This is a genomic window from Pontibacter sp. MBLB2868 (genome assembly GCF_051904785.1).
Classification (GTDB): domain Bacteria; phylum Bacteroidota; class Bacteroidia; order Cytophagales; family Hymenobacteraceae; genus Pontibacter.
Genome location: NZ_CP196710.1, coordinates 1,496,631 through 1,554,301 on the forward strand (window position 1 = coordinate 1,496,631; position 57,671 = coordinate 1,554,301).

At 43.0% G+C, this 57,671-nt stretch carries 45 protein-coding genes and 1 tRNA gene (2 of these 46 cut by a window edge); 39 read left to right on the forward strand and 7 right to left on the reverse strand.

The annotated features are described in order from the left end of the window. The 9 genes from ACSX1A_RS06405 to ACSX1A_RS06445 form a co-directional block, all read left to right on the forward strand. Positions 1 to 1,060 carry the end of a HAMP domain-containing protein gene (locus ACSX1A_RS06405; protein WP_439882794.1) on the forward strand. Its footprint begins 3,476 nt before the window's first position, so only the last 1,060 of its 4,536 coding nucleotides appear in the window; its start codon lies beyond the left edge, outside the window; it ends in the stop codon at positions 1,058 to 1,060. Further along, positions 1,060 to 1,638 carry a chemotaxis protein CheW gene (locus ACSX1A_RS06410; protein WP_439882795.1) on the forward strand — a complete coding sequence of 193 codons (579 nt, stop codon included), beginning with the start codon at positions 1,060 to 1,062 and terminating at the stop codon, positions 1,636 to 1,638. Before ACSX1A_RS06405 ends, ACSX1A_RS06410 begins: the two co-directional genes overlap by 1 nt. A gap of 33 nt (positions 1,639 to 1,671) precedes the next feature. Next, positions 1,672 to 2,034: a response regulator gene (locus ACSX1A_RS06415; protein ID WP_439882796.1), complete on the forward strand. Its 363-nt coding sequence runs from the start codon at positions 1,672 to 1,674 to the stop codon at positions 2,032 to 2,034. 78 nt (positions 2,035 to 2,112) lie between these two features. Beyond that, positions 2,113 to 3,747 carry a chemotaxis protein CheA gene (locus tag ACSX1A_RS06420; protein WP_439882797.1) on the forward strand — a complete coding sequence of 545 codons (1,635 nt, stop codon included), beginning with the start codon at positions 2,113 to 2,115 and terminating at the stop codon, positions 3,745 to 3,747. Positions 3,748 to 3,781: 34 nt separating this feature from the next. Further along, entirely contained in the window at positions 3,782 to 4,435 is a 654-nt protein-coding gene (locus ACSX1A_RS06425) for a chemotaxis protein CheC (RefSeq protein WP_439882798.1), read from the forward strand. 17 nt (positions 4,436 to 4,452) lie between these two features. After that, on the forward strand, positions 4,453 to 5,265 hold the full coding sequence (locus tag ACSX1A_RS06430; RefSeq protein ID WP_439882799.1) for a putative phage abortive infection protein: 813 nt from the start codon (positions 4,453 to 4,455) through the stop codon (positions 5,263 to 5,265). Positions 5,266 to 5,418: 153 nt separating this feature from the next. Further along, positions 5,419 to 6,753 (forward strand): polyamine aminopropyltransferase, encoded by a 1,335-nt coding sequence (gene speE / locus ACSX1A_RS06435; RefSeq protein WP_439882800.1) that lies wholly within the window; start codon positions 5,419 to 5,421, stop codon positions 6,751 to 6,753. Next, on the forward strand, positions 6,743 to 7,813 hold the full coding sequence (locus ACSX1A_RS06440; protein WP_439882801.1) for an agmatinase family protein: 1,071 nt from the start codon (positions 6,743 to 6,745) through the stop codon (positions 7,811 to 7,813). Before speE ends, ACSX1A_RS06440 begins: the two co-directional genes overlap by 11 nt. Positions 7,814 to 7,952: 139 nt before the next feature. Then, positions 7,953 to 8,285, forward strand: a complete 333-nt coding sequence (locus tag ACSX1A_RS06445) for a phage holin family protein (RefSeq protein WP_439882802.1) — start codon at positions 7,953 to 7,955, stop codon at positions 8,283 to 8,285. A gap of 104 nt (positions 8,286 to 8,389) precedes the next feature. Here the strand turns inward: ACSX1A_RS06445 and ACSX1A_RS06450 are convergent, their stop codons facing one another. Further along, positions 8,390 to 8,725, reverse strand: coding sequence for a four-helix bundle copper-binding protein (locus ACSX1A_RS06450; protein WP_439882803.1), 336 nt, complete (start codon positions 8,723 to 8,725; stop codon positions 8,390 to 8,392). 238 nt (positions 8,726 to 8,963) lie between these two features. Between ACSX1A_RS06450 and recQ the strand changes: the two genes are divergently transcribed. Beyond that, a complete protein-coding gene (gene recQ, locus ACSX1A_RS06455; RefSeq protein WP_439882804.1) occupies positions 8,964 to 11,099 on the forward strand; it encodes a DNA helicase RecQ in 2,136 nt (711 codons plus the stop codon). A gap of 17 nt (positions 11,100 to 11,116) precedes the next feature. Here the strand turns inward: recQ and ACSX1A_RS06460 are convergent, their stop codons facing one another. Continuing rightward, positions 11,117 to 12,553: a S8 family serine peptidase gene (locus tag ACSX1A_RS06460; protein WP_439882805.1), complete on the reverse strand. Its 1,437-nt coding sequence runs from the start codon at positions 12,551 to 12,553 to the stop codon at positions 11,117 to 11,119. A 544-nt stretch (positions 12,554 to 13,097) separates the two neighbouring features. Between ACSX1A_RS06460 and ACSX1A_RS06465 the strand changes: the two genes are divergently transcribed. Then, the gene (locus ACSX1A_RS06465; RefSeq protein ID WP_439882806.1) at positions 13,098 to 13,871 is read left to right on the forward strand and encodes an XRE family transcriptional regulator; all 774 of its coding nucleotides are present in this window, start codon (positions 13,098 to 13,100) and stop codon (positions 13,869 to 13,871) included. A gap of 175 nt (positions 13,872 to 14,046) precedes the next feature. Continuing rightward, the gene (locus tag ACSX1A_RS06470; RefSeq protein WP_439882807.1) at positions 14,047 to 14,766 is read left to right on the forward strand and encodes a pirin family protein; all 720 of its coding nucleotides are present in this window, start codon (positions 14,047 to 14,049) and stop codon (positions 14,764 to 14,766) included. A gap of 110 nt (positions 14,767 to 14,876) precedes the next feature. Here the strand turns inward: ACSX1A_RS06470 and ACSX1A_RS06475 are convergent. Then, a tRNA-Met gene (locus ACSX1A_RS06475) sits at positions 14,877 to 14,950 on the reverse strand. A gap of 135 nt (positions 14,951 to 15,085) precedes the next feature. Between ACSX1A_RS06475 and ACSX1A_RS06480 the strand changes: the two genes are divergently transcribed. The 8 genes from ACSX1A_RS06480 to bshB1 all read left to right on the forward strand — a co-directional run bounded on the left by ACSX1A_RS06480 (position 15,086) and on the right by bshB1 (position 23,717). Then, on the forward strand, positions 15,086 to 15,490 hold the full coding sequence (locus ACSX1A_RS06480; RefSeq protein WP_439882808.1) for an START-like domain-containing protein: 405 nt from the start codon (positions 15,086 to 15,088) through the stop codon (positions 15,488 to 15,490). 103 nt (positions 15,491 to 15,593) lie between these two features. Further along, positions 15,594 to 17,006, forward strand: coding sequence for an LptF/LptG family permease (locus ACSX1A_RS06485; RefSeq protein ID WP_439882809.1), 1,413 nt, complete (start codon positions 15,594 to 15,596; stop codon positions 17,004 to 17,006). A 116-nt stretch (positions 17,007 to 17,122) separates the two neighbouring features. After that, on the forward strand, positions 17,123 to 17,398 hold the full coding sequence (gene rpsO / locus ACSX1A_RS06490) for a 30S ribosomal protein S15 (RefSeq protein ID WP_377512222.1): 276 nt from the start codon (positions 17,123 to 17,125) through the stop codon (positions 17,396 to 17,398). 128 nt (positions 17,399 to 17,526) lie between these two features. Then, complete coding sequence (gene pnp / locus ACSX1A_RS06495) at positions 17,527 to 19,665, forward strand: polyribonucleotide nucleotidyltransferase (RefSeq protein WP_439882810.1); 2,139 nt, start codon at positions 17,527 to 17,529, stop codon at positions 19,663 to 19,665. Between the two features lie 190 nt (positions 19,666 to 19,855). Continuing rightward, positions 19,856 to 20,719 (forward strand): sigma-70 family RNA polymerase sigma factor, encoded by an 864-nt coding sequence (locus tag ACSX1A_RS06500; protein ID WP_007656436.1) that lies wholly within the window; start codon positions 19,856 to 19,858, stop codon positions 20,717 to 20,719. Between the two features lie 145 nt (positions 20,720 to 20,864). Next, positions 20,865 to 21,803, forward strand: a complete 939-nt coding sequence (gene trxB / locus ACSX1A_RS06505) for a thioredoxin-disulfide reductase (RefSeq protein WP_439882811.1) — start codon at positions 20,865 to 20,867, stop codon at positions 21,801 to 21,803. Positions 21,804 to 21,974: 171 nt separating this feature from the next. After that, complete coding sequence (locus tag ACSX1A_RS06510) at positions 21,975 to 22,982, forward strand: peptidoglycan DD-metalloendopeptidase family protein (protein ID WP_439883539.1); 1,008 nt, start codon at positions 21,975 to 21,977, stop codon at positions 22,980 to 22,982. Between the two features lie 15 nt (positions 22,983 to 22,997). Continuing rightward, positions 22,998 to 23,717 (forward strand): bacillithiol biosynthesis deacetylase BshB1, encoded by a 720-nt coding sequence (bshB1, locus tag ACSX1A_RS06515; protein ID WP_439882812.1) that lies wholly within the window; start codon positions 22,998 to 23,000, stop codon positions 23,715 to 23,717. A 94-nt stretch (positions 23,718 to 23,811) separates the two neighbouring features. Here bshB1 and accC read toward each other — a convergent pair whose 3' ends face one another. Then, complete coding sequence (gene accC / locus ACSX1A_RS06520; protein WP_439882813.1) at positions 23,812 to 25,308, reverse strand: acetyl-CoA carboxylase biotin carboxylase subunit; 1,497 nt, start codon at positions 25,306 to 25,308, stop codon at positions 23,812 to 23,814. A 207-nt stretch (positions 25,309 to 25,515) separates the two neighbouring features. Here accC and ACSX1A_RS06525 point away from each other — a divergent pair, with 207 nt between their 5' ends. Further along, entirely contained in the window at positions 25,516 to 26,754 is a 1,239-nt protein-coding gene (locus ACSX1A_RS06525; RefSeq protein ID WP_439882814.1) for an aminotransferase class I/II-fold pyridoxal phosphate-dependent enzyme, read from the forward strand. 106 nt (positions 26,755 to 26,860) lie between these two features. Then, positions 26,861 to 27,052 carry a histone H1 gene (locus ACSX1A_RS06530; RefSeq protein ID WP_377512200.1) on the forward strand — a complete coding sequence of 64 codons (192 nt, stop codon included), beginning with the start codon at positions 26,861 to 26,863 and terminating at the stop codon, positions 27,050 to 27,052. A gap of 78 nt (positions 27,053 to 27,130) precedes the next feature. Here the strand turns inward: ACSX1A_RS06530 and tyrS are convergent, their stop codons facing one another. Next, positions 27,131 to 28,435: a tyrosine--tRNA ligase gene (tyrS, locus tag ACSX1A_RS06535; protein ID WP_439882815.1), complete on the reverse strand. Its 1,305-nt coding sequence runs from the start codon at positions 28,433 to 28,435 to the stop codon at positions 27,131 to 27,133. Positions 28,436 to 28,531: 96 nt separating this feature from the next. Here tyrS and holA point away from each other — a divergent pair, with 96 nt between their 5' ends. From holA to trmB, 9 genes are all read left to right on the forward strand, one after another. Further along, positions 28,532 to 29,578 (forward strand): DNA polymerase III subunit delta, encoded by a 1,047-nt coding sequence (gene holA, locus ACSX1A_RS06540; RefSeq protein ID WP_439882816.1) that lies wholly within the window; start codon positions 28,532 to 28,534, stop codon positions 29,576 to 29,578. A gap of 201 nt (positions 29,579 to 29,779) precedes the next feature. After that, complete coding sequence (locus tag ACSX1A_RS06545) at positions 29,780 to 32,929, forward strand: tetratricopeptide repeat protein (RefSeq protein WP_439882817.1); 3,150 nt, start codon at positions 29,780 to 29,782, stop codon at positions 32,927 to 32,929. Between the two features lie 42 nt (positions 32,930 to 32,971). Then, entirely contained in the window at positions 32,972 to 34,660 is a 1,689-nt protein-coding gene (locus tag ACSX1A_RS06550) for a hypothetical protein (RefSeq protein WP_439882818.1), read from the forward strand. Positions 34,661 to 34,665: 5 nt separating this feature from the next. Continuing rightward, a complete protein-coding gene (locus tag ACSX1A_RS06555) occupies positions 34,666 to 35,811 on the forward strand; it encodes an SPOR domain-containing protein (protein WP_439882819.1) in 1,146 nt (381 codons plus the stop codon). 1 nt (position 35,812) lies between these two features. Continuing rightward, positions 35,813 to 36,517, forward strand: coding sequence for a MotA/TolQ/ExbB proton channel family protein (locus ACSX1A_RS06560; protein WP_439882820.1), 705 nt, complete (start codon positions 35,813 to 35,815; stop codon positions 36,515 to 36,517). 2 nt (positions 36,518 to 36,519) lie between these two features. Beyond that, positions 36,520 to 36,915: an ExbD/TolR family protein gene (locus ACSX1A_RS06565; protein WP_439882821.1), complete on the forward strand. Its 396-nt coding sequence runs from the start codon at positions 36,520 to 36,522 to the stop codon at positions 36,913 to 36,915. A gap of 11 nt (positions 36,916 to 36,926) precedes the next feature. Then, complete coding sequence (locus ACSX1A_RS06570) at positions 36,927 to 37,835, forward strand: hypothetical protein (protein ID WP_439882822.1); 909 nt, start codon at positions 36,927 to 36,929, stop codon at positions 37,833 to 37,835. 15 nt (positions 37,836 to 37,850) lie between these two features. Continuing rightward, positions 37,851 to 39,143, forward strand: a complete 1,293-nt coding sequence (locus ACSX1A_RS06575; RefSeq protein ID WP_439882823.1) for a bifunctional folylpolyglutamate synthase/dihydrofolate synthase — start codon at positions 37,851 to 37,853, stop codon at positions 39,141 to 39,143. A gap of 3 nt (positions 39,144 to 39,146) precedes the next feature. Beyond that, the gene (gene trmB, locus ACSX1A_RS06580) at positions 39,147 to 39,803 is read left to right on the forward strand and encodes a tRNA (guanosine(46)-N7)-methyltransferase TrmB (RefSeq protein ID WP_439882824.1); all 657 of its coding nucleotides are present in this window, start codon (positions 39,147 to 39,149) and stop codon (positions 39,801 to 39,803) included. 105 nt (positions 39,804 to 39,908) lie between these two features. Here trmB and ACSX1A_RS06585 read toward each other — a convergent pair whose 3' ends face one another. Continuing rightward, the gene (locus tag ACSX1A_RS06585) at positions 39,909 to 40,532 is read right to left on the reverse strand and encodes a hypothetical protein (RefSeq protein WP_439882825.1); all 624 of its coding nucleotides are present in this window, start codon (positions 40,530 to 40,532) and stop codon (positions 39,909 to 39,911) included. 242 nt (positions 40,533 to 40,774) lie between these two features. On the opposite strand from ACSX1A_RS06585, the gene mnmA reads away from it, so the two are divergent. The 5 genes from mnmA to ACSX1A_RS06610 are packed head-to-tail and all read left to right on the forward strand — an operon-like array spanning position 40,775 to position 47,442. Next, on the forward strand, positions 40,775 to 41,902 hold the full coding sequence (gene mnmA, locus ACSX1A_RS06590; RefSeq protein ID WP_439882826.1) for a tRNA 2-thiouridine(34) synthase MnmA: 1,128 nt from the start codon (positions 40,775 to 40,777) through the stop codon (positions 41,900 to 41,902). Further along, the gene (locus tag ACSX1A_RS06595) at positions 41,902 to 42,633 is read left to right on the forward strand and encodes a hypothetical protein (protein ID WP_439882827.1); all 732 of its coding nucleotides are present in this window, start codon (positions 41,902 to 41,904) and stop codon (positions 42,631 to 42,633) included. The genes mnmA and ACSX1A_RS06595 overlap by 1 nt, the downstream gene beginning before the upstream one ends. Positions 42,634 to 42,636: 3 nt before the next feature. Then, the gene (locus tag ACSX1A_RS06600) at positions 42,637 to 44,301 is read left to right on the forward strand and encodes a S8 family serine peptidase (protein WP_439882828.1); all 1,665 of its coding nucleotides are present in this window, start codon (positions 42,637 to 42,639) and stop codon (positions 44,299 to 44,301) included. A 39-nt stretch (positions 44,302 to 44,340) separates the two neighbouring features. After that, entirely contained in the window at positions 44,341 to 44,997 is a 657-nt protein-coding gene (gene rpe / locus ACSX1A_RS06605) for a ribulose-phosphate 3-epimerase (protein ID WP_439882829.1), read from the forward strand. Between the two features lie 9 nt (positions 44,998 to 45,006). After that, on the forward strand, positions 45,007 to 47,442 hold the full coding sequence (locus ACSX1A_RS06610; protein ID WP_439882830.1) for a TonB-dependent receptor: 2,436 nt from the start codon (positions 45,007 to 45,009) through the stop codon (positions 47,440 to 47,442). A 40-nt stretch (positions 47,443 to 47,482) separates the two neighbouring features. On the opposite strand, the gene ACSX1A_RS06615 is transcribed toward ACSX1A_RS06610, so the two are convergent. Then, entirely contained in the window at positions 47,483 to 48,355 is an 873-nt protein-coding gene (locus ACSX1A_RS06615; protein ID WP_439882831.1) for a DUF2911 domain-containing protein, read from the reverse strand. Positions 48,356 to 48,804: 449 nt separating this feature from the next. On the opposite strand from ACSX1A_RS06615, the gene ACSX1A_RS06620 reads away from it, so the two are divergent. The 3 genes from ACSX1A_RS06620 to hisD form a co-directional block, all read left to right on the forward strand. After that, positions 48,805 to 56,082 carry a YDG domain-containing protein gene (locus ACSX1A_RS06620; protein WP_439882832.1) on the forward strand — a complete coding sequence of 2,426 codons (7,278 nt, stop codon included), beginning with the start codon at positions 48,805 to 48,807 and terminating at the stop codon, positions 56,080 to 56,082. 355 nt (positions 56,083 to 56,437) lie between these two features. Continuing rightward, positions 56,438 to 57,289, forward strand: a complete 852-nt coding sequence (gene hisG / locus ACSX1A_RS06625; RefSeq protein WP_439882833.1) for an ATP phosphoribosyltransferase — start codon at positions 56,438 to 56,440, stop codon at positions 57,287 to 57,289. After that, on the forward strand, positions 57,289 to 57,671 hold the 5' end (the start) of the coding sequence (hisD, locus tag ACSX1A_RS06630; protein ID WP_439883540.1) for a histidinol dehydrogenase. It continues 907 nt past the right edge of the window; only the first 383 of its 1,290 coding nucleotides appear in the window; it begins with the start codon at positions 57,289 to 57,291; the stop codon falls past the right edge of the window. Before hisG ends, hisD begins: the two co-directional genes overlap by 1 nt.

The following is a 57,671-nucleotide window of genomic DNA, read 5'->3' on the forward strand; positions in this document are numbered from 1 at the left end:
TGTAGTAGGTAGTTCTTCTGAAGAAATGGCTTCAAAAGGGCTTGAAATGAATAAAGTAACGCTTGATGTTGCTCTTGCAATGCAACAAATGGCAGAGGGAGCACAGAACCAGGCCCTTAAAACTGACCAGGCTTTTAAATTGATCGAGGAGATCATGAAGGCTACCAAAGAAACTGCGAATCGTGCGGAGGTAGTGAACAAATCAGCGAAGGTGGGTGAGGAAACCTCTCAGTTAGGTTTAAAGACTGTAGCTGAAGTGGTAAAGAACATGGAAGAGATCTCAAGTTCTGCTTCTCTTACATCTAAGACCATTGAAGTACTTAGCACCCGTTCGCAGGAAATATCCAAATCGTTAGGTGTTATTACAGATATTGCTGCTCAGACTAACCTACTTGCCTTGAATGCTGCTATTGAGGCTGCAAGGGCAGGAGAGGCAGGCAGAGGCTTCGCGGTTGTAGCTGAAGAGATCAGAAAGCTGGCCGAGGGCTCACGTAAATCAGCAAGTGAGATTGCCACATTGGTTGAAGACGTTAAAAAAGATACTGCTTCTGCTGCTACTGCCATTTCTACAATGGAAGGCCGGGTACTGAAAGGAAAGAATGCTACGTTTGAAGCGTCCGGAGCCTTTAAAAACATTGCCGCCTCCAGTGGAGAAACACTTCGAACTGCACAGGATATCCTGACAGCAACCGAAGTACAGAAATCTACGATTGGTGACGTTGTGAAGTATGTGGAAGAAGTAGTAGCCATTGCAGAACAAACTGCATCGGGTACGCAGCAGGTGGCAAGCACAGCGAAACAGTTGTCAGCATCTATGCAAGTGCTTACATCATCTTCTCAGAACCTGAACGACATTGCCGCCGACCTGCAGATAAGCATATCCGCATTCAAACTTGTTGATGGCAACCTGATCTTCCACAGTAATAATAAAGGACGTAAAATGCTGTCGATACCTGCAAGTCAGAAATCTGAAAGAACTACAACAGGAAATACAAGACAGGCAACAGCCTCTAAAGGTCCAAACGGTTCCATTTTAACAAGTGAAATCAGGAAGAAGTAATGCCTAAATCAAAGAAGAAGGAAGAAACTGCAGTCGTTGTAAATGAAGGCTTTAATTCTGCGCAACAGGATACAGGAGCCAAAGCGGAAGCTGCAAAGGCGGTGGAAGTTGATGAAATGGTACACCTGATCGTATTTAAATTAGGTGCAGAGTATTATGCCATTAAAATTGAGCAGGTAAAGGAAGTAACTGTTACTCCTGAAATTACAAGAATGCCTCGCACACCAGAATTTGTAAAAGGCGTAGCAAATATCAGGGGAGACATCATCGCCATAGTGGATCTGGAACAGCGATTTGGAATAAGGCCGGCACCAGTAGTGGATGAACTCCATGCTAACCTGACCTATACGCTCGTAATTGAGGCAAAAGATTACAGCATAGGTGTAGTAGTGAAGGAAATGCCTCAGTCTCTTAACCTGGGCATGTCTAAGATTGACAAGGCACCATCCTTTTTACAGGACACCAACATTCAGGAGTCATACATAGAAGGAATAGCCAAGGTTGATAACCGACTGATCATTGTGCTGGACATGTTCCGTATCCTTTCAGGGGATGAGATAAAACAGTTAGCAAGCTAAATAATAATTAGACCCATTAAATACTTACAAAGTATGAAAAGAATATTAGTGGTAGATGATTCCTTCTACATGCGCACCATGTTAAAAAACATGTTGACCGATGCCGGCTACGAAGTAGTAGGTGAGGCCCCAAATGGTCAAACGGCTTTGGAATTGGCTAAAGAAACAAACCCTGATCTTATCACCCTGGATGTGATCTTACCTGATAATACGGGCTTGGATGTTCTGAAAGGAATTAAAAAAGATCAGCCAGACATGAAAGTGATAATTGTGAGCGCTGTTGGTCAGGAGGTTATTGTGAACGAGGCGCTAGAGTATGGTGCGCTATCTTATATCGTAAAACCTTTCTCGGAAGAAAAAGTGCTTGAGGCCGTTAGCAAAGCTCTTGCTGAATAGCCACAGGTAATTCTTAAATATCAAGCGAAGAGCTGCTGCAGGTCTGCTCATGCACCCAGTGCACCCTGACAGGTTTATATGAAGTCGAGAGAACAGGAATACAAAGAAATATTTATTGCTGAAGCGTTAGAGTATTATGATGCTCTTAACAGGCATATCAGCGAACTGGAGAAGGACCCGCAGGATAGTCGTATTCTGGCGGAGGTATTCCGTTTACTCCACAACCTGAAAGCAAACGCCAAAGCAATTGGTTACCTCCAGATCTCTGATGTTTCTCATAAGCTTGAAACGGCCTTCAGCCTAATCAGGAACAAGGAGCTTAGCTTTAGTGATGAAGTAGTAATGGTGCTTTTTGACGGGGTAGATATGCTCGGGGAACTGATCACGAACATTGACAGCCCTACACCCGTTGAGCCTGATCCACTGCTACTCCGTAATCTTGACATTATTGTAGACAGTCTTTCAGATAGTACCATTGAACTGACAAAGGTTCAGAAGTATACTACCTCTAAAAGCCTGTCGCTGTCTGACCTGATTTATATTCAGATCAAAAAACTTGACCACCTATTAAACCTGGTAGGAGAGTTGATGATTGACCGTGACAGGATCTTGTCTATCAGTAAGGAACTCAACAACGAAGACCTGAAAAACGTCAGTTCTCACTTATACCGGATTACGGAAGAGTTGCAGTACAGTGTGATGGATGCCCGCCTTGTGAATATAGGCACACTGTTCAATAAGTTTCCAAGGATAGTGCGTGACATTGCTTTTGCTGAAAATAAAGAAGTTAATCTGGAAATGATTGGGCAGAACATTCAGATTGACAGAAATATTCTTCAGATCATCACCGACTCGCTGCTGCACCTTGTAAGAAATGCGATCACACATGGCTTAGAAAAACCAGCCGAACGTGAACGTAGCGACAAACCAAAAGCAGGTAAACTATTACTGGAAGCCCGAAATGATAAAGACAATGTTGTGATCACTTTGTCAGACGACGGTAAAGGAATAGATCTGAAGCAGGTTAAAAGAGCGGCGGTACAACGCAATCTTATTTCTGCAGATTCAGCAGAGAACTTGCCTGACACAGAAGTGCTTTCTTTTCTTTTTGAGCCGGGTTTTTCCATGGCGAAAGAAGTTACAGAATTTTCCGGAAGGGGCGTTGGATTGGATGTGGTTAAAAATGCGATTGATTCCATTGGTGGCCGACTGAAAATTGATTCCCAAAAAGGTAAAGGCACAACATTTACCTTACAGTTGCCAACTTCTATTGCTGTTAAGGGGGCGCTGTTATTTGAAGTGGATGAGATATTTTATGCTATTCCACTCATCCACACCGAACAGGTGATTGCATTGGATGTGGATGAGCTGCATGAAGTAGGTGATATGCTGGTAGCAGACCTGAATGGGGAAACTGTTACGGTGGTTTATCTCCATGAACTTCTGAATACATCTGAGACTGAAATGAAACTCGGTGACAAGACCAAGTTAAAAGGGCACGTACAAAACATCATTGTGGTGTCATACAACAACAGAAAGCTTGGGTTAATTGTAGATAAGCTGTACAGGCAACAGGATATTGTGGTGAAGCCACTTAGTAAGCCTTTGGATAAAGTAGACCTGTACGGTGGCGTGACTTTATTGGGAACAGGTCGGGTTTGCCTGGTACTTGATGTGCCGGCAGTTACCCGATACTTTATTAGTAAAAGATGAGCAGCGGGAGGAGATGGAACTTAAACCCATTAACATGATAAGTAAAATGGAGCCTCAGGTATCGGATCTGGAAAGAGATATTATTAAAGAGATCATAAACATCGGACTGGCGCGGGCAGCGGACTCTTTTGCTGCTATTGCCAGGGACAAGGTACTTCTGAAAGTCCCCGATATTCAATTGATCGAGATTAAGGAGCTTATAGAACTCGTAAGGCGGTATGAAAACACACACAACATCATACAGTCTGAAATAAAGGGTGAATTCAATGGGGCCACACTCATGTTATTCTCCGATGATCATGTAGTAAGACTTTCAGAGGTGTGCCTTAGCATGCTGGATGTTCAGAAAGGAGAGCTTTCTGTAATGCAGGAGTCATTACTTCTGGAGATCAGCAATATAATTACCGGTGCCTTAGTTACACAGTTAGCAAATATCTTAAAAACCAATATCTACGGTTCTCCTCCAATAGCTCCTAAAACAAGTATTGCAGATTCATTGCGGGATATTCTGGTACAACACCCACTTTTTCAGCCACTCGTGTTTACTGTGATCACCAGGTTTACACATGACAAGAGAAGTGTAGAGCTTCCTTTATTGCTGTTCTTTGACACTAAAACCCTGATCAAGATTTTGGAGATCATACGAACATTTGAATTGGGTAAAAATAATCTAGCAGAAAATGATTAAATACTTTTTCCCTATTAATGCCTAAACCTGGTCAAAAGCTCAGCAGATACGAGATCAGCGGTTACGCCCTTATTATTGCCGGTATTGTGGTACTGATTTGGGGTACTGTTAAGTTTGACCTGTTTCATGAACTATACCTAGATCCTGCCCAAAGAAGGGGAGGCGTATTTGGCGAATACGGAGAATTTATCGGTGGCATTGTTGGCTCTCTGTGGGCGCTTGCCGGCGTTTTCCTGTTCTTTGCTACTCTTACCTACCAAAAACATGAGTTTGAGCTTCAGCGCTCAGAATTGCACAAAACTCAAAAGATATTTCAGCAGCAGAATTTCTCTACTTTATACATCAGCTTCGTAAACAAGCACAACGACATCATCGATTCGCTGACAGCCTACGATATTAATGAGAGTGTCTGGAAAGGGAGCAATTTTTTTGTCTTCTTTCATGAAAAAGTACTTACTTCTTTTGTGCAGAAAGTAAGGGGGCTTGAAAATGCTGAGAAAACAGAAGAAAATCTGCTTAGTATTTTTGAAGACTATTTTACCTACCACTTTAGCTTTTATCAAAACAGCCTCGACCCTTACCTAAAGAATTTAAGTGTTCTCTTCAAGCTCATTCAGCGTTACCGCTCCGAAACACAGGATGAGGGGGAATACTACAGTTTTATCACCAAAGCCAGTTTCACCCAGTCTGAACTGTTCCTGATCTACCATGTGGCTAAGTTTAACCTGCTCAGGGAGTTTGTTGCTTTCGATGATTCTTTTAATGTGTTTGAAGACCTTTCAGAAGAATACAAAGCTTCCTATGTTGTCGGACAGGAACTAAGCAACTGATTTTAATGTAAAGTTGCTGGAGTCAGAACAGTTAAAATTAAACGTGTTGGTAATCAGAAGAGTATGAGTAAGCAGTCTCGTTTTACTTTTGATTATAGCGCTATATTTTGTTTTTTTGCTCTCTTATAGATTTTTAACCATTCATACCCATTGATGAACGCTTTAGGTAGACACATTTTAGTTGAATTTTACGATTGCTCTCCTGAATTAATGAACGATGTCGTTCATATTGAGAACAGCATGGTTGCAGCAGCTGAAACAGCAGGTGCAACTGTAATTAACAGTACTTTTCATCACTTCTCACCTTACGGCGTGTCTGGTGTTGTTGTGATACAGGAGAGCCACCTGGCTATTCATACCTGGCCTGAGTACGGTTATGCTGCTGTAGACCTTTTCACGTGCGGCGACTCAGTAGACCCATGGGTATCTTATACTTACCTGAAAGAAGCATTTGAGGCAGGCCATGGCTCCTCGATGGAATTGCGACGCGGGCAGTTAAACCTGCTCAAACGCAACGACTTTAACCTGGAGGCCCTGCGTGATGTATCTGCAAAACCGGATGCGGAATTAGGCACCATTACAAGGGATGTATGGTTTACCGAACGAGATGAGAACATAGCTCTTTCTTTAAAGCACTCTGGTAACCAGCTATACAAAAAAGACTCTCCGTTTCAGCGTGTAGAAGTGTTTGAAACACTTGCATACGGCAATATGCTGACCTTAGACGGCATGGTTATGTGTACTCAAAAAGATGAGTATGTGTACCATGAGATGATCACCCATGTTCCTATGTTCAGTCATACTAAAGCCAAGCGTGCGCTTGTTATTGGTGGTGGAGATGGCGGTACGGTAAGGGAATTACTACGCCACGAGCAACTTGATGAAGTAACACTGGTTGAGATTGATGAGTTAGTGATCGAAGCGTGTAAATTACATTTGCCGGAAACTGCCGTTGCGTTTGATAACCCACGTTTAAACCTGCTGGTGGAAGACGGCATCAAGTATATTCACGATTGTGAAGATGGGCGTTACGATCTGATCATTATTGACTCTGCCGATCCGGTTGGTCCGGGTGAAGGTTTGTTTACTGCTGAATTTTATCAGGAAGTACACCGTTGCCTGACACCTGATGGTGTGATGATCACACAATCTGAGTCACCACGATTTAACAGTGCTGTTTTCGTAGAGATTTACGAAACGTATAAGCGGATCTTCGGAGATACTAAAGTGCATTGCTACCTGGCAGGCATCCCAACTTACCCAACAGGTACTTGGAGCTTCTCTTATTGTTCAAAAGGAGATTCTCATCCACTATTGTACGATAAGGCGGCTGCAGCTAAGTTTTCTGAGGCACAAGGCTTAAAGTATTATAATGAGGATATCCATGCTGCTGCATTTGCGCTTCCAAACTTTGTAAAGGAGCTTCTGGCAGATGGATCTAAAAATAGTATCAAAGCTTATTCAGCTGAATCTACCAATGAACAGTAAAGAGCAGAAAATAGCTAATTTTGACCCGAATGGGGTTGGAGATATCAGCGGTGGGTTATTCGGACTTCCATTTACGATTGAAGAATCGGAAGTAGTGATAATTCCTACTCCCTGGGAAGTAACAGTTTCTTATAGTGCCGGTACCGCTCAAGGACCACAAGCTGTAAAAGACGCTTCTCCGCAATTAGACTTATTTGAACCAGGCATTAAAGATGCCTGGAAGCTAGGAGTGGCCATGGAAGATATTTCCGAGGAATGGTCCGCTACCAGCGATACATTACGCCAGAAAGCTGAAGCATACATCAACTGGTTAGAGGCCGGTAGCCCTGAAGTTGGCAAATCTGAATTCGAGAATCTGCCTGCAGAAGTTACCGCTAAAGGAGAGGAGTTCCTGCAGTGGTTAAAGCAACGTTCGCTGGCATACCTTAACCAAGGGAAACTGGTGGGTGTTTTGGGCGGAGATCATAGTACACCACTGGGATTAATGCACGCGCTGGCAGAGAAGCATGATGAGTTTGGTATACTTCAGGTAGATGCCCATGCTGATTTACGTGATGCTTATGAAGGATTCACGTATTCGCATGCCTCTATCATGTTCAATGCTCTTAAATTACCGCAGGTAAAGAAACTGGTTCAGGTGGGTATTCGTGATCTTTGCCAGGCAGAAGCTGATCTGGCAGATCAGTCTAACGGGCGTGTTACTGTTTTTTATGACGCAACGCTAAAAGAGAATTTATATGCGGGAGACAGCTGGAAAAAAGAATGCAAAAAAATCATAGCCCAGTTGCCTCAGAAAGTGTATATCAGCTTTGATATTGATGGCCTTGATCCGAAGCTTTGTCCTGCAACAGGTACACCAGTGCCTGGCGGTCTGGAGTTTGAGCAAGCTGTTTTTCTTATCAAGCAACTTGTTAAATCCGGAAGGGAAATAATTGGTTTTGACCTCTGCGAAGTTGCTCCAGGTGACAGTGAGTGGAATGGTAACGTAGGAGCACGCATGTTACAGAAGCTTTGCAATTGGATGGCCGTTTCTCAGAAAAAGCTGGAAGCTCAGTTTTAACGCGAAACAGTCAGATTAGAATCGCAAAAATAAAGATAAACCCCATGAAGCCAGGTTCTTCATGGGGTTTATCTTTATACCGGATGCTTACGTATATATTATCATACTTTAATAAGGCTATATTCAAAATAATTAAGTTATGGGATTTATCATTAAGCTATTAATAACGGCAGCTGCAGCAATGCTAAGTGCTTATATTCTTCCGGGTGTACACATAGACAGTTTTCTCACTGCATTGATTTTGGCCTTAGTGCTTGCTGTATTGAACGCCATCGTACGTCCGGTGCTAGTGTTTCTTACTATTCCGGTTACAGTTCTTACGCTGGGACTTTTCCTGTTGGTAATAAATGCTTTGATCATACTTTTAGCTGATTGGCTAGTAGCAGGTTTCGACGTGTCGGGTTTCTTTGCCGCCTTGCTCTTTAGCCTGGTACTATCAATTATCACAGCCATTATAGATATGATATTCTAAATAACTGTAAACGTAATGGATAGGTACGGCATTTGATTTGTACTTATAGACATAAAAAAGAGCCCCTGTTTAAGAAACAGGGGCTCTTTTTTATGAAATGATATTTATTTCTTGCTCATCCATTCTTCACAGGCATCAGCAGTTTCCTTACAGATGTCTGCACAATGTTGGCAATGCTCAGCCTCGTGCTTACGGCACTCTTCTTCACAAATGCGGCAAATTTCAACACACTCCCGCATAACATGTTTTGCGTGCTCTGAATTGCGCGCTACAAAACGCGCCGTAGTGATACAAATGTCAGCACAGTCCCGGTCAATCATAATGCAGCGGGCCATTTTTTTTACATCATCCTCTTGTAAACAAAGGGTTGCACAGGTTTCGCATGCAGTCATGCATTTAACTAAGACATGCTCCAGGTTGTTTGTTATCTCTGATTTCATAGTTTGTAATTATATGTTTTGTTGGTGTTAGATACGGCTGCACTACTGCATTGTTATTTTTAGGTGTTTCTGGGCACATCGAATTAATTAGAGCTAATGAATTAAAAATGAATAGCTGATGTAAGAAGAATCTGAAATGGATTGCAGCCTTCGTTCGTAATTGCGGTGGCTTATGGTTATCTTTGAAACATATATAGCATAGCTTTAGCAGGTGGAACTGCCAATTGAAAGATAGAGGATGATAACAATTCGAGAGGCCAGGGAGGCGCTAAAATTATATTTTGGATATGAGCAATTTCGTCCGATGCAGGAGCAAATTATTGCTGATGTGCTGCAGCGGAAGGATGTTGTTGTATTGATGCCTACTGGCGGCGGGAAATCAGTTTGTTTCCAGGTGCCTGCTGTTGTTATGCCGGGTGTTTGTGTGGTGGTATCACCGCTTATCGCCCTGATGAAGGACCAGGTAGAAGCTTTGCTCGTAAACGGAATTCAGGCTGCTTACATTAACAGTTCCCAAAGCGCTGAACAGCAGTATACGATAGAGAATGAGTGCCTTGCCGGTAAGCTGAAGCTGCTTTATGTATCTCCAGAGAAATTACTTTCCTCTGGGTTTATGTCATTCCTCAAGCGGCTGAATGTATCTTTATTTGCAGTAGACGAGGCACACTGTATCTCGGCCTGGGGCCACGACTTCCGCCCGGAGTATACACAATTAAAAGCGCTGAAGCAGCAATTCCCTTCGGTACCGGTCATCGCACTTACGGCTACGGCTGACAAGCTCACGCAGAAGGATATTCAGGAGCAATTACACTTACATAATCCTAATGTTTTTACCGCGTCCTTTGACAGGCCTAACATTAACCTGATGGTGAAGCCGGGCAGGGACCGTTTTAACCGGATCACTGATTTTTTGGAGAGGAGGCATAAACAGCCGGGTATTATCTATTGCCTGAGTCGCAAAGCAACAGAATCTCTGGCCCAGAAATTAAAGTCTAGCGGTTACAGCGCCACATACTATCATGCAGGCATGTCACCTAACCTCCGGGCTAAGGCGCAGGATGATTTTCTTAAGGACAATGTGCAGATTGTGTGTGCCACGATCGCCTTCGGCATGGGCATAGACAAGTCGAATGTGCGTTGGGTGATCCATTATAACCTGCCAAAGAACATCGAAGGATATTACCAGGAAATAGGCCGCGCGGGTAGGGATGGTGCAAAATCAGATGCATTGCTTTTTTACAGTTTTGCAGATGTGATGAACATGCGTAATATGCTGCAGGATAACCAGGGTAAAGAAACACAGACGGAACTGCAGTTGGTGAAGCTTGAACGGATGCAACAGTTTGCAGAAGCTGCAGCATGCCGCCGCCGGATTCTGTTACAATATTTTGGTGAAACGATGACCAATGACTGCGGCAACTGTGATATATGCCGCAACCCACCAACACGATTTGACGGAACCCTGATAGCTCAAAAAGCTTTGTCTGCCATAGCCCGAACAAACGAACAGGTGAACTTAGGCTTACTGGTCGATGTATTGCGCGGTGCGCGTACAAGCCAGGTTATGCAGGCTGGTTTTGATCGGGTGAAAACCTATGGTGCAGGGCGCGACATTAACACACTTGACTGGCACCGTTACCTGCATCAGTTATTGAACGAAGGGTATATGGAAATGGCCTATGACCAAGGGTATACGCTGAAGCTTACAGAACAAAGCAAGCAGGTTTTATTTGAGGGAAGGAAGGTGCAACTTGTTAAATTTGATGAAATTAAACAGGAAGAGTCAGCAGTTAAAGCCCGCCCTAAGCGTGAGTTGATCAAAGATGCACTTTTTGAATCATTAAGAACACTTCGTAAAAGTCTGGCGGATGAATACGGTGTGCCACCGTATGTGATCTTTACCGATACTACCCTCCAGGAGATGGCGGCTGAACGTCCTACTAATAAGATATCCATGCTTGCCATATCAGGAGTAGGAGCCCAGAAGTTTGATCGTTATGGCGATACTTTTATCAGCAAGATCATTGATTTTATAAATGAGGAGCAGGCAAAGGGAAATAAAATTAAAGGTGCCACCCATTTAGCTACGTTGGAGTTGCTGCAAAGCGGCTTAAGCATAGACGAAATTGCTAAACTTCGCAATTTAAATCCTGTAACTGTTTTCTCGCACCTGGCTACTCTTTACGAGCAAGGTTATCCGGTAAAGATAAATGCGTATGTAAATAAAGCAGAGTATAGTATAATTTCTAAGGCAATCGAAAAATTAGGGCCAGATGCCAAACTGAAAGATCTTTTTGAATGCTTACATGAAAAATATGAGTACTATAAGATCAGGCTATCCTTATCCATTTACAAGAAGGAGCATAATCTTTAGCGCATATTAAAGAATTCTTATTTTACAGATGCTATCGGGTCAGGTTTGTCATCCTTGTCCTCAGTAATCGTGCCTTGCGTGAACACGGTTGCGCGTAAAAGAAGTATACCTGCTACGTGAGGTGCAGCAAAGGAAGTACCGTTTCCTCCACTTCCAACATTACCACCCTTTGTCGTAACAGTAACATTAACGCCTGGCGCAGCAAAATCCACTGACAGACCATAGTTGGAGGATGACCACATGCGGTTATAATTGTCCATAGCTGAAATAGTATACACCCCTGTTGCATCTACCCGGGCAGGAGAGGAAGAGGAGCAATCCACGCCTGTATTGCCTGCTGCAACAGCAAACAAAATACCCTTAGCTGCAGCTGCTTTCACAGCATTATCGAGGCTTGTTGAAATCCCGCTTCCTAAACTGAGATTAACAACCTCGCCGGGCTTAGCATATATACTTGCATGGTTTACAGCTGATATGGCCCTGGACACAGTACCCTTTCCGGCATCATCAAAAATTCGAAGAGCCACAATTGTAGCATTGGAGGCTACCCCTAACATGCCTGAACCATTATTTTTAGCTGCTATGATGCCCGCCACTGAAGTTCCATGACCGTAACCATCTTCTATAGAGCTATTGCCATAAATAAATGAAACACTCCGGTTCAAATCAATATTCAGGTCCGGGTGATCTGTATCAATACCTGAGTCGATCACCCAGACAGTTTTCCCTGTTCCGTCTCCATACCCAACACGCTCGATGTTCCATGGCACCAGTTCACCTGTAGCAGGTATAACAGTAGTATATGAACTTGCAGCAGGAGCAGGTTCAGGAGAAGGTGCAGGTTCAGGAGTAGGAGTAGGAGCAGGTTCAGGAGTAGGAGTAGGTGCAGGAGCAGGTTCAGGTGTAGGAGTAGGTGCTGGCTCAGGTGTAGGAGTAGGTGCAGGTTCAGGTGTAGGAGTAGTAGGTTCTTCCTTTGGTTTTGGCTGCGAAATGCTGCCTCTACCACCATGCTTTATCCCCATAAGGTAATCTTTTACCTTGCCGTCAGGTAGTGAAAGGAATCTGTCTCTTTCGATATAGGCCACACTTGGGTTCTTGAGCAGACGCTGCACCTGTATATCAGTGAGGTGAGCCGAAAAACCATTGACAACCCCTTCAAAATTCTGAATTACATTACCCGGGTCAATATCAGTACTTTTTAATGTGCGTCCACGTAACTCCGTATAACTTTTGTGATCATGCTCAACTGAACTACTATTTTGCTGAACACCTTCAGCTTTAAGCACTACAATATACTGACCTTCAATTATTTGCCCGGTTTCATTGCCGTAAGAAATAGGTTCTGCTTGAAATTGGTTATTAAGCAAATCCTCTTTCTGGCAGCTACAAAGGATTAATGCAGCTGTTGTTACTAGCAGAAAAGATGCTCTTCGGGGTGCGAAAGAGATAAACATAGGTTGAGCGTCGGGTGAAAATAATTAAGTCTTTAGTAAACCTTTTGTCAGAATTCCCGTAACCGGTGCTTCAATTAAAAAGTTCATGCTATGCCAACAATATTGGCTAAAAAAACTGCAAATAATAAGTATAGCTTACTGCTCACGAATTGTCTTTGGATCAAGTCCATTTTTATTTAGAAAATGGACTTAACTGTAGTAAACAAAATTGCACTGATTTTTAAACAATAAAATATGAAAGCTCTATTATAATCAGCTAGCAGCTTATATACATAAAGATAGATAGATAATTACACCGGAAACAAGCTGATTTATAGAAGTATAAAAAGGATATGTATAAATAAAATAATATATTTATATGTGAGTTTAATTGCAACTAAATTGATTCAAACTAATATTTGAATTATTATAATATCCAAAAAAGCTAAAATTAAATGCTAACTAGGTTAGCTTTAAATAAATTTAATTAGTACATTTACAAAGTAAAGAACTAATTAAGCCTTATTAATTAGACATTAGCTAAAACAGTTGGCAATTTAGATATATGGTAACTTCAAATCTTAGGTATTTGCGGAAGCAGGCTGGGTTCACACAAGCTCAATTAGCTGAAAAGTTAGACATTAAACGCTCTTTGGTAGGGGCTTATGAAGAGGGTAGAGCAGAACCTAAATTGTCTACTTTAGTCAATATTTCAAAACTTTTTGATGTCTCCCTTGACCAGCTGATCACTGTAGACCTTTCGGTAGACGGCATACAATCAAGTTCCGGATCGGGTAGTGCTGGAGGTAAGCTGCGTGTACTAGCAATTACAGTAGATGAGGACCAGCGTGAGAATATTGAGCTTGTGCCACACAAGGCAAGAGCAGGTTATCTTAATGGTTATGCAGACCCTGAATTTATTGAAGAACTGCCACGTTTCAGGTTGCCTATGCTAGGCAATACTGGTACATTCAGGGCCTTTGAGATCAGTGGAGATTCAATGCTTCCGATTGCCTCCGGCGCTGTTATAGTTGGTCAGTTTATTGAAGACTGGGCTTCTATTAAAGATGGCACACCTTGTATACTTGTGAGCGAGAAAGAAGGAGTTGTTTTCAAGCGTGTTTATAACAAGATCAAAGACTCTTCTGTTTTGCGTTTACATTCGGATAACCCGGTGTACTCCCCTTATGAAATTGGAGTAGAAGATGTGCTCGAGATATGGGAGGCTAAATCATACATTAGCAGCTCTTTTCCTATTGCAGACCTTTCTCTCGATAAATTGTCCTCTATCGTATTGGATCTTCAAAAGGAAGTACAGAAGCTTAAAAAAGCCGAATAAGGTAATTCCAGCATTCATCTAATTAAAGATCCTGCCTTAAGAAGCAGGATCTTTTTTATTTAACACCATTTTTGTTTTCTCTATCCAGGCGTTTTTTAACTAGAAGTGCAATTATCCGTAAAGCATAGCGATAAGTATATTTAACTAATTAAAGGAGTAATTTCAAATTCCCAAAATGATAAAACTTATAACTGCTTCAGAACGCCATCAGGCCAACGTAGGAGATTGGCTCTCCTCTCACTACCTGTTTTCCTTTGCGGATTATTATGACCCTGCAAATGTACAGTATGGGCCACTTCGGGTGTTCAATGATGACCATATGCAGGCAAAGTCGGAGTTACCGGCTCATCCCCATGCTGAGATGGAAGTACTGACCATTGTACTTGATGGGGAGATCATGCACAAAGACAGCTTAGGCAATGAAGAAAAGCTTCAGTCAGGACAGGTGCAGCGTATAACTGCAGGTACTGGTATAACGCATTCTTTGGTGAATGAGGGTGATCAGACTGCTCATTTTTACCAACTTTGGTTTTTGCCTAATAAAAAGGGACTGGCACCATCTTATGAATTAATGAAAATTGATTTCATGGATAATAAAGACCAACTGACTCCATTAGTTACAGGTCAGAAAGTTCTTGAAGATGTTGTTTTCATGAATTCAAATTCAACGGTGTATTTTGGTAACGTGAGTCAGGGTAAGGATATTGACTTTAAAACCTTCAAGATCAGAAAGACGCTGCTGTATGTTACAGAGGGAAGCCTATTAGTTAATAATATAGAGCTAGATAAAAACGATCAGATCAGGCTAGAGGACTTTGACATTATAAGTATACATGGCGCCGCCAATGCATCCTTTATTTTAATAGATGTACCCGCCTTGGAAGTTAATTATTAAGAATCTGTCTTTTGGCGGGTCTCTTTATTGAAAGAAATTGGAAGTCATCTTGAATAATAGAGAGGACTGGCAGCAATAAAAAAAGCTCCGGACTTTCATCCGGAGCTTTGTAGCGGGGAGCAGAATCGAACTGCCGACCTCAGGGTTATGAATCCTGCGCTCTAACCATCTGAGCTACCCCGCCGAATTGTGGTGCAAATATAGCTGTTTGTGTTTTAAATTTGCAAGTGTCTTCTCAAAAAAAAATATTTTATTTTTGAGATATATAAAGAATCAAAAATAAGTACTATCATTACTAAGACACTTACACATTCTTGTTATGACGAGAGCTACGAAGACTAAATTTGTTCGGGAATATCCGATCAATGCCTCAGCTAAGCTACTATACCCTTATTTAAGTACTGCCAGCGGATTGTCGCAATGGTTTAGTGACGATGTAATCGTTAATGAAGATAAGGTTTACAATTTTATTTGGGACGGGCGGAGCCATTTTGCTGAAATGACAGGCCACCGCGTTAATAAATCTGTTCGCTTTTTATTTTTAAATGATCAAAAAGGACATGAGCCGGATGCTTCCTACGTCGATTTTTCTATTGAATCGAGTGAGCTGACCCAGGAGCAATTTCTTAAGATAGTTGATTATACTGATGAGGACGATCAGGAAGAGCTGGAGGAGTTATGGGATAATCTGTTCCATAATTTGAAGGAAATAGTAGGAGGGTAGTTTCATTCCGGCTGCATCTGCTTATCTTTGCACGATTTTTGGAAACCATGTGTTACTGCAAAGGTAATCAGGCAACCATTGGCTAACTGCCGCACTGGCCCTCATGAAAAAACTAGATAAGCTAATACTTAAAGCCTTTTTAGGCCCGTTTGTACTCACATTTGCTATTGTAGAGTTCATTCTGCTTACACAATACATGCTGAAGTATCTCGACGAATTAGTTGGGAAAGATCTGGGGGCAGCTGTGTTTGGAGAGTTGCTATTTTATTTTAGCCTGAATATGGCACCCGTGGCCCTGCCACTGGCTGTCCTTTTATCCTCCTTGATGACCTTTGGGACATTGGGCGAGCACCACGAGTTAACGGCTATAAAAACCTCCGGTATCAACCTTACCCGCGTTTTGCGTCCCGCTTTCTTTTTTGTGGTACTGCTTACCATCGGGGCATTCTTTTTCAATAATATCATCGTTCCGAAGGCAAACTTGAAAGCCTATAGCCTTTTATGGGACATCCGGCAGAAGAAGCCAGCGATGAATTTTAAGGAGGGTGCCTTTTACAATGGCTTGCCAGGCTTCAGCATCAAGATCAATGAGAAGCTGAATGACGAGGGTGCCATGAAGGATATCATGATTTACGACCATTCCAAAGGTGGTTCCAATTCCAGGGTTATACTAGCTGACTCGGGCAGGATGTACACCGATTTCAACGATTCCTATTTAGTTATGGAGTTGTATGATGGGAATACTTACGTGGATGAGGCAGGAGGGGGCTTCCGTTCTTCAAACGATCAGTTTGTAAGGCAGGCATTCGATGAAAGCAAAATCATACTTAGTCTGGCTTCCTTTAATTTGGACCGTACCCGCGAGGAGTTGTTCTCTGATAACAAAATGATGAAGAATATTGCACAGCTTCACGTGGTAACAGATTCACTGCGTAGGTTTGGCAATCGTGATAAGCAGCTGTATGCACCTAACGTTGACCCTTTTTACATGTATTTCAAAGCAGATACTGGGCAGGTTAAAAATGGGATGCGAATATCTGACGTGAAGCTAAATAAGGAGCTGCAGCCAATCGATGCGGAAGTGCTTGCGATGGCTACAAATAAAGCAAGAAATATAAAAAGTTTTACCGGCAGCTATGTTGAGCGCATCAACACAACCCTACGGGACGCCAATAATTATGAGATCGAGATATGGCGTAAGTATACACAGTCAGTTGCCATTCTGATCATGTTCCTGATTGGGGCACCACTTGGCGCTATTATCAAAAAAGGAGGTTTAGGTGTACCGGTAATTATTTCTATCATCTTCTTTATCCTGTTATATGTAATGGCGATATTAGGTGAGAAGTGGGCCCGGGAGAGCCTTATACCTGTGGGAGTGGGTATGTGGGCCGCTAACCTCATCCTGTTACCCATAGGGTTCTTCTTCCTTAACCAGGCTCGCAATGATTCCAGCCTGCTGGAGATTGATTTCTGGCGGAAGTTGATGGCACGGTTACGCCGGAACAAGCTTTAAAAGCCAAAAAAGAAGTATAGCGAAAATATTTTTTATTAAGATATTTTTCATTAACTTTGCGGCTTATACAGCAGTCTTACGAACGAAAAAACACAGATTGATATTTATTATACGCAATGAAATTAACTACTGAAGCGAAACAAGAAATTTTTGAAAAGCATGGTCTGGCGAAGTCTAAGACTGACACAGGATCTCCAGAGGCACAGATTGCGCTTTTCACTACGCGCATTGCTGACCTAACAGAGCACCTGAAGGTTCACAGAAAAGACTTTTCAACTCGTTTAGGTCTTTTAAAGCTTGTAGGTAAGAGAAGAAGACTTCTGAATTACCTTCAGAAAAACAATATCGAGCGATACAGAGCGATTATTGCTGAGCTAGGTATCAGAAAATAAAACATTGATTTAGGGAATTCACTCAGGGGATTCCCTAATCTTTTTCCCCCCTTTCTCTTCCTCTTTGCCAGTACCGACAGCGGCCACAATGGGTAGTCCTGTCTTTTTTGATGTAAAAATAATTGAAGATGTCTTATAACGCGATAAACAAAACAATCCTTCTTCCGGATGGCCGGGAGATAACAATTGAAACTGGTAAATTAGCCAAGCAAGCGGACGGATCTGTAGTAGTAAAGATGGGTAATACCATGCTACTCGCCGCTGTTGTTTCTAACAAAGAAGCCCGTGAAGGTGTTGATTTCCTTCCGCTTTCTGTTGATTACCAGGAGAAATTTGCCTCTTCAGGTAAAATCCCTGGTGGCTTCCTGAAAAGAGAAGCAAGACTATCTGACTATGAAGTCCTTGTATCACGCCTGGTAGACCGTATTTTACGTCCTATCTTCCCGGAAGATTACCATGCGGAAACTCAAATGACCATTCACCTGATCTCTGCAGATACCGAGATCATGCCTGACGCACTTGCTGCGCTTGCTGCATCGGCTGCACTGGCAGTATCTGATATCCCATTCAACGGCCCTATCTCTGAAGTGCGCGTAGCACGTATTGATGGCCAGTTGATCATTAACCCAACCAGAACTGATTTGGAAAGAGCTGACATCGACCTGATGGTAGGTGCTTCTTATGACAGTGTTGCCATGGTTGAAGGTGAAATGAATGAAGTTTCTGAAGCAGAGATGCTGGAAGCTATTCAATTCGCTCACGAAGCAATTAAAGTACAGTGTAAAGCGCAAATGGAACTTACCGAACTGGTAGGTAAGCAGCAGAAGCGCGAGTACTCTCACGAAATACACGATGAAGAACTTCGTGCGAAAGTTCGTGAAGCTACTTACACGCAAACATATGAAGTTGCTAAAAGAGGAAGCGCAAACAAGGCAGATCGCAAAGAAGGTTTTGCAGCTGTACTTGATGCTTTCATAGCTTCTCTTGGTGAAGACCATACCTATGACATGGGACTGATCAAGACCTACTACCACGATGTGGAGAAGGAAGCAGTGCGTAATATGATCCTGAATGACAGAGTTCGTCTTGACGGACGTGCCCTGGATCAGATCCGCCCTATCTGGACAGAAGTAAATTACCTGCCAGCAACACACGGTTCCGCTATTTTTACACGTGGCGAAACACAGTCTTTAACAACTGTAACATTAGGTACTAAACTTGATGAACAGTTAATTGACAGTGCTATGGTATCCGGCACCAGCAAATTCCTGTTACATTATAACTTCCCTGCTTTTTCTACAGGTGAGGTAAGACCAAACAGAGGTCCTGGCCGTCGTGAAATCGGTCATGGTAACCTGGCACTCCGCGCACTTAAAAAAGTACTTCCTGCAGAATCAGAAAATCCATATACAATCCGTATTGTTTCTGATATCCTGGAGTCAAATGGTTCGTCTTCTATGGCAACTGTTTGTGCAGGTAGCTTAGCGTTGATGGATGCAGGTGTTCCTGTTAAAGGTGCTGTATCAGGTATAGCCATGGGTTTGATCACTGACGAGCAAACTGGCAAATTCGCTGTCCTTTCTGATATCTTAGGGGATGAAGATCACCTGGGCGATATGGACTTTAAAGTTGCCGGTACTAAAAACGGAATTACAGCTTGCCAGATGGACATTAAAGTGCAGGGATTATCGCATGAGATAATGACACAGGCACTTGAGCAGGCACATGCAGGCCGTATGCACATCCTTAATGAGATGAGCAAGACACTTGCTGAACCGAATGCTGATTATAAGCCTCACACGCCGCGTTCTTTCAACATTGTAATAGATAAAGAATTTATCGGTGCAGTGATCGGACCAGGTGGTAAAGTGATTCAGCAGATCCAGAAGGACACCGGAGCTACTATCATCATTGAAGAGAAAAACGAAAAAGGCCATGTAAATATCTTTGCCAGCAACCAGGAGGCAATGGACAGTGCGATCTCAAAGATCAAAGGCATTGTTGCCCAGCCTGAAATTGGTGAAGTATACATTGGTAAAGTTAAATCTATCCAACCTTACGGCGCATTCGTTGAATTTATGCCTGGTAAAGATGGTTTACTTCACATCTCTGAAATTAAGCATGAGCGCTTAGAGTCTATGGATGGAGTTCTTGAAATAGGCGAGGAGGTAAAGGTTAAACTTATCGATGTAGATAAGAAAACAGGTAAGTTCAAGCTTTCACGCAAAGCTATTCTTCCTAAGCCTGAAGCTTCACAGCAGCAATAATCACTGTTAATATTAAACTCTTGGTACCTGCCTAAATGGCTTTAAGGGCACCAAGAGTTTTTTATTTTTCAGGTTTGCACCTTACTCCTTGATTTTATTTCTAAGAAGTAAGAACTTTGCGCGGTTTTCTGATGTTAAGTCACCGAGCCAAATCAAATTTTAACAATTTTTGCAATAACATTATACTCTGATGAGACAACTCAAGATAAGCAAACAGATTACGAACCGTGAGAGCCAGTCCCTTGACAAATATTTACAGGAGATCGGTAAAGTAGATCTGCTTACTCCGGATGAAGAGGTGTCGCTGGCACAGAGAATCAAAGAAGGAGATCAGTTTGCACTTGAGAAGTTGACGAAAGCAAACCTGCGTTTCGTAGTATCGGTGGCTAAACAATATCAGAACCAGGGTCTGTCTTTAGGTGACCTTATAAATGAAGGTAACCTGGGACTTATCAAAGCAGCTAAGCGATTTGATGAAACACGTGGTTTCAAATTTATTTCGTATGCTGTTTGGTGGATCCGCCAGTCTATTCTGCAGGCTTTAGCTGAGCAGTCGCGTATTGTGCGTCTTCCACTTAACCGAGTAGGTTCTTTGAACAAGATTTCTAAATCTTTCTCTGAGCTTGAACAAAAGTTCGAGCGTGAACCATCACCTGAAGAAATTGCCGAAGTATTGGAGCTAACAACTGCTGAAGTAGTTGATACGCTTAAAATCTCAGGCCGACACGTTTCTGTTGACGCACCTTTTGTACAGGGTGAGGAAAACCGACTGCTGGACGTACTTGAAAACGAAGATGAAGAGTCGCCAGACACTGGCTTAATGAATGATTCACTTCGTAAAGAAGTACAGCGTGCGCTATCTACCTTGACAAAGCGTGAAGCTGATGTGATCACTTTATACTTTGGTTTAAACGGTGAGCACTCCCTGACTTTAGAAGAAATCGGTGAGAAGTTTAACCTGACGCGCGAACGTGTGCGGCAGATCAAAGAAAAAGCCATCCGTAGACTTCGTCATACATCAAGAAGCAAAGCATTGAAACCGTATTTAGGTTAATTCAAACTACTATAGTAAAAAAGCCCTGGCATAGCTGTCAGGGCTTTTTTATTTTTTCAACCTGTCATTTTGCATTGCTCCATGCAGGCAGAGGCTGAGATTTTTTGTATACTTGCACCCAAGTTTCTATCAGCAAACAGATACAATGGAAATAGAAAAAGTAAAATGCCTTATTATCGGTTCAGGACCTGCTGGCTATACAGCTGCTATTTATGCATCCAGAGCCGGGCTTAACCCCATTCTTTATCAGGGCCTCCAGCCTGGTGGCCAGCTTACCATAACAAATGATGTAGAAAATTATCCTGGTTATCCTGACGGAGTTATGGGTCCGGAGATGATGGAGGACTTTAAGAAACAAGCAGAGCGTTTTGGCACTGATGTACGCTATGGTATAGCTACAGCCGTGGACTTTTCGTCACAACCACACAAAGTTACCATCGATGATCAAAAAGTGATCGAAGCGCATACTGTGATCATTTCTACAGGTGCATCTGCAAAATGGCTGGGTCTTGATTCTGAGTCCCGCTTAAATGGTAGTGGTGTTTCTGCATGCGCTGTCTGCGACGGCTTTTTCTACCGTGGCCAGGATGTAGCCATAGTTGGTGCCGGTGATACAGCTGCTGAGGAGGCGACATACTTATCGAACCTGTGCAACAAAGTATACATGCTGGTACGTCGCGACGAAATGCGTGCCTCCACCATCATGCAGGAGCGTGTGAAAAATACCAAAAATATAGAAGTTCTTTGGAATACCTCTACAGATGAGATTCTGGGTGAACATACTGTAGAAGGCGTCAGGGTTAAAAATACGATCACAAATGAAACACGCGAGATAGCAGTTAAAGGCTTTTTCGTGGCAATTGGCCATCAGCCGAACTCCGACATCTTTAAAGATTACCTGAACCTGGATGAAAATGGTTACATCCGTACGATTCCGGGTACTTCTAAAACAAATATTGATGGCGTTTTTGCCTGCGGCGATGTACAGGATTTCACATACCGGCAGGCTGTAACTGCTGCCGGATCAGGCTGTATGGCTGCATTGGATGCAGAGCGCTACCTGGCTTCGCGTAATTTGCACTAATTTTTAAAGCATAAACGCTTCAGTATGCACTTTTTTAAGTATAGCCATGTTGGAGAATTTATAATAAAATGGCGCTGAAGTAGTTTAACATGCGATATACTTATTGCAGCTTAGCCAAAGTTGATACTCATGTCACAATTTAAGTTACCCTTATTTTGGGTTCTTTTTTTAATGTGTTTTGTGTGGGGCACACCAAATGCCCAGGCACAAAGCAAAGTAAAGGACCTTTTTAAAGTAAAGTCTCCTAAGATACAGTATGTTAGGCCAGACACAACCATTCTGATCAAGTATGACGAGTTTCCGGATGAAAACTCTGATGCCGATCAGTCGATCTTTTTTAATCCCAAGAAAGAACTCTCAATTGTCAGCGAAGACACCTCCGAGCTCGACCTGGGGGAGCAGCATATCGTGGAGATGTCTGAAGAGGTGCTGGTAGATTCATCGTGGGTTAAAATTGCAGGATACTACGCTATTTGGGATACGCGCAATATCAACCCCTACAGAATGGATGGCCGTCAGCTGAAAGATACGGTAGATATTAAACTCTACGACCCTCGTCATAATCGTAATTACAAGATGCCTCTCACCGAAACACCTATCACCAGCCACTTTGGGGCTCGTGGGGGGCGCTGGCACTACGGTACAGATATAGACCTCACGACGGGTGACTCTATCTTTGCTGCTTTTGATGGTGTTGTACGCATCAACAAGTGGGATGGCGGTGGATATGGCAACTACATCGTTGTGCGCCACTACAATGGCCTGGAGACCTTATACGGCCACATGAGTAAAGCTATCGCAGAACCGGGTACGTTTGTTAAGTCAGGAGATCTTATTGGTTTAGGAGGTAACACCGGACGAAGCTCCGGGTCTCATCTTCATTATGAAGTACGCTATCAGGGAAATCCAATTGATCCGGAGAACATGTATGATTTCCCGGACTACTTACTAAAAGGCGAAAACTTTGTAATTACGTCAGCGCTGTTTAATTACTCAAACCGTGCCAGGTCTGGCAGCGTTAGTAGTGGCAGAAGGACAGCTTATCATACTGTAAGGAGCGGAGATACATTATCAGGAATTGGTAAAAAGTATGGCGTTTCTGCCAGCCAGATAGCTAAATTAAATGGCATTAGCACACGAAGCACACTGAGAGTTGGGAAAAAGCTACGTGTACGATAATCGATAGATAAAACTATGAAATTAGATATACTTGCATTTGCCTCTCACCCGGATGATATCGAATTAGGATGTTCCGGTACGCTGATAGCTCATATTGAGGCGGGCAAAAAAGTTGGGATCGTAGATCTGACCAGAGGAGAGTTGGGTACTCGGGGAACTCCGGAGCTGCGGTTGCAGGAGTCTGAAGCTGCCTCAAAGGTAATGGGTTTACATGCCAGGGAGAACCTGGGTTTTGCGGATGGTTTTTTATTGAATGACAGGGAACATCAACTGAAGGTCATAGAAATGATTCGCAAGTATAAGCCTACCATCATTATCATGAATGCAGTTCATGACCGCCATCCTGATCATGGGCGCGGTTCTGAGTTAGTGTCAGAGTCTTGCTTTAAATCAGGACTCAGGATGATAAGAACTACTGATGAAAAAGGAGAGGAGCAGGAAGCCTGGAGGCCAAAGGCAGTTTATCATTACATTCAGGACCGCTTGATAACACCGGATCTTGTTGTTGATGTAACAGGACACTGGGATAAGAAAATGGAAACAATTCGTGCTTTTAAATCCCAGTTTTACAATCCAGACGACTCAAGCCCAAACACCTATATTTCTTCCCCTGAGTTTTTAGAGTTTATTGAAGCCCGTGCAAAAGAAATGGGCCATTCTATAGGGGTAACTTATGGAGAAGGGTTCACGAAAGAGAGAAATATTGGTATCAAGAGTTTCTTTGATCTGATTTAATTCAAATACCCATAAAACAAAAGCAGGCACTCTATATTGAGCGCCTGCTTTTGTTTTATGGGTAACCTAAACCGGAGTATTGGTTTAGCAACCTCTAGGTCCTGTTTTTCCGCCAGTTAGAGCCCTGTGCATTTTGTTTGTTAATGTTGGCTTCAACGGCGGGTTTCTTATTGTTTACAAGCATAGCTGCCAAAACAACCGCGACTTCCTCAGCGCCATCAGACAATTGCTGCTGCAGCACATCCGGATTAAAGTAACGCTCTATAAACTTCGTGTCAAAATTGCCGCTCACGAACGCTTCGTGCTGAAGAACATACTTACCGAATGGTAAAGTAGTCTCTATGCCTGTGATCTGATACTCGTCGATTGCACGCAACATCTTATCAATTGCTTCCTCTCTGTCTTTCCCGAAAGTAACCAGTTTAGCGATCATCGGATCATAGTATATAGGAATGTCCATGCCCTGTTCAAAGCCATCATCAACGCGAACCCCTAAACCCTGCGGTCTCTTATACGTTTCCAATCGACCAATATCAGGAAGGAAATTATTGGCAGGATCTTCAGCATAAACCCTTAGCTCTAAGGCATGTCCGTAAATTTCAAGGTCTTCCTGCTTAAAGCGTAATGGATTTCCTTCTGCAATTAAGATCTGCTCTTTTACCAGGTCTAGCCCGGTTATTTGCTCTGTTACAGGATGCTCAACCTGTAAACGGGTATTCATTTCAAGGAAGTAAAAGTTGAGATTTTCATCTACCAGGAACTCAACGGTGCCAGCTCCTACATAATCGCAGGCTTTCGCAACATTAACGGCACAGCGTCCCATTTCATCCCGTAAGGCAGGAGTGAGAATAGAAGAAGGTGCTTCTTCTATAACTTTCTGATGACGACGCTGTATCGAGCATTCACGCTCAAATAGATGCACAATATTTCCGTGTGTATCACCTAAAACCTGTATTTCGATGTGGCGGGGGGAACCGATATATTTTTCAATAAACACGGATCCGTCTCCAAAGGCAGATGTAGCCTCGCTAACAGCTAACTGCATCTGCTCTTCAAACACATGAACATTTTCAACAACACGCATCCCTTTGCCACCACCACCGGCGCTGGCTTTGATCAAAATAGGGAAACCAACCTGGCTGGCAATTTCCTTGGCAGCTTCCACATCCGTGATAGCTTCTTCCGTACCTGGCACCATTGGAATGTTATACTTCGCTACAGCAGCTTTGGCAGCCAGTTTGCTACCCATCAGCTCAATTGCCTCCGGTGAAGGACCTATAAAGACAATACCTGCCTCTTTTACCTTTTTAGCAAATTCAGCATTCTCTGACAAGAAACCATAGCCAGGGTGTACAGCGTCAACATGAAGCTTCTTACAAACATCGATGATTACATCCCCACGCAGGTATGATTCATTGGATTTGGGTCCGCCAACACAAACAGCTTCATCGGCAAATCGTACGTGAAGGGCATTTCTGTCTGCCTCGCTATAAATAGCAACCGTTTTGATTCCCATTTCTTTTGCTGTGCGCATTACCCTAAGGGCGATCTCACCTCTGTTTGCTACAAGTAACTTGTTTATTTTTCTCATGCAGGTGCTTTATTTATCAAAGTTCAAAGAAACAGCTTTGAGACCAAAGTTAAAAGATGTATGTTTAAAAAGGTTCGTGCGATATAGCATATTGATTGTATATGTATCATTAAAAGCATAAATTTGCGTTGCTTTGTGCCTTAGCGTATATATAGGGTAAAAGCTTAGAAAAACAGAAATTATCCCGATAACTAAATTATTACACAAGTGGATTTATTCGAAAAGTTGTTGACCAACAGAGGTCCATTAGGAAGCCACTCTCACTATGCACATGGCTACTTTACATTTCCAAAGCTAGAGGGGGAGATTGCGCCACGCATGAAGTTCAGAGGCAAGGAAGTGCTGACCTGGAGCTTAAACAACTATCTTGGCCTGGCCAATCATCCTGAAGTTCGTAAAGCGGATGCAGAAGCAGCAGCGGATTGGGGTATGGCTGCCCCAATGGGCGCACGTATCATGTCTGGTAATACGAACCTTCACGAGCAGTTAGAAGCTGAACTGTCTGAATTCGTTAAAAAACCTGATACGCTGTTACTCAACTTTGGGTACCAGGGCGTACTATCTATTATCGATGCCTTAGTTGACCGTCATGATGTAATTGTATACGACGCAGAGTCTCATGCATGTATCATTGATGGTTTGCGCTTGCACCAGGGCAAACGTTTTGTATATGCGCACAACGATATGGAAAGCCTTGAGAAGCAGCTTGAGCGTGCAGCGCGCTGGGTTGAAAATACAGGTGGTGCCATTCTTGTGATCACGGAGGGTGTTTTTGGTATGTCGGGTAACATCGGCAGCCTGGACAAAGTGGTTGCTTTGAAGGATAAATTTAACTTCCGTTTGTTTGTAGATGATGCGCACGGTTTTGGAACGATGGGAGAGACAGGTGCCGGTACAGGTGAGTTCCTTGGTTGCCAAGATGGGATTGACGTATACTTCTCTACTTTTGCCAAGTCAATGGCTAGCATCGGCGCGTTTGTTTCTTCTAACGAGCAGGTAGTAGAGTATCTTCGCTATAACATGCGTTCGCAGATCTTTGCGAAGTCACTTCCGATGCCTTTAGTAGTAGGAGCCCTGAAGCGCCTAGAGCTGCTTCGTACTAAACCTGAGCTAAAAGATAAGCTTTGGGAGGTAGTAAATGCCCTACAGACTGGCCTGCGCGAAAAAGGCTTTAATATCGGTACAACACAATCTCCGGTTACACCAGTATTCCTGAATGGCCAGATTCCGGATGCAACCCAGTTAACCCTTGACCTTCGTGAGAACTACAGTATCTTCTGCTCAATCGTTGTGTATCCGGTAGTGCCTAAAGATGTTATCATGCTACGTCTTATCCCTACTGCAGCGCATACGTTGTCGGATGTGGAAGAGACAATTTCAGCGTTTGAGAAAATAGCACAAAAATTGGACAAAGGCTTGTACGCAAGTCCTGCAGTTACCGCTTAATTGGCTTAAAAGGCATATATTAAATTTTCTTAATTTTTGCTTGTTTGTAACAAATGTGTATATTGGAGCAGTAAAAACAATTGTTTCACTATAACAAATAGCTACAATGAACAATAACTTTAACAAATTGAGAGACCTAGTAATGTCGTTAGAATCTGATTTCGAAAAGTTCTACGATAAAGGTAACGCTGCCGCTGGTACTCGTGTACGTAAGGGTATGCAGGACCTTAAAAACATGGCACAGGACATCCGTAAGGAAGTTCAGGACATGAAAAACAGCACTGCTGAGAAAAAATAAGCTCCAGACAGACTGAAAGAAATAAAAAAGGTGACCTGTATAGGTCACCTTTTTTATTTATAAGAAACTGTAAATCAGCTACTTTACAGAAACCAGGTAGTAGTTTTTCTTCCCTTTCTGCACAACAAGGTATTTTTTCTGTAGCAATTCAAAATTAATTGCGTCATCAGGCCCCTGTACCTTTTGCCTATTTATACTTACACCACCATTCTTGATCATACGCTTAGCTTCACCCTTCGAATCGAATATTTGTCCGCTGGTTACATCAGATAAAAGATCTGAAACGTTACCCGCCTCCTGGTAGCTGCTTTGGCTGATCTCAATCTGTGGCACACCTTCGAAAACTGAAAGCAAAACATCCTCTTTTAGGCCCTTCAGGGTCTCCAGATCACCTTTACCAAATAAAATTTCTGAAGCATCTACAGCAGAAAGATAATCTTCTTCAGAGTGTACCCGAATTGTAACATCTTTAGCTAAGGCTTTCTGTAAAATGCGCAAATGCGGGGCTTGTTTGTGCTCTTCAATCAGGCGTTCAATCTCATCTTGAGGAAGTAATGTAAATACCTTGATCAGCTTTTCAGCCTCTTCGTCGGAAAGGTTAAGCCAGAACTGGTAAAACTTATATGGTGACGTAAGTGCAGCATCTAACCATACATTGCCACCCTCTGACTTTCCAAATTTAGTACCATCAGCTTTTGTTACCAGTTTGCCTACTAAGGCATATGCTTTTCCTCCGTCTATGCGACGGATAAGCTCGGTACCAGTGGTAATATTACCCCACTGATCAGAGGCCCCCATCTGCAGGCTTACTCCTTTGTTCTTATATAAATGATAGAAGTCGTAGCCCTGAATCAGCTGATAGGAGAACTCAGTAAATGATAAACCTTCAGCACGATCACCCTCTTCGTCGGCACTGATCCGTTTCTTAACAGAATCTTTCGCCATCATGTAGTTTACTGTAAGGTGCTTGCCAACTTCGCGCAGAAATCCAAGGAAGCTAAACTCTTTAAACCAATCGTAGTTGTTCACTATCTCAGCTGAGTTGGCTCCGCAATCAAAATCCAGGAACTTCTCCAGTTGCTTTCGTATGCCTTCCTGGTTTGCGCGTAGTGTCTCCTCATCAAGCAGGTTTCTTTCAGCCGATTTCCCAGATGGATCACCTATCATGCCGGTAGCACCTCCTACCAAAGCAAAAGGCTTATGGCCGGCACGCTGTAACTGCACCAGTAGCATTATGGTTGCCAGGTTACCAATATGCAGCGAGGTAGCGGTTGGGTCAAAGCCAATATAGCCGGATGTCATACCAGAGGCCAGTTTTTCTTCTGTTCCAGGCATGAAGTCGTGAAGCATGCCTCTCCATCTTAATTCTTCTATTAAATTCATGTAGATCTAATTCGTGTATCAAGGCAAATATAAAAAAGATATACCTTAACTTTCCCGCCTATACTTTAAATTTGTGTACGCACTAATTTTACCTTTATGTCGCACACACCCGAAGCAATTCTCGAACAGCTAAAGCAAAAGCAATTTGCGCCTGTTTATTTTCTGCAGGGCGAAGAGTCTTTTTACATTGATGCCATAGCAGATTATATTGAAGATAATGCTTTACAGGAGCACGAGAAAGGCTTTAACCAGGTAGTTCTTTATGGCAAAGATGTAGATGTGTCAACAATACTGCTACAGGCAAAGCGTTTCCCGATGATGTCTGAAAAATCGGTTGTGATCGTTAAAGAGGCCCAAAGCATACAGGACATTGAGAAGGAGGAGGGTATGAAGCAACTGGAGGCTTATCTTCAACGGCCACTGACCTCAACGATACTTGTGTTCTGCTACAAGCACAAAACGCTCGACGGCCGTAAAGCACTCGCTAAAGCTGTCACAAAACATGCTGTTCTTGTAACTACTAAAAAACTTTACGACAACCAGGTACCTGCCTGGGTTAACAGTTACCTGAAACAAAAAGGTGTAAAAGCAACTCAGCAAGCAGTTCTGTTGCTGAGCGAATATATTGGCTCTGATCTTTCAAGGCTGGCAAATGAAATTGACAAACTACTTATTAATCAAAAGCCCGGAGCCACAATTGATGAGCGCGTTGTGCAGGAGAACGTAGGGATCAGTAAGGAATATAATATTTTTGAACTGCAGGCGGCTATCATCGCGCGGGATGCTCTCAAAGCCAACCGTATCATACATTATTTCGAAGCAAACCCGAAGAATAATCCACTGATCCCCAATTTGTCCATGCTATTTAACTTCTTCACGAAATTGCTGTCATTGCATATGCAGCAGGATAAATCAGAGCAGGGGTTAAGGAAGAGTTTGGGCAGCCAGGGCTGGAAAGTAAAGGATTATGTGCTGGCTATGCGGGTCTATCCGTTGCAGCGTTGTGCAGACATTATCCATTTTGTGAGGGTAGCAGACCTGCAGGTAAAAGGGATAACAGGAGGCGATATGTCTGATGCTGATATATTACGCGAGTTGATCTTTAAAATACTGCATCCGGTTCCGCGGACTGTTACCACATAACCGAATCTTTATTTTTATGCGGATACAATAACACATCATTTTCCCCATTATATAGATGTTAATCTATATACCATGAGGGGCAATTATAGCAGAAAACTGCAAAACGGGGCCTGCGCTTTTTAAAATTTATTTAACTTTGAAAAAGGTACCTTCTGCTATAACCGTTAAGAATGGGTTTGCAGCACGAATGTACCTCTATCAATGGAACGAAATAACCTGACTCTCCCTATGGGTGATAATAAACGTATGAAATTAGCTTATAAGATAGCCATTGCCTCAGTTTTGGCTGGTGGGTCGCATGTGGTAGTTGCACAGCACACGCAGGCTTTTACTGCCAATGAGAGATTCTATCATGAAGGCCTTGAGTTGTTTGACCGGGCCAAGTATGGTCCGGCGCAGGAGGCCTTTAAGAAATATATAGAGCTTATCGGAGATAATGCCAGAACTGCCGATGCCCGCTTTTACTATGCATTGAGTGGCCTGTACCTGCTTCACCCTGATGCTGAGCAGCTGATCCTGGATTTTGTAAAAAAATATCCTACGCATCCGAAAACGGCCTTAGCTAACTATGAACTGGGTTTATATTATTTCGAGCAGAAAGACTATAAAAAAGCGGTCGAACTTTTAAAGCTTGCTCCAACACATTTGCTTAGCATTAAGCAGAATAAGGAGCTTGAGTTCAAGTTGGGCTACTCATACTTTGCAATAAAGGATTTCGATAACGCTAAGATCTATTTCGACAAAAATAAAACAACTGGATTCCGCGAGGATGAGCATCGTTTCGGGTATGCATCCAGCTACTACGCCGGCTATATCGCTTATCGTAAAGGTGACTATGCCAGTGCAAAAGCTGATCTGAAAGTTGCCGAGAAGAATGAAGCTTACGCCAACATTGTTCCTTATATGATCACGGAGATCCTGTATAAGGAAAATGATATTTATGAAGTGATCCGGTATGGGGAGGCAGCTTTAGCCAAGAAACCGGCCGTGCAGCAGTCAGATGAGATCGCTTTGCTTGTAGGTGATGCTTATTACCAGAAAGCTGATTATAAAACTGCTGAAAAGTACTTCAGTAAGTATGCAGAAGGCAAGCGTTCCCTTGATCCTGTTGTGCAGTATAAGATCGCGTTTACCGATTTTAAGAACAACAACTATAAGAATGCCATTGCCAATTTTAAGGAAGTGGCACTTAAAAAGGATGCTCTTGGTCAGAATGCCGCTTACTACCTGGGTTTAAGTTATTTAAAGGAGAATAATAAACAGTTTGCTTTAACTGCTTTTGATCAGGCACGCAAAAACGACAAAGATAAAGACGTAACAGAAGCAGCTACGATAAAATATGCCCAGGTAAATTATGAGTTGGGGAATTTTAAAGAGGTGATCAACTCACTGGCAGAGTTCCATAAAAATTACCCTGACTCAGACCAGGCTGAAGAAGTAGACAAAATCTTAAGTGAGGCCTATTTCAGTTCCAATAACTATGTTGATGCGATCCGCCATATTGAAAGTATGGAGAAGAAGACCTGGCGCATCCTGCAGACCTACCAGCGGGTAACGTATTACCATGCCGTAAACCTGTTTAATGATGCCAAGTTTGCCCAGGCTGTAGCCATGCTGGATAAGTCGTTGCAGTACCCGTACGACAAGGATGTTACAGCAGCAAGTCACTTTGTAAAAGGAGAGGCCTATTCTATCGGTCAGCGGTACGACGACGCGATCACCAGCTATGGTGCCGTTTTCCGTACTTCTCCAAATGCAAAAGAAGACTATTATACTAAATCGAGGTATGGTATAGGGTATGCCTATTATAATACCAAGGATTATGATAAAGCCATGACTCATTTCAAGGCTTATCTTGATGCGATCAAACCAAGCAACCCGAACTATAACGATGCCACTCTTCGACTGGCTGATACTTATTATGTAAACAAGCGGTATAATGAAGCGCTGACACTTTATGAGCGGGTAGTAGCTTCCAGTTCACCGGACCGCGACTACGCCCTATTCCAAAAAGGGGTGATCAATAGCATTATAGGGCGTAACGATAAGGCAGTGCAGGCGCTGCAGGAGGTTATAGCTAAATTCCCAAGCTCTCGTTACATCGACGATGCGCAGTACCAGCGTGCCTTGATCGACTTTGAAGCAGGAAATTACCAGGCAGCTGTAACCGGCTTCACTACGTTGATCAACAATATGCCTGAAAGCAAACTGGTGCCTTATGCACTACAGAAGCGAGGTATTGCGTATGCTAACCTGAAGCAAAATGATAAAGCCATTGCAGATCAGCAACGTGTACTAAACGAGTTCCCAAATTCCAAAGTAGCCAGTGGAGCACTCTACAGCTTACAGGAAGTACTCGGCTCGGAGAACCGCACGAATGAATTTGACAATTACCTGAATAAATACAAAACAGCAAACCCGGATGACAGTGCTCTGGAAAGCATTGAATTCAACTCTGCTAAGAATCTGTATTTCAGTCAGAATTATGAGCAGGCTATACCTAAGTTTGAAGGTTATATTCAGGCATACCCAAAGAGTAAGTTCGTGCCGGATGCCAAATATTTTGTGGCTGATTCATACCTGCGCATCAACAATGTGCCGGAAGGGTTAAAACGCATGAAGCTGGTGATCGCTGAAAACAAATCAGAATTCGTAAACCGTGCGATACAGCGCGTAGCTGATCTGGAGTTTGAAGCTAAGAATTATAACGAGGCTATCAAGTTCTACTCTCGCCTGCGCGACTTAGCAACTAACCGTAAAGAACAGCAAACAGCTTTAACAGGCTTAATGCAGAGCTATTACCGCATCAATGATTATGAATCAACCAAGCGAGTAGCCAATGAGCTGATCAGCCAGGGCAATGCAGCCCTGAATGCGTATAACTCCGCACTGTTGTTCAGAGCTAAAGCAACCTATGCACAGGGTAACCTGGACCAGGCACTAAAAGAACTTCGTGAAACTACCCAGACGGCAACGGATGTGAATGGGGCAGAAGCGCATTACCTGATTGCTGAAATACTGTACAAACAGAAAAAGTATAAGGAGTCTCTGGACTTTGCTTTCAGCTTTAACACGAAGTATTCTAATTACGATTACTGGTTAGGTAAAACATTCCTGATCATCGCAGACAATTATGTAGCTCAAAATGAGCTGTTCCAGGCTAAAGCTACGTTAAACTCCATCATTCAAAATGCTCCGAACAAAGAGATAGTAGCTGAAGCAAAGCAAAAATTAGCAAAACTTGAAGGTAAGGCAACACAGGATGAGACGCAGCAACAGCAGCAGAATCTGCTGCCAGCTACAGACTCGACAGACCAGTTGCCGGCAAACGACTCAACTGATCAGCAGTAACAGGTTCGTATTATCTGATTGTTTTTAAACAGAATCATCACCATGAGAAATAAATTAAAATTAGCCTCACTTGCCATTGTTTTTTCTGTTGGGTACAGTTACATGAACCAGGCTATGGCACAGACACAGGGGTGGGGCGAAGGGGCCAAACTGGAAGATACCGAAATTGTGGTAGAGAAGAACCGTGTGATAGAGTTACCACAAGCTGCCCGGAATTTCGAGAAGTTCAGAATTCCACCTCCCGAGACCGGTGACAGAAATGTGCGTTACCGTTTTGTGGATTACCGTTTGCCTTCGCAAGACATTAACCTGCAGTTAAAAGTACTTACTATCAAGCAGGATGAACTAACAAAACTGTATGGCAACTACCTGAAAGCAGGCCTGGGGAACTACGGTAGCTTATACCTGAAAGGTTACTTTCATAATAAACGCAGTGATGTCGCTGATTTCGGAGCAGTTGTAAGCCAAATCTCCTCAGCTCGTGGGCCGGTAGATAAAAGTAATTCTGCTGTATCGAATAGTTCGATAAGTGCTCATGGAGAGCGCTATTTAAAAGGCGCTACTTTTGGCGGCAGCTTAGCTTATGGCCGTGATAAGTATAATTTCTACGGCTATGCACCGTCTCTGGAGCAGGAAATTGAAAAGGACTCTATAAAGCAGGTGTTTAACAGGATCTCTGCAGAGGCTTTTCTTCACAATCAAACATCAGGTTCACCCTTTCTTTATAAGACGGACATAAGGTTTAATTACTTGAATGACCGATATGATATGAGTGAGGCTAACTTTGCTGTCGGTTTCAAGAGCGATTATGCGATTGATGATGTATCAGCTTTCAAAGTTGATGCCGATGTGTCGCTTATATCCCAGAATGATTCTTCTAGTGTTAGCCGTAACTTTGTAAAAATTCACCCTGCTTATCAAAGGCAGCTGAATGCATTGCGACTTACTTTTGGTGCGACAGTAGCTTATACAAGTGATGAGGTAAATGATGCAAGAAAGTTAAACGTGTATCCTGATATTCGATTGGGTGTTGAACCAATAAAGGATAACCTTTTGATTTATGCAGGTTTAGGTGGCGATCTTGAAAGAGTTTCTTTATATAATCTTACACGTGAAAACCCTTGGCTGTCTCCTAATGTGCAGGTGGCTGACGTAAATAAAGGCCTGGAAATATATGGCGGCTTTCAAGCCAACATTGCGAACTATGTACATCTTACGGGGCGTGTCGCATACCAGAATTTCCGCAATTTATACTTCTACAACAACGCAGCCGATGACTCAACTAAGTTTGACCTGATTTATGATGATGGTCTTACAAATATTTTAAATTTTTATGCGGAGGCTTCCTTCAATTATTCGGATGAGATTCGGTTGGGTTTAAAGGCTGATTATAACAGCTATGACCTTGCTACCCTCGAGCAACCGTTTCATCGCCCGGAGCTGATGGCCAGCGTTTTCGGTACCTATAACTTCTACGATAAGATTCTCTTTAACTCAGAACTTTATTATATTGGGAGTTCATTTGGCCGTATCACCCGTCCTGATGGTTCAACAGTGCTTCGGGAAACCGACACCATTGTGGACCTCAACCTGAAGGCTGACTACAAATTCACAAATAATTTTACGATTTTTGTGATGGCTAATAATATACTTGGAAAGAAATACGAAAGGTTTGTAAATTACCCAAGTAAAAGCATAAACCTGTTAGGTGGTGTTACTTACTCATTTTAATGCCTATGGTAGAAACGCACATTAAGTCACTGCTGTATGACCACGACTGCGTCATCATCCCTGAGTTTGGGGGACTGATCACGCGTTATGTGTCTGCCCGTATCAACCCGGTAAAGCATACGCTTACGCCTCCGTCCAAAAAGATCGCCTTTAACGAGAAACTTGTTTTAAACGATGGCTTGCTGATCAGCACCATCGCTTATCGTAACAATGTTTCAAAAGAGGTGGCTCAAAGGATGGTTACCGAATTTGTGCACCAGGCAAAAGCTACCCTACATACCGAAAGCAAATTTGAGCTGCGTGATGTTGGGGTATTCAGGTATAACCAGGAGCGGAAGCTGGAGTTTGAGTATGTAGCAGCTGATAACATGCTGGAAGCAAGCTTTGGTTTGCCGGATCTTGTGGCAAGGCCGATCAGGATAGAAGAGCCTGCTGTTTTGCGAACACTTCTGAAAGAGCGTCAGCAGGAGCCGGTTCATGTAAAGCAACCGCTTCGTAAGCGCCTGAAGCGCGCCTATAATGTGGCTGCCGGCTTAGCATTAACAGGTCTTACAATGTCAGCGTTATACTTTCTTTCATTACAGACGGACTATAACCTGAGTAGCTTAAACCCGATCATGCTTGTCAGCTCCGGTTTTAATACAACGACTGCTGTTACCGCTGATAAATACACCAGCGACTATGTGCCGTTTACGGAGGAGGAGCGCTATGCAAACTATCAGGCAATACTACCTGTAGCAGCAGAAACAAACACTGTTGAGGCCGAGTTGGCAACAGAAGAGGAAGAATACTCTCCTGAAGCAAGTGAAACTTTAGCTGACAGTGTGCAACAACCAATAAATGAAGTTGTTGCAAACAGCAACGATATTGCAGAAACAAGCTCAGTAACAAATGAGCCTGTCCTGACAATTAAAGGCAAGACCGGACGTTTTTATATCATCACGGGAGGTTACTCTACCGAGGAGAATGCTGGAATAAGCCGTGCTGCAATACGACAGGAAGGGCATGACTCTAAGGTTTTGTTACCTGGTAAAGGCAGCAAACTCTTCCGCGTGTCTGTTGCGGATTTTGAAACAGCAGAAGAGGCGCATGCCGCCCTGGCCAACTTTAGAAAATCATTCGGAGAAACTATTTGGGTATTTAACTATTAAAATGACTTCACTCTTATTACAAATCACTACTACTCCTGTTGACACAGCAACTGCTTTGGTTGACGGGGCAGAGGCTGCTGACACGTCAGTATCTCTATTTGACCTTGCTGTTAACGGAGGCTGGGCTATGTACCCGCTCGCGCTGCTCTCCTTAGCCGCCATCTATATTTTTGTGGAGCGTTACCTTACCTTAAAGAAAGCAGCAAAGAATCCGGAAGGTTTCAATGACAGGATCAAGAGCATGGTATTAGCCGGCGATATTAATGGAGCTAAAATGCTCTGCGCTCAGGCCAACACACCAATTTCCAGGATGATATCGAAAGGCGTATCCAGAATCGGTAGCCCTTTGAAAAACATAGAGACTTCTATCGAGAACGTAGGCAAAATTGAGATCAGCCGCCTGGAGCGCAATTTGTCTGCTTTGGCAACGATTGCAGGTGCTGCGCCAATGCTTGGCTTTTTGGGTACTGTTACCGGTATGATTGGAGCTTTTATCGCAATTGCACAGGCAGAAGGTTCCGTAAGCCCGAAACTTTTGTCAAGCGGTATCTATGAGGCGATGGTAACAACGGCAACCGGATTGATCATTGGACTACCGGCCTATGTTGGGTATAACTACCTGGTATCTAAAATTGATAGCATTGTGCACTCCATGGAGTATTCATCTATCGAATTCCTTGATCTGTTACAAGAACCACAACTGTAAGAATGAATCTTCGCTCTAAAAACAGGATTAACCCCGAGTTCAGTATGTCGTCTATGACGGACATTATTTTCCTGTTGCTTATATTTTTTATGCTTACCTCTAATTTTGTTACACCTTCTGGTTTGCCGGTTAGCCTGCCCAGCAGTAAATCATCTGACATTACCATGCAGAAGATTAGTGTAACGATTACAGATGACTTAAAGTATTACTTGAACGAAAAACCCATTGCGTTAGAGGAGATCGAGCCACAACTCACATCTCTACTGCAAGGATCAGAAGAAGGAGCAGTGGTGTTGCACGTAGACAAAAGCGTACCTGTCGAGTACCTGGTAAAGGTAGCTGGTATTGCTAAAAGCCTGAATGCAAGTGTAACGCTGGCCACTGTGCCAACCGAATAAGATTAGCCAGAATGTCTATAGCCCTAACACCCCAGGAAGAAAAGAATAAGCGCATCGCAGCCGGTGTAAGTATCGGCGTGCACGTGCTTATACTGCTGTTCCTGATTTACATGCTGGCCTGGCGCGCGCCTGATCCTCCTGCTCCAGAATATGGTATCGAATTAAATTTTGGTATGGATGCTGTAGGAAGCGGGGATGTACAGACTAAGGCTATTGCCAATGATTCTAAAAACAGAGAGGATAGCAAACCAGCTCCGACTCAGCCGGACCCTTTGCCTGAGCCGCAACCTGTTAATCAACCTACACCGCCTTCACAGCCTGTAGAAACGCCGAAAGTAGTTACTACCACCGCTGATGCACCAGTATCGGTGAAGGAAGTAGTAAAACCACAACCAAAGCCACAGCCGACTAAAGAGGTTACCAAACAACCTGCTAAGGAAACGCCTAAAGAAGAGGTGGTGAAAAAGGAGCCTGAGAAACCAAGATCTTTGTATCCCGGAAATCCATCCAATAACTCCGGAACTGGCAAGAGTGGTAGTTCTGACACACCTACTGGCAACAATAATGGAGATGACACCGGAAAAGTAGGTGATAAAGGTGATCCGGATGGTAAAGTGGACGCAAAATCTTTGTATGGCAAAGCAGGAGGCGGAAATGACGGATTGGATATGCCTGGATGGCGCTTTGATATTAAACCGCAGAAAGACCCTTATGCAAATGAGTCTGGTATTGTCCGGTTTAAAATAAAGGTAGACTCTGACGGAAATGTTACAAGTGCTGATGTGATAGAATCTACTGTTTCTCCTCATGTTGTAAACTGGTACAAAGATCAATTATTCACAAAAGCTTCATTGGTGCGCACAGGAACCGGATCAGCTGGAGCATCCGGTGTGGTTACGTTTGTTATCCGTTCACGCTAACACTTTTTTTGATTAATGACCTATCAAGAGTGCCTTGATTACCTATACCAGCAATTGCCGATGTTTCAACGCATCGGCAATGCTGCTTTTAAGAAGAGCCTGGATAATATCATTGCTCTATGCGATGCACTTGGGCAGCCACAGCTTAAATTCAAATCCATACATGTAGCAGGCACAAATGGAAAGGGCAGTAGCTCGCATATGCTTGCCTCTGTTTTACAGCAAGCCGGATATAAAACCGGACTCTATACTTCCCCACACCTAAAATCATTCACTGAACGTGTCCGCATAAATGGTCAGGAGCTTCCGCAGGACTACCTCATTGCCTTTGTAGAAAAACATAAGGGACTTTTTGAAAGTATAAGACCTTCTTTCTTTGAGATGACTGTGGCACTTGCTTTTAAGTATTTTGCAGATGAACGTGTCGATATAGCAGTTATTGAAGTCGGTTTAGGCGGCCGCTTAGATTCTACCAACATTATCACACCCGAGGTATCACTGATCACCAATATAGGATTTGATCATCAGAGTATGCTGGGTGATACTATAGGGGCCATTGCCTCTGAGAAAGCAGGCATCATTAAGCCGGGAGTTCCAGCCGTTATCAGTACCAAACAAGCTGAGGCGCAAGAAGTATTTGTGGCTAAAGCAGCCCAAGTAGCAGCCCCTTTATACTTTGCTCAAGATAATTTCCGGTTAGTGCTAAAGGAAGGAAACCTTGAAGGGCAGGTTTTCCAGGTTTATAAGGAAGATACTTTGTACCTTCAGGACCTTGAGATTGACCTGGCAGGACATTATCAGTTATACAATTTGCCGGGCGTGCTTCAGGTGATTGAGTTGCTGCAGGAAAAAGGTTATACTATACCTGAGTCCGCGCTTCGAAGTGGCTTAGCACACACCAAAGCTACGACTGGATTGAAAGGGCGTTGGCAGGTATTGCAACAATCGCCACTCACGATCTGCGACACAGGTCATAACATTGACGGCATCAGGCAGATCATTTCACAATTAGAAGCCCTGCAGCCAAAGCGGGTGCACCTGGTTTTTGGCGTTGTTAATGATAAGGATATTGCACCTGTCCTGAAACTGCTACCCAAAAACTATGTTTATTATTTCTGCCAGGCGGCCATACCACGTGCCTTGCCTGTTAATGAATTATATGAAAAAGCTGTTGCCGCAGGATTAGCAGGTGAAGCATACGCCACGGTGGCAGAAGCCATAACGGCGGCAAAAGCAAATGCGGCTCCTGATGAGGTAATATTTATAGGAGGTAGTACCTTTGTGGTTGCCGAGATAGAAGATTTATAAGTAATGGGAAGATCTAAACTACAAAAATTCGCTGCAATTGCAGAATGTGATAACGTTATTCAGGAAGGTGATGAACTGTATGGCAATATTGCCGGTAAGTGGCATCAAGTTCAGTTTGATAATAATAACCCTATTGTTTTAGAAGTGGGATGCGGCCGGGGAGAGTACACCATTGGCATGGCAAGGTTGCATCCGGAAAAGAACTTTATTGGTACCGATATCAAAGGAGCCAGGATCTGGAAAGGTAGTTCCATGGCAATTGAGGAGGAGCTAAACAACGTAGCTTTCCTGCGCACCTATATCGAACGTATCGAAGAGCAGTTTGAGGAGCATGAAATTGATGAGATTTGGATAACTTTCCCGGATCCGCGTCCAAAAGACCGCGATATCAAGAAAAGGCTTACTTCACCTGGGTTCCTGGATAAATACACTAAAATACTGAAGCCCGGAGGGATCATCCATCTTAAAACAGATAACCTTGGTTTGTACGAATATTCCCTGGAGGTATTACAAGAACGTAAGGTTGATGATCTTATTTATACTTCTGATCTCTACAGTTCTGATCTGCAGGATCATACAATGGGTATCTATACGACATATGAAAAGCGGTACCTCGCTGAAGGGGTTCCGATCAAATACCTTCAATTTAAAGTGCGCTAAAGCGTTTTAAATCAATTTAAACTAAGAGGGCCTGCCGAATTATTTTCAGCAGGCCCTCTTTTTACATAGTTAACAGCAGCGAAACTTTTGTGCTCCTGCTAAAGATTAAAGCTCCTCAATTTCTTCGAAAATTTCCTGCAATTCGTCAAAGTCTTTCAGACCAGGTTTTATTTCATGCCCGCCCTGTAGTCCTATGCCTGCCGGTTTTATTTGCTGCAGTGTTGTATTAATGTTGCTCTTATCCAAACCAAAGCCAATATATACACTGTATTCCTTCGCAAGTGCAGCCAGGAATTTGGTATTTGTATCGTCTATCGTATTAAAGTCATCTGAATAAACAATAAAAGAGTGGACTACGGTACTGTACAGCTCCATCATCTCCAGTAGTTCACTCTCTACAGTATCTTTGTTAATAAAGATCTTTTGAATAACAGGCCGGCTGATTTCTTCTATTTCATCGATAAGATAAGGCGTGTCCAGTTGAATAAAATCCAAGCCAAACTCTTCAGCCATATCATTTATTATCTCTGGTTTAGCCCGTTCAAACTCTCCGGCAAGTTGCACGCCTGACAGCCAACCAGTTATTTCTTTTAACTTTTCTGGCTGAACACGGTCTTTATCATCAAGTTTAAGATTAAAGCCGATGATGTCTACGCCCATGCCCGCACAATAACGTGCGTCGCTTAAATTGTTTATTCCGTTTACTATTACTGAGGTACGTAGCGACATTGTAAATTATACTTTAATTATTTTATTCGATTTCTTATACTGCAATCAGGCTTCAAAGTAAAAGCCAATTCTAAAACTATGCTACCTTTTTTGCATTTTTTTTGATACACTGATAACGTAAGAAATTTAGATTTCCATATTTGTAGCTACAATATTTGAGTGCCTGAATCTTTATTACTCTGTTGTTGTTGCTATATTTGTGAAAATTTAATATTAAGTCGCATTAAAGGTTTTTTATATAGATGAGTACAAAAGGAAGGGTGTTGGTAGCCATGAGCGGTGGTATTGACAGTTCAGTGGCAGCAGTAATGCTACATGAGCAGGGGTACGAGGTAATTGGTATGACCATGAAGACCTGGGATTATGCTTCCAGCGGTGCTAGTAAAAAAGAAACAGGCTGCTGTAGCCTGGATTCTATAAACGACGCCCGCAATATTGCTGTTAGCCTTGGTTTTCCGCACTACATAATCGATATCCGTGAGGAGTTTGGTGATTTTGTTATCAACCACTTTACCGATGAATATCTTGCTGGCCGTACGCCAAACCCATGTGTATTATGTAATACACACATCAAGTGGGATGCGCTGCTGCGCAGGGCCGACCAGTTGGGTTGTGAATTTATTGCCACAGGGCATTACGCTAACATCCGGGAGGAGAATGGCCGTTATGTGATCTCCAAAGGACTGGATGAACATAAAGATCAGTCTTATGCGCTTTGGGGAATTTCGCAGCAGAGTTTAAGCCGCACTATCTTCCCGCTTGGTAATCTGCATAAAACCGAGATCCGCCAGATGGCTTTAGACAGAGGATTTACCGAGCTGGTGAACAAACCGGAGTCTTACGAAATATGTTTTATACCTGATAACGATTACCGTGGCTTTTTAAAGCGCCGTGTAGAAGGCTTAGCCGAAAAAGTTGCCGGGGGTGAATTTGTGCTGGAAGACGGAACAGTTGTTGGCAATCATGAGGGGTATCCTTTTTATACTATCGGGCAGCGGAAAGGGCTGGGCGTAGCTTTAGGCTTTCCGGCCTATGTCACACGTATCGAAAAGGAAGGAAACCGCGTAGTGCTTGGAAATTATGAAGAACTGGCCAAGAATGCTATGACTGTTGGCAAACTGACTATGGGTAAGTATGAAAACCTGATTGATCAGCCTATTCCGACTATTACAAAAGTGCGTTATAATGATCCCGGTACCGAAGCCATAATTGAGCAGGTAGGGGATAAAATGAAAGTGCATTTCCTAAGTGGTGTTCATGCTATTGCTCCAGGGCAGGCAGCAGTTTTCTACGAAGGAAATGATGTGATAGGCGGTGGATGGATCGAATCTAATTTTAACTCTGACTTTAAGCTGGACGTGTTACAATAATGGTAAATAAAGCGCTGTTTGTCTTCCTGCTGCTGGCTGTACTAGCCGTTGGCTGTAAAGAGAATTATGTAGAGCCAGACAAGGAAGCCTTAGGCCTTGCTTATTATCCTTTGGAGATAGGTGATTACCGTATTTACAACGTTCTGGATATCCGTTATAAATTTAATGTAGGAGATACCACGCGTTTTCAAATCAAAGAACGCGTGGATACTACATTCTATGATCAGTCCGATAAGCTTACCTACAAGATCATCCGTTCTGTAAGACCCAACGAAGGCAGTGAGTGGGTTGATGACTCAGTGATGGTAATAACCAAAACTGAAAGCATGCTACTACTTACTAAAAACAACACCAAGTATGTGAAACTGGTATTTCCTGTTAAAGAGGGTGCCGTGTGGGTAGGGGATGCCTATAATGATCATGTCGCACCTGGCTGGATCGGCAATAAGATCAACGGTAAAGAAGTTTATACTTATGAAAGTGTAGGCCAGCCTTTTGAAGTATCCGGGGAAGTATATCCCGAAACTACTGAAGTGATACATGGTGACTTTAAGAACGATGGTGTGGTTTATAATGATCGAAAGGAAGTATATGCAAAAGGCGTCGGATTAATTTACAGTTTGTACAAACGAATTGATTATTGCTCGACTCAAGGCTGCAATTTTGCAGAGGGCTACAAACTGCAGGGGCATGAGCGATACGAATCCCTTATTTCTTACGGAAGCCTGTAGTATATGCGTCAACTGCTACTCTTCATAAGCCTTTTATACTTTAGCCCACTTTTTGGGGTGTTTGGGCAGACAAGTGGAACAGCAGCAACTCAAAAACGCATCATTTACTTTACCGATAAAAACAACTCTCCTTTTTCGCTGCAGCACCCGTTAGAATTCCTTTCCCCAAAGGCTATTGAGCGACGAAAAAGACAGCACATCCCTTTAATTAAACGAGACCTTCCCGTAAACCCCGCTTATGTTGCGGCTCTAAAAGTTCAGGGCATTTCTGTCTGGTATACTTCCCGTTGGTTTAATGCGGCCATTGTACAGTGTACACAGGAGCAGTGGGATGCTTTGAAGCAGTTGCCCTTTGTAAGATCTTCTCTGACACTTAACCGGGTTGCAGAGCCTGTTGGCGAAGTGGTGGAGGTACTAAAACACTCCGAAGTTCTTTCAATGTCAGCGCTCGAAGCTGATTTTTCGGAAGAGGAAGATTACGGACCAGCCTATCATCAGGCAAACATGCTGGGTGCACTGCAACTTCATAAGGACGGGTACAGGGGAGAAGGCATGACCATTGCCGTGCTGGATGCTGGTTTTCCGGGAGTACAAAACATAGCAGCATTTTCACATCTCTTTAGTCAGGGCAGGATAAAAGGCACCTTTGATTTTGTGCTGAAGCAGCAGCACGTTTATGGGGCCAACTCACATGGTACAGCGGTTTTATCAACTATGGCGGCTTACTATCCCGGCAAACTGATCGGCACAGCCTATAAAGCAAACTACCTGCTGTTAAGAACTGAAGACGCTGCCACAGAGCATCCGATAGAAGAAATAAACTGGTTACTGGCAGCAGAATATGCCGATAGTGCAGGTGCCGACGTGATCAATACATCGTTGGGTTATACAACGTTTGATGCACCTTCGAGAAGCTATACTTATACTGATTTAGATGGAAACACCACCCTTGTAGCCAAAGCTGCAGATTTTGCAGCTGCCACCGGAATGCTGGTAGTGGTGAGTGCCGGAAACGAAGGGAACAGTAGCTGGAAATACATTGGATCACCAGCTGACGCTGACTCCGTTCTCGCTGTTGGTGCTGTGGATTCTTTGGGTACAAAAGCTTCTTTTAGTTCTTTTGGGCCAAGTGCAGACGGACAGATAAAACCGGATGTTGTGGCCTTAGGGCAGAAAGCATACGTGCTGAATGCGGCTGGCAACGTCTCGAAAAGTAATGGCACCTCTTTTTCGGGCCCTATAGTAGCTGGCTTTGCAGCTAGTTTATGGCAGGCAAACCCTTACCGTACCAACTATGAGATGATTCAGTTATTGCGCAAAATGGGCAGTAATGCCAAAACTCCGGACAATTTAACTGGCTATGGTATTCCGTTGTATAGCCGCTACCTGGAAATTATCAGATATCTGCCAAAGAACAAGGAGGTACTAATTACAAATCCGGTATTGCATCAGCCTGTGATTCTGAGTTTTGGCAATGAATGGCTTTATAAGCCTGTAGAGGTACAGGTAATAGATGTAACCGGCAAAGTTGTACACCGGGAGCTATTAAACGAAGTTAGCCAGGAGCAGGAGCTGAAACTTGCCCCGCACTTACTGCGGAACGGCCTCTACTTATGCAGGCTTAGATCCGGTGATTTGATAGCAACCGTTCGTTTTGTTAAAATTTAATGTATTTTCAATCCTAATTAATAAACTACCTTTGTAGGTATGAGACCACTAATTGCCCCTTCTGTATTAGCTTCCGACTTTGCAAACCTTCAGTCGGAAGTAGAAATGCTTGAGAAAAGCCAGGCCGATTGGCTGCACATTGATATTATGGATGGCCGTTTTGTGCCAAACATTTCTTTTGGGTTTCCGGTGATGGAGGCTATAAAGCGCTATGCTACAAAACCGATGGATGTGCACCTGATGATCGTGGAGCCAGAACTCTACATTGAGCGTTTCCGCACAGCAGGAGCAGACATTATATCTGTTCATGTTGAGGCTTGTAATCATTTGCATCGTACCATTCAGCAAATAAAAGCAACGGGTGCAAAAGCCGGTGTAGCTGTAAACCCACATACACCAGTACTATTACTGGAAGATGTGATCGCTGATCTAGACATGGTTTGCCTGATGTCTGTAAACCCTGGTTTCGGTGGCCAGAAGTTTATCGAAAACACTTATAGAAAGATCGAATCGCTCAAAAACCTGATCATTTCCCGTAACTCACAGGCTTTGATTGAGGTTGATGGAGGTGTAAATGAGCAAAATGCACCCTTACTTCTGGACAAAGGAGCAGATGTATTGGTAGCTGGCAGCTTTGTGTTTTCTTCCGCCGATCCTATTCAAACAATAGCAGATCTGAAAAATTCATCTAAATAAACAGTACTGATGCTGAAATATTTATCGGTATGGCTCCTGCTACTTTTGCCGTTAGGTGTTTCAGCACAGCAAGCTATTCTAAAAGGCAGAGTACTAACGGAGGGGAATGTGCCTCTGGAGCTTGCAACTATTGGAATCAAAGGAACAACCGTTGCCACGCAATCAGACTCTGATGGTGCGTTTAGTCTACAGGTTCCTGCAAACCGCGACGTGATCTTACTGGTGCGCTTTCTTGGTTATAAAGAGCAGGAAAGAAAGCTCAGGCTACAACCTTCTCAAATTGCAAACCTCGAATTTAAGCTGGAATTAAACCCGAATCAGTTAGGTACTGTTGATGTACGGGGCAAGAATAACAGCGATACCCGGGAGCAGGTAAGCGTTACAAAATTAGACCCCCGCCTCACCAGAAATCTACCTTCTGCTTTCGGTGATTTTAATAAAATACTTGTTACCCTACCTGGTGTTACTAGTAATAATGAGCTATCGAGTACCTACTCCGTGAGAGGGGGTAATTATGACGAGAATCTTGTTTACGTTAACAATATTGAAATCTACCGGCCTTTCCTGATCACAGCAGCCCAGCAGGAGGGACTCAGCTTTGTGAACCCTGACCTGGTAGATGATATAGAATTTTCATCGGGAGGATGGCAACCCAAGTATGGCGACAAACTCTCCTCTGTACTTAGCATCCGGTATAAAACGCCTCAAAAATTTGCAGCCTCTCTTACAGGTGGTTTAACAGGTGGTTCCCTACATCTCGAGTCGGCATCTAAAAATAAAAAAGTTACTTATTTAGTAGGAGTGCGCCATAAAAACGGGCAATATGTGCTTCAGGGGCTGCAGGTAGATGGGGAGTATAAACCTATTTTTTCTGATGCACAGGCATATGTAACAGTTGACCTGAGTAAAGCAGGCGCTGATGCTGGCACAACAACACTGGGCATACTTACCAGCTATGCACAAAACAAGTACCTGGTTATCCCGGAAAGCAGGGTTACTACTTTTGGTACCAGAAGCTCGCCTCTGCGCCTGTACGTTGGGTTTGATGGCCGTGAGTTGATGGAGTACCGCACTTACCAGACTGGATTGAATTTAAATCATCATTTTTCTGATAACTTCAATAGCGAGTTTATACTATCCGGCGTTCATTCCCGTGAGCGGGAGTTTCGCGATGTAGAGGCTGGTTACAGGCTAAGTGAGGTTAGCGTGAATGCGAATAATTTAGGAGAGGATGAGCGCACCAGGGGAGTTGGTAGTCAGTTTGATCATGCCCGAAACACTTTACTTGCCCGTTTTATTACAGCTGAGTCCCGTAATACATGGCGCTTCAGCCAGAGAAGTGCAGTTCTTTTTGGTGTTAAAGGTGGAATCGAGAATATTGCTGATGAAATCTCAGAGTATGGGTTTGTAGACTCAGCAGACTACGTTAATAAGAGCTACCTTTTGCAGTCGGACCTGAACCTGAATAGCAAGCGCTATAACGGATATGTGCAGCACACATTTGAGCTGGATTCTTTAAAAACTATTACCTATGGCATACGCGCAAGCTACTGGGACTTTACTAAAGAAGCTACCATTACCCCTCGTGTGCAGTATTCCTTTATCACAAAACATAACCCTGATTTATCTTTCAAAGCAGCCGCAGGCCTCTATTACCAGCCACCATTTTACCGTGAGCTACGGGATTTTAACGGGCAGCTGAACCAGGAAATAAAAGCACAAAGGTCGGTACATGCCATTATCGGCTCCGATTATCTGTTTAAAGCCTGGGGCCGCGATTTCAAATTTACGGCAGAGGCGTTTTACAAGCACATGACCAACGTTATACCATATGATGTGGACAATGTGCGACTTCGTTATTATGCCCGTAACAATGCCAAGGCCTATGCAACCGGACTGGATTTGCGGGTGAACGGCGAGTTTATTGAAGGTGCCGAGTCCTGGCTAAGTCTGGGGCTTTTACAAACTAAAGAGAACGTAGCAGGCGACTCTACATTTACCTATTCGCAGACGGGCGAGATAACCGGAAGGCAAGAACTAGGTTACCTTAGAAGGCCAACAGATCAGCTAGTGAACATTGGGGTTTTCTTTCAGGATCATTTACCTGATAACCCAACAATACGCATGTACTTAAACCTGATCTATGGTAGTGGACTTCCGTTTGGGCCTCCCAGGCAGCCAGAATACAGAAACGCATTCAACGGCAAATCTTACAAACGCCTGGACATAGGTTTTTCTAAATTGATCGTGCTGGAGAGTGAACTTATCGAGCGTAAGAAGGTAGCCTTACAGAGCCTTTGGGTAGGTTTGGAGATACTAAACCTGATCGATGCCAATAACCGCGTATCCTATACGTATGTGCAGGATGTGAACGGACTAACATATGCTGTCCCTAATTTCCTGACTGGCCGCAGGCTTAACCTGCGGTTTGTGGCAAAATTCTAAAACAGGCAGTTCAGAGAAAGGTCGTTTTAGCTATTGACTCCTAATTAGTTTTTATCTTCTTCCAGCTGCTATAAGCGGATTCTATTTCTTTTGCATACGTCTTATAGGAGTCCGGCTCAGCGCTTCCAAGCTTAATGGCTTTAGCAGTTAGATTGGTTGCCATTTCATACTCCTTATTCAAAGCGTAAAGTTTTGCTTTTATCCAGCTGTTAAAAAAGTTTTCTTTGATGGCAATAGATTTATTGATCCATTCCAGTGCTTTTTGATGGTGCTCTCTACGCGGCAACATGTACTCAGCACTTTGTGCCCAAATGTACCAGTCTTCCGGATCAGCCTTGGCTAAAGCTGCCTGTATATTAGCCAGTGCTTTCTTTTCGATCTCCGTTTCTATATTGATCGTAACAATTTTGTTTTCCCAAACTAAGTTTAACTTGCCGGTATTGGTGCCAATGTCAGAAAAATTGAATTGCATCGTCTCCTGGAAAGGGTGCTTTTTAGGATTTACCTCCAGATAAGCCACATCATTTAATTCGCTATACCCTTCAAGTCCCCATAGCGTAGTGTCTTTATTAAGCACAATATGCCATAAAGAGTCGCTTTTAGGAAGCAGGAAAAAGGAATAAGTACCAGCCGGGACACGTTCGTTGTTCAGGAAAAGTTCATCTTCAAAATGTATCAGAGTAGCCTCGTTAGCACCTGCACGCCAAAGTTTGCCATAAGGCACTAACCCTCCAAATACTTTACGTCCCTTAACACTTGGTGCATGGTAGCTCACTGAAATATCAGTTAAACCTATTGTTTGCTTCACAAAAGCTTCCGGACTGGCTTGTGGTAGCTTAAGCTGAGCATTGGCTTGCTCTGAGGTCAGTAATAAGGCAGCAAAAAGCAGGATAAGGGCAAAAATATTTCTCATAACACAGAAAATACAGGCAAATTGAACTGTTTAAACATATTGAAAAAACTATGCCAAGACGTATAATTTGGTCATAATTTTTAGCAAAGTTAATTAGAAAATCAGTTAGCCATACACTATACAAATCAATTCCTACGATAACCCAAAAGCACTTTTCCCTGGTTAGGCCAACAAGTACTCTTTTAAATAAATTATTTACCGAAATAATACAACATAATCTGCAAAATGCTGTATAGCTATTTTGTAACTCAATACATAATTGTTCTAATCCACTTTTTTATTAGGTTTTATATTGAAGCTGAGTACTTGTGTGTTCTAATTCAATTTAAAGTTATGCGTGCTTGTATTTTATAAAAGTGATTCAAGCATTAGCCATAGGTGTGCTGTAGCTATGTCTGCAGAGGTGTTTTGTTCTATTTTAACTAACCATTATTAACAGTTTATGATGTATGAATATTAAACTTTTACGAAATCGAATATTTAATGAGAATATGGTTTACCAGCGCATGCTGTTGGTTGCCATGTTCTTTTTGTTTTCTGCATGGGGGGTGAAGGCGCAAACAGTCACTACTGATAAGGATGACTATTCGCCTGGTGAGTATGTTATCATCACTGGTACCGGCTGGGAACCCGGCGAACAAGTTGATTTCACCTTCGAAGAAACTCCCAAACCAGAAACTTGCGTCAATTCCCATGATAATCATGCCATCGCCGATGCGAATGGCAAAATTTATTATAATGGTTTTTTGATTAAAGAAAATCATATTGGTGTTGCATTTGTATTAACTGCCATAGGGCAAGTATCAGGTAAAGTGGCTGTTACAGAGTTTACCGATGGAAATGTTAGGGTAAAAACAAGTGTTGGAATAATATCAGTTGAAGCAACTTTTTCATCGACCACAACCTGTAATAGTGGGCCAGGGGTTGTAATAAGTAATATTGGTTCATCAGGTTCCGCAATCAATGTTGGAGTAGCTGATGCTAATCAAAGACTATTTATTAGAGCTTCGGAATTTAACAATTTAGGTGGCCAATTTTTGTCTTGGTCTACAAAGGAAACTTATACAACTCCTGATCTAAATAAGCCATATGAAATCTGCGTAGTTGGAAAAAATGGCACAATAGATTTTACCGCAAACTATTCTACATGTACTGCTCCAACAATATCTTCTCAGCCGCAGTCTAATAGTACGACCACAGTTTATGGTAGCAATGTGACATTTAGTACAACAGCTAGTAATGCTGTTTCTTACCAATGGCAGGTTAGCTCAGATAATGGAGCTAACTGGGGTGATATAACAGGTAATCAATACGATACATCAATACCTGGAGAACTTAGAATTACTAAGCCTACAGTAAGTATGAATGGTTACAGGTATAGAGTTACTGTAACCGGTAATTGTACACCTAATGCAATTAGTAATGGTAATGCTACTCTAACAGTTAATCCTAAAGGATTAACCATAAACGGTGTTACAGCTTCAAATAAAGAATATGATGGCAATACAACAGCAACTTTGACGGGTACGCCTACACTAATTGGAGTAGTAAACCCCGATGTTGTTACTGTTGGTGGAGGAAGTGGTTCGTTTGCAACAGCAGGTGTAGGGAATGCCAAATCTGTAACCGTTACAGGTTATACTTTGGGTGGAGCCGGTGCTGCTAACTATATTGTTTCTCAGCCAACGGGTCTTGATGCTAACATTACAGCCAAAAATATTATAATTACGCCAACTGCGGGGCAGTCAAAAGTGTATGGAACTACTGATCCAATATTTACTTATACTCCAAGCGAAGCGCTGTTAGCTGGTAACAGTTTCACAGGTGCGCTTTCAAGAGTTGCCGGTGAAACAGTTGTTGCAGGGCCATATACTTATACAATAGGTACACTATCAGCTGGTCCGAATTACAGTCTGAGTTTAGGGGGTAACAATAAGTTTGCTATTACTCCAAAGGCACTTACAGCCACATCCACAGTTGCGACAAGGAAATATGATGGTACCACTGCACCAGGCACAGTTACATTAGGTACAGTTACCGGATTAGTAGGTACTGAAACCTTGTCCATTACTCCAACTGCAAGTAATTACGCTGATCCAAATGCAGGTACAGCCAAGAGCACAACTATTTCATATTCCCTTTCCAATGGAACAAACGGAGGACTCGCATCTAATTATAGTATGGCTCCACTTGTAACTGCAGGCATAGTGGAAAGAGAAAAATCAACAATTAATGTTATTGTAGGAGATCCATATACTTTCGATAACTCTGCTAAATCTATAAGCAGTGCAACTGTAACAGGAGTTGGTGGATCTACAGTTGGATCTGCTACTGTAGTGTATAAGCTGGGCAGCAACACAGTATCAGCTCCAACCAATGCTGGAGAATATGATGTGTACGCTTCATTTGTAGGAAACACGAATTATGAGCCAAGCACTGATAATAGCAAGAAGCTCCTTATTACCAAAGCAACACCGTCTGTCTCTTTAACATCGGCAAATTATACTTTTAATGGTAAAACTCAGGGCCCTGATGTTGCTTCAAACACTGGAACTGGTGAAAATTACTCTTTCAGTTATGCAGGTGTAGATGGTACAAGTTATGGACCTAATAACGCTAAACCTACAAATGCAGGTAATTACACAGTAACTGCAACAGTAGCACCAAGTGCTGATGGTAATTATAACACAGCCAGCTCTAGTCCGGTTGCTTTCTCTATTGACAGGGCAATACCAAATGTTACAGCGCAAGCTGCTTCAGAGCTTGTTTACAATGCTACTTCTAAAACTGGTACTGGTTCAGCTTTAGGCGTAGGAACACCTGCAGAAGTGTTAACCCCTGTTACTTTAAGCTATGCAGGCACAGGTACCACAAATTATCCTGTTAGTACAATTGCGCCAACAAATGCTGGTAGTTATACTATTACAGCAACATTTGCAGGTAACGATAATTATATAACACAAGTAAGTAACGCCATTCCATTTACCATTACTAAAAAACAGATAACTGTTACAGCTGATTCAAAGAGTAAGGTTTATGGCACTTCAGAAGATCCTGAATTGACTTACACAGTTTCTGGATTACTGAGCGAAGATAATTTAACTGGAAATTTATCAAGAGTAAGCGGAGAGGATGTTGGCGAATATGACATATTAAGCACATTAGCCAACAGTAACTATAATGTTACCTTTGCTTCTGCAAAGTTTAAGATCACTCCTAAGGCAATCGTAATTACTCCAACTGCAGGGCAAACTAAAGTTTATGGTCAAAATGATCCTGCTTTTGGTTTCAGTAATGATGGCGGACTTACTTCTGCTGCCTTTGGTGCTACCGAACTCGGCCGCACCCCAGGTGAGAACGTGGATTCTTATACTTATACTTTGGGTAATCTTTCTGCTGGTGCAAACTATAAATTAAGCTTAGCTGCTACTGCACCAACATTTACAATTACTCCTAAAGCATTGATTATAAGCAATCCACTGGCGCAGAGCAAAATTTATGATGGCAACGATGCTGCTATTATCACAGGCTCTTTAAGCGGTGTGGTAGGTAGTGATGCAGTCACATTCAACGGTACAGGTAAATTTGAAAGTACCGATGCAGGTAATAGTATCTTAGTAACATCTGACGCTACCCTCAGTGGCGCTGCAAAAGATAACTACACACTTACACACCCAAGTGGCTTAACTGCTAATATTACACCTAAACAACTATCTATTACAGCACCAACAATTGCTGCTAAGGTATATGATGGACAGCGTAACGCCGGAGCTGTAACGGTGGGTACTTTATCAGGTTTTGTAGGTTCTGAGACAGTTTTAGTTTCGGCTTCCGCTGAATTTGATAATGCGAATGCAGGTGACAATAAACCTGCTATTGTAAGTTATACTTTATCTGACGGCACAAACGGAGGTAAAGCTGGTAACTACAGCCTCGCACCTGGCTCAAGCACCGGCAATGTTTCCAGAGCAGTTTTAACTGCCGCATCTACTGTAGCTTCGAAAATTTATGATGGTGAATCTACTGCAGGTGCAGTTATTTTAGGTAATGTTAGTGGCCTTGTAGGTAATGAGACTTTAAATATTACTGCAGTTGCAAGCGATTATGAAGATGCAGATGCTGGTGATCAAAAGGCTACAACTATTTCATATACTCTCAAAGATGGTGCAAATGGAGGTCTTGCCTCTAACTATAGTATGGCAAATCTGTTAACAACAGGTAAAATCAATAAAGCTGCCTCTTCTGTAAATGTTGCAGTAGGTGGGCCTTATACTTTTGATAATACACCTAAGGCGATCATTAGCGCCACAGTAGTTGGTATAGGTGGCACAAGTATAGGAACAGCAACTGTAGAATATAAGCAGGGTGTTACAAAAGTAGAAGCCCCAACTAATGCGGGAATATATGATGTTTACGCTTCCTTTGCTGGTAACATCAATTATGATCCTAGCTCAGATAACAGCAAGCAGCTGATAATCGATAAGGCTAAAACAACTACGACCTTAACAGTAAGTGATGCTACCTACTCAGGAAATTCACATGGAGGCGATGCACAAGTAATAGGAGACGGTGGGCTAAATGAAGCAGTTACTATTTACTACGAAGGAGTAGCACCTACTGCATATCAACCTTCCGTAACAGCACCTACAAATGCTGGTACATATAAGGCTACAGCAAACTACGCTGAGTCTGCAAACCATGAGGCCTCCTCTGACAGTAAGACCTTTGCCATTGGCAAGGCGGACGCGATCATCAATGTGAGCGCCTATGATGTGGTCTACAATGGCAAGGAGCATAGTGCTACTTTCACAGCGCTTGGGGTTGAGAATTCTCCAGCTGACCTGTCATCGCTGATGGATGTTAGCGGCACCATGCACACCAATGCAGGCACTTACGCAGCAGACGCCTGGATCTTTGCCGGCAACGGTAACTACAACGCTTCCAGCGGCACAGTTGCGAACAAGATCGGTAAGGCAGAAGCCGCCATCGCAGTGACCGGTTACACAGGCATCTATGACGATGAAAGCCACGGTGCTTCTGGATTAGTTACCGGTGTTAATGGAGAAAAGCTGGAAGGACTTAACCTGGGAGCGAGCTTCACCAACGTCCCAGGCGGAACAGCCAATTGGGTATTTACGGATGCGACAGGCAATTATAAGGACGAAAGCGGTAGCGTCGCAATTACCATTGGCAAGGCAAATGCGATCATCAATGTGAGCGCCTACGAGGTTACCTACGATGGCAAGGAGCACAGTGCCTTGGGCAGTGCCAAGGGCGTAAAAGAAGAGGAACTCTCTGGTCTTGACCTGAGCGGCACCAAGCATATTATCGCCGGCACATATGGCGAAGACCAATGGAGCTTCACCGATGTGACAGGAAACTACAACGATGTAGCTGCAACAGCAATCACTAATAAAATTAACAAACGTTTAATTTCAGTAACACCGAACACAGGGCAAAGTAAAATCTACGGTTCTGAAGAACCAATAATTACTTTCACACCAAGTGAGGCGTTATTGACTGGCAACAATTTTACAGGTGCTCTAACACGTGAAGACGGCAAAAACGTTGGTTTATATGCCTATGGTTTGGGTACACTTACTGCTGGTGACAATTATACTGTATCCCTGGCTGAGTCATCTAATAAGTTTGCAATCACACCAAAGAGTATTACAGCATCAATCACAGCTTCTAACAAGGAATATGATGGCTTGCTTAGTGCCACTGCTTCAGGCAGCGTTCCGTCAACGGAAGTGATCACAGGTGATGTGGTGGCCGTGACCGTTACTAACGCCAAGTTCACAGATAAGAACGTAGGCGTAAGCAAGCAGGTCAGCGCAGGTGTTACCATCAGCAACAACAACTACAGCCTCAGCTCAAACACAGCCAATACAACTTCCGACATTACACCTAAGGGGTTAGCGGTGAGCGCCACAGCTTCAAATAAAGTTTATGATGGCACGCAAGTAGCAGTAGTTAGCGTTAGAGACAACCGAATTGCCGGCGATGAACTGACAGTAAACTACACAGAGGCCCTTTTCTCTGATAAGCATGCAGGCACTGGTAAGCAGGTGACAATTTCAGGCATTAACCTGACAGGATTAGACGCTGGCAACTATACACCAAATGAAGTAGCAACAGCAAGTGCTGACATCACAAAAAGACCATTGTTGCTTAGCAACTTCCGGGCAAACAGCAAGGTATACGACGGCTCTACTAATGTTCTGGGCGGTACAGGCTGTGATGACGACAGGGTTGCCGGCGACGATCTGAAACTGGACTTCACTGCTTTGTTCTCCGACAAGAACGTGGGCACAGACAAGGACGTCAACTACTCAGGCATCGTAATAGCCGAGGGCAGGGATAAGGACAACTATAGTCTTGCAACTGCGACAGGCGTGGCTAAGGCCAATATCACTCCCAAACCGCTCACTATAACTGCTCCAAGTATGAGTAAATTCTGTGGGCAGGATGACCCTACAACAGGATATAACTGTGTTGTTAATGGTGCAGTAATAGGAGAAACAATAACCACCAGTTATACAATAAATGGGACAACTGTTGTTCCTTCAAGTATTGACGAGAAGCTTATTAATTATGCAGTAACTTTAGTGAATGGTGTATTAACTGTAAACGGAGTTGTAATTGATGCATCCGCAAGTAGTAAGCCGTTGCAAGTTGGTAATGCCGCTAATTTATCAGCTACAATTTCCCCTACTGCATCAGATGTTTACGTTACCTTCAGGGTCCATAATGATCAGGGTTCTGTTATAAATATACAGAAAGTTAAAACCATAAATGGCATTGCTTCAGCTATTGTTCCAGCTTCGGCTTTAGCTGTAGGTGTATATAAAGTTATTGCAGAAGCAGGAACAGGTTGTTCTAGCTCTATAGCTTACATATCAGTATTTGATCCTACTGGTAACTTTGTTACAGGTGGCGGCTGGATAAATTCACCTGATGGAGCAATAAGAGTTGAAGGCAAGTATGGCATTACCAGTAAGACTGCTACTGGAAAAGCAAATTTTGGATTTGTAGCTAAATACAAGAAGGGATCAAACCAGGTAGATGGAAATACTGAGTTTCAGTTTAATACAGGTAACATTAATTTTAAAAGTACTCTCCACAATGAAATGAGTCTTGTTGTTACATCAGACAAAGCAACTTACAGAGGTGAAGGTACTTTAAATGGAATGTCTGGATTTAAATTTACAGTGATTGCTATTGATGGTGATGTGAAGGGTAAGTATAACAATGATAAGTTTCGTATCAGAATCTGGGATAGTGGCAATACATTAGTATATGATAACTTGGTAACAACATGTGATAATCTTAATGGATGTGACTATGATGAAGCCTCAGATTTTATTGGCGGTGGCTCTATCGTAATTCATGAGAACAAATCAGTGGGAGGCGGCTCAACAACCAGCAAGCTGATCACCGAAGCAAAAACAGACCTGGAAGAGAATGGCAGCTTCTACAATTTCCCGAACGCGTTCTCTGACAGAACTACAATTGCTTTCTCAGTAGACAAAGAGCAGAGTTACCTGCTGGAAGTGTATGATGTAAAAGGGGCACTGGTGAAGAGAGTAAGTATGGGAGTGGCTGAAGCTAACAACCTGTATGAGTTTGATGTGGATGGCAGAAACCTGGCAGAAGGTATTTACATTGCCAGATTGGTAACAGGATCCAAGTCTCAGAGTCTGAAAATGATACTGAAAAAGTAAAGTGCAGGTATACTGCCTGAATTAAAATGCAAAGCGCCGGTTCCTGTATAGGGGCCGGCGCTTTGCATTTTAATTCAGGCAAATCAGTGAAAGTCCAAAAACTTTTTTCAGGAAATTCGGTTTAATTCAAAAATCTGCTACATTTGCAGCACAGTATGAGCAAAATAAACAACTATATTCTCTTCACAACCTCTGCAGCGCCTGCTGCTTGTGGCTCAACTGTGCATTTCCATCACATCCATCATTCCTCGTAAGAGGAAGATAAACACCATATAGCCCCCATAGGGTTTTCCCTATCTATACTTTGCAAAACTGCAGAGCGTATATACTTTTCATTTAACTCAAACTCAAAAATATGCTTCGTATTGCCATTCAAAAGTCGGGCAGACTAAGTGAAGACTCTCTGAAACTTATCAAGGAATGTGGTATTTCCTTTGTTAACAGTAGCCTTAAGTTAAAAACTGAATCAACAAATTTCCCACTGGAAATCCTGTACCTCCGCGACGATGATATACCTGGCTATGTAGCCGATGGGGTAGCTGATATCGGAATTGTGGGAGAAAACGTTTTAGTAGAGGAAGGAATGCAGCACCTGGCTATGGAGCAACTGGGCTTCTCGAAGTGTCGCTTATCGCTGGCTGTTCCAAAAGCAGATACTTATACGGGTGTTTCTGACCTGAACGGGAAAAATATTGCCACTTCATATCCAAACTTGCTGCAGGCCTATTTAACTGAAAATGGGGTAGAAGCTCATATTCACACTATCAGCGGTTCAGTTGAGATCGCGCCAAGCATAGGGCTGGCAGATGCTATTTGTGACATAGTTAGTTCTGGCAGCACCCTGATCAGCAACGGACTGAAAGAGGTGGAGCGGGTATTTAAGTCGCAGGCTGTACTGATAGCCAACAAAGAATTAAATGCAGAAAAGCGCCAGATCCTGGAAAAGCTTTTGTTCAGGATTCATGCGGTGCAGCGTGCCCAACGCGCCAAGTATATTTTGCTTAATGCCCCCAATGATAAAATTGAAGAAATCAGCGCGCTGCTACCTGGTGTAAAGTCGCCTACCATACTTCCGCTCGCAGAAGAAGGATGGAGCTCTTTGCACTCTGTTGTAAATGAGGATGATTTCTGGGAGATCATTGAGAAACTAAAGGATGCCGGCGCACAGGGTATATTGGTTGTCCCGATAGAAAAGATGATTATATGATACGGAAAATACTAAACCCGGCTGCTTCTGCCTGGGCTGAACTGGTAAAACGTCCGGTAAAAAACATGGATGACCTGGAGCACGGGATAAAAGAAACCTTCCGGCTTGTGAAGGAGCAGGGGGATGAGGCACTTTTTCAATTAGCAGAAAAATATGATGGCGTTCGTCCGAAACAGTTACTTGTAAGCCAACAGGAACTGTCTGCAGCTGATACTGCTGTATCCGGAGAGCTGAAAGAAGCTATTCTGCAAGCCTACAGCAATATCCAGTTGTTTCATGCGCAACAGGCCGAGCAGATGCAGCCTGTAGAAACCATGCCGGGGGTAGTTTGCTGGCGTAAGAGTGTCGCCATCGAGAAAGTAGGACTTTACATTCCTGGTGG

Bases quoted from the DNA above. Each gene is read 5' to 3' on its own strand.
- ACSX1A_RS06445 (WP_439882802.1), top strand. From the start codon at position 7,953: ATGGGATTTATCATTAAGCTATTAATAACGGCAGCTGCAGCAATGCTA.
- ACSX1A_RS06440 (WP_439882801.1), top strand. From the start codon at position 6,743: ATGAACAGTAAAGAGCAGAAAATAGCTAATTTTGACCCGAATGGGGTT.
- ACSX1A_RS06470 (WP_439882807.1), top strand. From the start codon at position 14,047: ATGATAAAACTTATAACTGCTTCAGAACGCCATCAGGCCAACGTAGGA.
- ACSX1A_RS06510 (WP_439883539.1), top strand. From the start codon at position 21,975: ATGTGTTTTGTGTGGGGCACACCAAATGCCCAGGCACAAAGCAAAGTA.
- ACSX1A_RS06500 (WP_007656436.1), top strand. From the start codon at position 19,856: ATGAGACAACTCAAGATAAGCAAACAGATTACGAACCGTGAGAGCCAG.
- ACSX1A_RS06550 (WP_439882818.1), top strand. From the start codon at position 32,972: ATGAGAAATAAATTAAAATTAGCCTCACTTGCCATTGTTTTTTCTGTT.
- ACSX1A_RS06545 (WP_439882817.1), top strand. From the start codon at position 29,780: ATGGAACGAAATAACCTGACTCTCCCTATGGGTGATAATAAACGTATG.
- ACSX1A_RS06465 (WP_439882806.1), top strand. From the start codon at position 13,098: ATGGTAACTTCAAATCTTAGGTATTTGCGGAAGCAGGCTGGGTTCACA.
- tyrS (WP_439882815.1), bottom strand. From the start codon at position 28,435: ATGAATTTAATAGAAGAATTAAGATGGAGAGGCATGCTTCACGACTTC.
- ACSX1A_RS06560 (WP_439882820.1), top strand. From the start codon at position 35,813: ATGACTTCACTCTTATTACAAATCACTACTACTCCTGTTGACACAGCA.
- ACSX1A_RS06565 (WP_439882821.1), top strand. From the start codon at position 36,520: ATGAATCTTCGCTCTAAAAACAGGATTAACCCCGAGTTCAGTATGTCG.
- ACSX1A_RS06410 (WP_439882795.1), top strand. From the start codon at position 1,060: ATGCCTAAATCAAAGAAGAAGGAAGAAACTGCAGTCGTTGTAAATGAA.
- hisG (WP_439882833.1), top strand. From the start codon at position 56,438: ATGCTTCGTATTGCCATTCAAAAGTCGGGCAGACTAAGTGAAGACTCT.
- accC (WP_439882813.1), bottom strand. From the start codon at position 25,308: ATGAGAAAAATAAACAAGTTACTTGTAGCAAACAGAGGTGAGATCGCC.
- ACSX1A_RS06485 (WP_439882809.1), top strand. From the start codon at position 15,594: ATGAAAAAACTAGATAAGCTAATACTTAAAGCCTTTTTAGGCCCGTTT.
- ACSX1A_RS06450 (WP_439882803.1), bottom strand. From the start codon at position 8,725: ATGAAATCAGAGATAACAAACAACCTGGAGCATGTCTTAGTTAAATGC.
- ACSX1A_RS06425 (WP_439882798.1), top strand. From the start codon at position 3,782: ATGATAAGTAAAATGGAGCCTCAGGTATCGGATCTGGAAAGAGATATT.
- ACSX1A_RS06480 (WP_439882808.1), top strand. From the start codon at position 15,086: ATGACGAGAGCTACGAAGACTAAATTTGTTCGGGAATATCCGATCAAT.
- ACSX1A_RS06585 (WP_439882825.1), bottom strand. From the start codon at position 40,532: ATGTCGCTACGTACCTCAGTAATAGTAAACGGAATAAACAATTTAAGC.
- bshB1 (WP_439882812.1), top strand. From the start codon at position 22,998: ATGAAATTAGATATACTTGCATTTGCCTCTCACCCGGATGATATCGAA.
- ACSX1A_RS06575 (WP_439882823.1), top strand. From the start codon at position 37,851: ATGACCTATCAAGAGTGCCTTGATTACCTATACCAGCAATTGCCGATG.
- ACSX1A_RS06600 (WP_439882828.1), top strand. From the start codon at position 42,637: ATGCGTCAACTGCTACTCTTCATAAGCCTTTTATACTTTAGCCCACTT.
- ACSX1A_RS06620 (WP_439882832.1), top strand. From the start codon at position 48,805: ATGAATATTAAACTTTTACGAAATCGAATATTTAATGAGAATATGGTT.
- ACSX1A_RS06460 (WP_439882805.1), bottom strand. From the start codon at position 12,553: ATGTTTATCTCTTTCGCACCCCGAAGAGCATCTTTTCTGCTAGTAACA.
- ACSX1A_RS06430 (WP_439882799.1), top strand. From the start codon at position 4,453: ATGCCTAAACCTGGTCAAAAGCTCAGCAGATACGAGATCAGCGGTTAC.
- ACSX1A_RS06615 (WP_439882831.1), bottom strand. From the start codon at position 48,355: ATGAGAAATATTTTTGCCCTTATCCTGCTTTTTGCTGCCTTATTACTG.
- ACSX1A_RS06415 (WP_439882796.1), top strand. From the start codon at position 1,672: ATGAAAAGAATATTAGTGGTAGATGATTCCTTCTACATGCGCACCATG.
- ACSX1A_RS06420 (WP_439882797.1), top strand. From the start codon at position 2,113: ATGAAGTCGAGAGAACAGGAATACAAAGAAATATTTATTGCTGAAGCG.
- holA (WP_439882816.1), top strand. From the start codon at position 28,532: ATGTCGCACACACCCGAAGCAATTCTCGAACAGCTAAAGCAAAAGCAA.
- mnmA (WP_439882826.1), top strand. From the start codon at position 40,775: ATGAGTACAAAAGGAAGGGTGTTGGTAGCCATGAGCGGTGGTATTGAC.
- ACSX1A_RS06530 (WP_377512200.1), top strand. From the start codon at position 26,861: ATGAACAATAACTTTAACAAATTGAGAGACCTAGTAATGTCGTTAGAA.
- speE (WP_439882800.1), top strand. From the start codon at position 5,419: ATGAACGCTTTAGGTAGACACATTTTAGTTGAATTTTACGATTGCTCT.
- recQ (WP_439882804.1), top strand. From the start codon at position 8,964: ATGATAACAATTCGAGAGGCCAGGGAGGCGCTAAAATTATATTTTGGA.
- rpe (WP_439882829.1), top strand. From the start codon at position 44,341: ATGAGACCACTAATTGCCCCTTCTGTATTAGCTTCCGACTTTGCAAAC.
- ACSX1A_RS06555 (WP_439882819.1), top strand. From the start codon at position 34,666: ATGGTAGAAACGCACATTAAGTCACTGCTGTATGACCACGACTGCGTC.
- pnp (WP_439882810.1), top strand. From the start codon at position 17,527: ATGTCTTATAACGCGATAAACAAAACAATCCTTCTTCCGGATGGCCGG.
- ACSX1A_RS06595 (WP_439882827.1), top strand. From the start codon at position 41,902: ATGGTAAATAAAGCGCTGTTTGTCTTCCTGCTGCTGGCTGTACTAGCC.
- trmB (WP_439882824.1), top strand. From the start codon at position 39,147: ATGGGAAGATCTAAACTACAAAAATTCGCTGCAATTGCAGAATGTGAT.
- ACSX1A_RS06610 (WP_439882830.1), top strand. From the start codon at position 45,007: ATGCTGAAATATTTATCGGTATGGCTCCTGCTACTTTTGCCGTTAGGT.
- rpsO (WP_377512222.1), top strand. From the start codon at position 17,123: ATGAAATTAACTACTGAAGCGAAACAAGAAATTTTTGAAAAGCATGGT.
- ACSX1A_RS06570 (WP_439882822.1), top strand. From the start codon at position 36,927: ATGTCTATAGCCCTAACACCCCAGGAAGAAAAGAATAAGCGCATCGCA.
- trxB (WP_439882811.1), top strand. From the start codon at position 20,865: ATGGAAATAGAAAAAGTAAAATGCCTTATTATCGGTTCAGGACCTGCT.